39 protein-coding genes are annotated in these 46,705 nt (G+C 72.6%); 22 read left to right on the top strand and 17 right to left on the bottom strand.

Going from position 1 to position 46,705, the window contains the following annotated elements:
- The 5 genes from ACN6LD_RS32380 to ACN6LD_RS32360 form a co-directional block, all read right to left on the bottom strand.
- The coding region (locus tag ACN6LD_RS32380) for a hypothetical protein (protein WP_415925057.1) at positions 1 to 133 on the bottom strand (133 nt) is incomplete at its 3' end.
- Positions 134 to 310: 177 nt separating this feature from the next.
- Complete coding sequence (locus ACN6LD_RS32375; protein WP_445045044.1) at positions 311 to 1,465, bottom strand: substrate-binding domain-containing protein; 1,155 nt, start codon at positions 1,463 to 1,465, stop codon at positions 311 to 313.
- Positions 1,466 to 1,575: 110 nt separating this feature from the next.
- A complete protein-coding gene (locus tag ACN6LD_RS32370) occupies positions 1,576 to 2,790 on the bottom strand; it encodes an ABC transporter permease (protein WP_319198390.1) in 1,215 nt (404 codons plus the stop codon).
- The gene (locus ACN6LD_RS32365; protein ID WP_445045043.1) at positions 2,790 to 4,364 is read right to left on the bottom strand and encodes a sugar ABC transporter ATP-binding protein; all 1,575 of its coding nucleotides are present in this window, start codon (positions 4,362 to 4,364) and stop codon (positions 2,790 to 2,792) included. The genes ACN6LD_RS32370 and ACN6LD_RS32365 overlap by 1 nt, the downstream gene beginning before the upstream one ends.
- Before the next feature lie 197 nt (positions 4,365 to 4,561).
- The gene (locus tag ACN6LD_RS32360) at positions 4,562 to 5,356 is read right to left on the bottom strand and encodes an IclR family transcriptional regulator (RefSeq protein WP_319193922.1); all 795 of its coding nucleotides are present in this window, start codon (positions 5,354 to 5,356) and stop codon (positions 4,562 to 4,564) included.
- A gap of 181 nt (positions 5,357 to 5,537) precedes the next feature.
- Between ACN6LD_RS32360 and ACN6LD_RS32355 the strand changes: the two genes are divergently transcribed.
- Genes ACN6LD_RS32355 through gnd form a run of 4 tightly spaced genes read left to right on the top strand, consistent with a single transcriptional unit; the run spans position 5,538 to position 9,498 of the window.
- The gene (locus ACN6LD_RS32355) at positions 5,538 to 6,500 is read left to right on the top strand and encodes a cyclase family protein (RefSeq protein WP_319193920.1); all 963 of its coding nucleotides are present in this window, start codon (positions 5,538 to 5,540) and stop codon (positions 6,498 to 6,500) included.
- On the top strand, positions 6,500 to 7,588 hold the full coding sequence (locus ACN6LD_RS32350) for an NAD(P)-dependent oxidoreductase (RefSeq protein WP_319193918.1): 1,089 nt from the start codon (positions 6,500 to 6,502) through the stop codon (positions 7,586 to 7,588). Before ACN6LD_RS32355 ends, ACN6LD_RS32350 begins: the two co-directional genes overlap by 1 nt.
- Positions 7,585 to 8,598, top strand: coding sequence for an NAD(P)-dependent oxidoreductase (locus tag ACN6LD_RS32345; protein ID WP_445045042.1), 1,014 nt, complete (start codon positions 7,585 to 7,587; stop codon positions 8,596 to 8,598). Before ACN6LD_RS32350 ends, ACN6LD_RS32345 begins: the two co-directional genes overlap by 4 nt.
- Positions 8,599 to 8,601: 3 nt before the next feature.
- The gene (gnd, locus tag ACN6LD_RS32340) at positions 8,602 to 9,498 is read left to right on the top strand and encodes a phosphogluconate dehydrogenase (NAD(+)-dependent, decarboxylating) (RefSeq protein WP_319193914.1); all 897 of its coding nucleotides are present in this window, start codon (positions 8,602 to 8,604) and stop codon (positions 9,496 to 9,498) included.
- A 646-nt stretch (positions 9,499 to 10,144) separates the two neighbouring features.
- Here gnd and ACN6LD_RS32335 read toward each other — a convergent pair.
- Positions 10,145 to 11,653, bottom strand: a complete 1,509-nt coding sequence (locus ACN6LD_RS32335; RefSeq protein ID WP_445045041.1) for a gluconokinase — start codon at positions 11,651 to 11,653, stop codon at positions 10,145 to 10,147.
- Positions 11,654 to 11,828: 175 nt separating this feature from the next.
- On the opposite strand from ACN6LD_RS32335, the gene ACN6LD_RS32330 reads away from it, so the two are divergent.
- The 5 genes from ACN6LD_RS32330 (at position 11,829) to ACN6LD_RS32310 (ending at position 17,976) form a co-directional block, all read left to right on the top strand.
- Positions 11,829 to 12,713, top strand: a complete 885-nt coding sequence (locus tag ACN6LD_RS32330) for an NAD(P)-dependent oxidoreductase (protein WP_319193911.1) — start codon at positions 11,829 to 11,831, stop codon at positions 12,711 to 12,713.
- Positions 12,710 to 13,483 (top strand): SDR family oxidoreductase, encoded by a 774-nt coding sequence (locus tag ACN6LD_RS32325; protein ID WP_319193909.1) that lies wholly within the window; start codon positions 12,710 to 12,712, stop codon positions 13,481 to 13,483. The genes ACN6LD_RS32330 and ACN6LD_RS32325 overlap by 4 nt, the downstream gene beginning before the upstream one ends.
- A gap of 96 nt (positions 13,484 to 13,579) precedes the next feature.
- On the top strand, positions 13,580 to 14,635 hold the full coding sequence (locus ACN6LD_RS32320; RefSeq protein WP_445045040.1) for an L-idonate 5-dehydrogenase: 1,056 nt from the start codon (positions 13,580 to 13,582) through the stop codon (positions 14,633 to 14,635).
- Positions 14,636 to 14,691: 56 nt separating this feature from the next.
- Entirely contained in the window at positions 14,692 to 15,717 is a 1,026-nt protein-coding gene (locus tag ACN6LD_RS32315) for a 2-hydroxyacid dehydrogenase (RefSeq protein WP_445045039.1), read from the top strand.
- A 261-nt stretch (positions 15,718 to 15,978) separates the two neighbouring features.
- Positions 15,979 to 17,976 carry a GDSL-type esterase/lipase family protein gene (locus ACN6LD_RS32310; protein ID WP_445045038.1) on the top strand — a complete coding sequence of 666 codons (1,998 nt, stop codon included), beginning with the start codon at positions 15,979 to 15,981 and terminating at the stop codon, positions 17,974 to 17,976.
- A 323-nt stretch (positions 17,977 to 18,299) separates the two neighbouring features.
- Here the strand turns inward: ACN6LD_RS32310 and ACN6LD_RS32305 are convergent, their stop codons facing one another.
- Positions 18,300 to 19,973 carry a molybdopterin-dependent oxidoreductase gene (locus ACN6LD_RS32305; protein WP_445045037.1) on the bottom strand — a complete coding sequence of 558 codons (1,674 nt, stop codon included), beginning with the start codon at positions 19,971 to 19,973 and terminating at the stop codon, positions 18,300 to 18,302.
- 26 nt (positions 19,974 to 19,999) lie between these two features.
- Positions 20,000 to 20,203, bottom strand: coding sequence for a hypothetical protein (locus tag ACN6LD_RS32300; protein ID WP_256905886.1), 204 nt, complete (start codon positions 20,201 to 20,203; stop codon positions 20,000 to 20,002).
- A gap of 214 nt (positions 20,204 to 20,417) precedes the next feature.
- Here ACN6LD_RS32300 and ACN6LD_RS32295 point away from each other — a divergent pair, with 214 nt between their 5' ends.
- The 3 genes from ACN6LD_RS32295 (at position 20,418) to ACN6LD_RS32285 (ending at position 24,412) form a co-directional block, all read left to right on the top strand.
- The gene (locus tag ACN6LD_RS32295) at positions 20,418 to 21,665 is read left to right on the top strand and encodes a sensor histidine kinase (RefSeq protein ID WP_445045036.1); all 1,248 of its coding nucleotides are present in this window, start codon (positions 20,418 to 20,420) and stop codon (positions 21,663 to 21,665) included.
- 18 nt (positions 21,666 to 21,683) lie between these two features.
- Positions 21,684 to 22,319 (top strand): response regulator transcription factor, encoded by a 636-nt coding sequence (locus tag ACN6LD_RS32290; RefSeq protein WP_319193897.1) that lies wholly within the window; start codon positions 21,684 to 21,686, stop codon positions 22,317 to 22,319.
- Between the two features lie 641 nt (positions 22,320 to 22,960).
- Positions 22,961 to 24,412, top strand: coding sequence for an MFS transporter (locus ACN6LD_RS32285; protein ID WP_445045048.1), 1,452 nt, complete (start codon positions 22,961 to 22,963; stop codon positions 24,410 to 24,412).
- Between the two features lie 363 nt (positions 24,413 to 24,775).
- On the opposite strand, the gene ACN6LD_RS32280 is transcribed toward ACN6LD_RS32285, so the two are convergent.
- The 4 genes from ACN6LD_RS32280 to lnt form a co-directional block, all read right to left on the bottom strand.
- Positions 24,776 to 26,698: a helix-turn-helix domain-containing protein gene (locus ACN6LD_RS32280; protein ID WP_319197302.1), complete on the bottom strand. Its 1,923-nt coding sequence runs from the start codon at positions 26,696 to 26,698 to the stop codon at positions 24,776 to 24,778.
- Positions 26,699 to 26,816: 118 nt separating this feature from the next.
- The gene (locus ACN6LD_RS32275; protein ID WP_319197301.1) at positions 26,817 to 27,620 is read right to left on the bottom strand and encodes a 3-hydroxybutyrate dehydrogenase; all 804 of its coding nucleotides are present in this window, start codon (positions 27,618 to 27,620) and stop codon (positions 26,817 to 26,819) included.
- A 54-nt stretch (positions 27,621 to 27,674) separates the two neighbouring features.
- Positions 27,675 to 28,154, bottom strand: a complete 480-nt coding sequence (locus ACN6LD_RS32270; protein WP_319197299.1) for an NUDIX hydrolase — start codon at positions 28,152 to 28,154, stop codon at positions 27,675 to 27,677.
- A 61-nt stretch (positions 28,155 to 28,215) separates the two neighbouring features.
- Entirely contained in the window at positions 28,216 to 29,829 is a 1,614-nt protein-coding gene (lnt, locus tag ACN6LD_RS32265; protein ID WP_445045035.1) for an apolipoprotein N-acyltransferase, read from the bottom strand.
- A 306-nt stretch (positions 29,830 to 30,135) separates the two neighbouring features.
- Here lnt and ACN6LD_RS32260 point away from each other — a divergent pair, with 306 nt between their 5' ends.
- Positions 30,136 to 31,146 (top strand): O-antigen ligase family protein, encoded by a 1,011-nt coding sequence (locus ACN6LD_RS32260; protein ID WP_445045047.1) that lies wholly within the window; start codon positions 30,136 to 30,138, stop codon positions 31,144 to 31,146.
- A 20-nt stretch (positions 31,147 to 31,166) separates the two neighbouring features.
- On the opposite strand, the gene ACN6LD_RS32255 is transcribed toward ACN6LD_RS32260, so the two are convergent.
- Positions 31,167 to 31,757, bottom strand: coding sequence for a hypothetical protein (locus ACN6LD_RS32255; protein WP_445045034.1), 591 nt, complete (start codon positions 31,755 to 31,757; stop codon positions 31,167 to 31,169).
- Between the two features lie 96 nt (positions 31,758 to 31,853).
- The gene (locus ACN6LD_RS32250; RefSeq protein WP_445045046.1) at positions 31,854 to 32,639 is read right to left on the bottom strand and encodes a glutamate racemase; all 786 of its coding nucleotides are present in this window, start codon (positions 32,637 to 32,639) and stop codon (positions 31,854 to 31,856) included.
- A 39-nt stretch (positions 32,640 to 32,678) separates the two neighbouring features.
- Between ACN6LD_RS32250 and ACN6LD_RS32245 the strand changes: the two genes are divergently transcribed.
- Positions 32,679 to 33,872 carry a glycosyltransferase gene (locus ACN6LD_RS32245; protein ID WP_445045033.1) on the top strand — a complete coding sequence of 398 codons (1,194 nt, stop codon included), beginning with the start codon at positions 32,679 to 32,681 and terminating at the stop codon, positions 33,870 to 33,872.
- Positions 33,873 to 33,897: 25 nt separating this feature from the next.
- Here ACN6LD_RS32245 and ACN6LD_RS32240 read toward each other — a convergent pair whose 3' ends face one another.
- Positions 33,898 to 35,220 carry a TerD family protein gene (locus tag ACN6LD_RS32240; RefSeq protein ID WP_458576034.1) on the bottom strand — a complete coding sequence of 441 codons (1,323 nt, stop codon included), beginning with the start codon at positions 35,218 to 35,220 and terminating at the stop codon, positions 33,898 to 33,900.
- Positions 35,221 to 35,512: 292 nt separating this feature from the next.
- On the opposite strand from ACN6LD_RS32240, the gene ACN6LD_RS32235 reads away from it, so the two are divergent.
- The 4 genes from ACN6LD_RS32235 to ACN6LD_RS32220 all read left to right on the top strand — a co-directional run bounded on the left by ACN6LD_RS32235 (position 35,513) and on the right by ACN6LD_RS32220 (position 40,173).
- The gene (locus ACN6LD_RS32235; protein WP_057582511.1) at positions 35,513 to 35,944 is read left to right on the top strand and encodes a DUF6643 family protein; all 432 of its coding nucleotides are present in this window, start codon (positions 35,513 to 35,515) and stop codon (positions 35,942 to 35,944) included.
- 41 nt (positions 35,945 to 35,985) lie between these two features.
- Positions 35,986 to 36,810: an MOSC domain-containing protein gene (locus tag ACN6LD_RS32230; RefSeq protein ID WP_319193605.1), complete on the top strand. Its 825-nt coding sequence runs from the start codon at positions 35,986 to 35,988 to the stop codon at positions 36,808 to 36,810.
- A 202-nt stretch (positions 36,811 to 37,012) separates the two neighbouring features.
- Positions 37,013 to 37,618, top strand: a complete 606-nt coding sequence (locus ACN6LD_RS32225) for an Rv1733c family protein (protein ID WP_445045032.1) — start codon at positions 37,013 to 37,015, stop codon at positions 37,616 to 37,618.
- A 107-nt stretch (positions 37,619 to 37,725) separates the two neighbouring features.
- Positions 37,726 to 40,173: a right-handed parallel beta-helix repeat-containing protein gene (locus tag ACN6LD_RS32220; RefSeq protein WP_319193608.1), complete on the top strand. Its 2,448-nt coding sequence runs from the start codon at positions 37,726 to 37,728 to the stop codon at positions 40,171 to 40,173.
- Between the two features lie 4 nt (positions 40,174 to 40,177).
- Here the strand turns inward: ACN6LD_RS32220 and ACN6LD_RS32215 are convergent, their stop codons facing one another.
- On the bottom strand, positions 40,178 to 42,496 hold the full coding sequence (locus ACN6LD_RS32215) for a hypothetical protein (protein ID WP_445045031.1): 2,319 nt from the start codon (positions 42,494 to 42,496) through the stop codon (positions 40,178 to 40,180).
- A 280-nt stretch (positions 42,497 to 42,776) separates the two neighbouring features.
- On the opposite strand from ACN6LD_RS32215, the gene ACN6LD_RS32210 reads away from it, so the two are divergent.
- Positions 42,777 to 43,607, top strand: a complete 831-nt coding sequence (locus tag ACN6LD_RS32210) for a DeoR/GlpR family DNA-binding transcription regulator (RefSeq protein WP_057582515.1) — start codon at positions 42,777 to 42,779, stop codon at positions 43,605 to 43,607.
- Between the two features lie 55 nt (positions 43,608 to 43,662).
- The gene (locus tag ACN6LD_RS32205) at positions 43,663 to 44,133 is read left to right on the top strand and encodes an SRPBCC family protein (RefSeq protein ID WP_319193610.1); all 471 of its coding nucleotides are present in this window, start codon (positions 43,663 to 43,665) and stop codon (positions 44,131 to 44,133) included.
- Positions 44,134 to 44,164: 31 nt separating this feature from the next.
- Here ACN6LD_RS32205 and ACN6LD_RS32200 read toward each other — a convergent pair whose 3' ends face one another.
- Positions 44,165 to 45,289 (bottom strand): PLP-dependent cysteine synthase family protein, encoded by a 1,125-nt coding sequence (locus tag ACN6LD_RS32200; protein ID WP_319193611.1) that lies wholly within the window; start codon positions 45,287 to 45,289, stop codon positions 44,165 to 44,167.
- 307 nt (positions 45,290 to 45,596) lie between these two features.
- Between ACN6LD_RS32200 and ACN6LD_RS32195 the strand changes: the two genes are divergently transcribed.
- Positions 45,597 to 45,920, top strand: a complete 324-nt coding sequence (locus ACN6LD_RS32195) for a hypothetical protein (RefSeq protein WP_319193612.1) — start codon at positions 45,597 to 45,599, stop codon at positions 45,918 to 45,920.
- A gap of 246 nt (positions 45,921 to 46,166) precedes the next feature.
- Positions 46,167 to 46,667, top strand: a complete 501-nt coding sequence (locus ACN6LD_RS32190) for an ATP-binding protein (RefSeq protein WP_319193631.1) — start codon at positions 46,167 to 46,169, stop codon at positions 46,665 to 46,667.
- The last annotated feature ends 38 nt before the right edge of the window (positions 46,668 to 46,705 follow it).

Below are 46,705 nucleotides of genomic sequence, written 5' to 3'. Positions count from 1 at the left end.
TCGCCGTACCGGGATGGCCGTTGCCGACCTTCTGTACGGCATCGGCGGCCAGGACGCGGGCGGTGTCCACGGCCCGCTGGTCCAGCTCGGTCCACTCGAAGGCGGCGACAGGGGTGAGGCAGGACGCGTCCACGGGCGGGGGCGGGTTCACGGACGAACTCCAGGATCTGCAGGGGGCGATGAAGGGCGCGGGGGGAAGCGGGCGCGGCGATGCCCCTCCCGCCGGGGAGAGCGGGAGGAGCAGCCCGCGGTGGGGCTCAGGTCGGCCTCGGTGGGGCTCAGGTCGGCCGGGTGACTCGGATCGCTCCGGTCACTTCCCCCAGAGCTTCCGGTACGCCTCGCGGTAGCCGGTGGGGTCCCAGGAGGACTTGCCACCGCTGTTGTCGGCCGTGGCGATGTGGACCGGAGCGACGTAGCCGCTGGCGGGCTTCCCGGCGAAGGCGCGGTTGAACTCGTCGATCATCTGCCAGCCCTGCTCGGACAACGGCTCGGGAACCGTCGCCGACTGGAACTGCCTGCTGCTGATGCGCTGGAAGGCGGACGGATCACCGTCGCCCGCGCCGATGTTGAAGGGGGCTCCGTCACCCTGCTTGCCCGCTGCCCGAAGTGCCGGGGCGGCATCGGCGAAGTAGAGGTCGTTGATGGCCACCGAGCTGGTCCACTTGGCGCCGAAGCGGGACAGCAGCGCGGACACTTCCTGGGGCGTGCGGCTGCTGGCGTCGGCGATGGGGATGTTGGACGTCGTCAGGACCTTGACGTCGGAGCAGGTGGCGAGCTCCTTCTCGATCAGGTCCGACTTGCCCTTGGCGAAGGGTATGGACGCGTCGGTGAAGACCACCACGCCCGCCCGGCCGTTGGACTGGCTGATGATCCAGTCGGCGCTGATCTTGGCGACGTCCTGCACCTTGGTGGTGATGTTGCTGAAGAGCTTGGGGTCCGTGCTGGGGCCGGGGGCGTCCACGGCGTGCCAGCCGATGAGCGGGATGCCGGCGGCGTCGGCCTGGGCGACCTGCTGTGCGGTCGACTTGGGGTCGAAGCCGGAGAGCACGATTCCGTCGGGCTTGACGGCGACGGCCTGGCTGAGCGCGGCCTGGATGCCGGCCGGGGTGCCCTGGCCGTCGATGATCCGTACCTTCCAGCCGATGGCCTGAGCAGCCTCCCTGACTCCGTCGGCGGCGCCGGCCACGCCCGGGTTGGTCATGCTCTGGGCGACGTAGACGATGGTCTTGCCGGCGACCGCCCGGGGGCCGGTGGTCGGGCCGTCAAAGGGGGCGTCGACGTCCTCGGCCGCCTTGACCGCCGTCTTGGCCGTGGCCAGGACGGCGGGGCAGCCGGCCTTGGTGTCGGCGACGGCGCTGGCGGTGCCGGCCTGCGAACCTCGAGTGCAACCTGCGGCGAACGCGGTGACCACGGCGAGTGCGGCCACGGCTCTCAGGGACGCTGTGCGGGTGTGGTGGTACGACACGGACGGGCTCCTTGCTGAACTGCGGGGAGGGCGGAAGGCGGGGCTCGTGGGGGGTGGGTGGAGTCAGCACGACGGGCCGGCTCGGCTGTGACGGGGCTTGCTCCGCGGATCTAGTCCGTTGTCGTGGACGGCGGTGGGGGCGCGGACTGCGCCGCCGCGACGGAGGTCTGCACGGAGGCGGCCGGCGCGGCGGAGGCCGACGGTGCGGACAGTGATGTGCGGGTGGCGTTGGCCCCGGCGCGCAGTCGGCGGCGTGCGGAGTAGCCCGCCAGGCCGACGGCGAGGAGGAGGGTGCCGCCGTTGAACAGGGAGGTGGCCCAGAACTCGGCTCCGAGCTGCTGGATGCCGGCGAGGCCGATGGCGAGGATGGCGACGGCGACGACGGTGCCGGCGGCGTTGGCGCGGCCGGGCTTGATCGCGGTGGAGCCGAGCAGTGCGCCGACGAAGGCGGGCAGCAGGTAGTCCATGCCGACGCTGGGGTTGCCGATCTGCTGCTGGGCAGCGAGCAGGACGCCTGCGAAGCCGACCACGATTCCGGAGCCCGCGAAGGCGTAGACGCCGTAGCGGCGGGTGGGTATGCCGACCAGGTCGGCGGCGCGGGCGTTGGAGCCGATGACGTACAGGTAGCGGCCGAGCGGCAGGCGTTCCAGCAGCAGCCAGAGGACGACGGCGAGGCCGAGGACGTAGAAGGCGGGTACGGGCAGGCCGAGGAACTTCGAGTCGTACAGGTCCGTGAAGGCCGGGGGCAGTCCCTGCGGGCCGGGGACGATGCGCGCGCCGTCGGTGATCCATCCGGTGCACGCGTACAGCACGCTGCCGGTGCCGAGGGTGGCGATGAACGAGTCGATCTTGGCGAACTCGACGAGCAGTCCGTTGAGCACGCCGATGATGCCGCCGCCGACGATGACGACGACGCAGGCCACGGGCCAGGGCCAGCCGTTGTTGACGACGAGCTGCATCGTCAGCACGTGGGCGAGACCGAGGCCGTAGCCGACGGAGAGGTCGAACTTGCCGGTGACGATGGGGATCATCGCGCCGAGGGCGAGCATGGCCGGGATCGACTGGTTGGACAGGATCGACGAGATGTTGTCGAGGGTCGGGAAGGTGTCCGGCAGGGCGAGGGAGAAGACGAGGAAGAGCAGGACGGTGAGGGTGAGCAGGCCGTAGGTGCCGATGAGGTGGCCTCGCAGGCGGCCGCCTGCGCCCGTGCCGACGGACGGTCCGGTGGACGTGGCGCCGGCCGTACGCGCGCGCTCGGGCGCTTTGCCGTCGTCACCGGTCGTGGACCGCTGGGCTCGGCGGGAGGATTCGGTGTCGGTGGCCATCAGTGGTTGCCCGTTCCGGTCAGCGCCGGCATGGCCGACGCGGCGTGGGTGAGTTCGGTGACGGTGAGGGCCTCGCCGGACAGCTCCGCGGTGACGCCGCCCCGGACGAAGACCAGGGCGCGATGGCAGACGTCGGCGACCTCCTCGAAGTCGGTGGAGATGAGCAGGACGGCGAGCCCTTCGGCGAGGGCGTCGTCCAGGAGCCGGTAGATCTCGGCCTTGGCGCCGACGTCGACGCCGGCGGTCGGCTCCTCGAGGATCACCACGCGTCGGCTCAGGCGCAGCCAGCGGCCGATCATGATCTTCTGCTGGTTGCCGCCGGAGAGGGTGGCGATCGGCGCCTCGGAGTCCGCGGGGCGCACGCCGAACCGCTCGACGAGCGACCTGGCCTCGGCGCGTTCGCGTCCGGGGCTGATCCAGCGCCAGGGGGCGCGGGCGTCTGCGCGGGGGTTGGCCAGGAAGTTCTCCCGCACGGTGAGTTCGAGGGCGCAGCCCTCCTCCTGTCGGTTGCTGGTGACGAAACCGATGCCCTCGTCGACGGCGGCGGCGACCGAGTGGGGGCGGTACGGCCTGCCGTCGAGCAGGACCTCGCCGTCGGTGAGGGGACGGGCACCGGCGAGAGCGCGGCCCAGATCCATGTGGCCGGCTCCGGTGAGACCGACCATGCCGAGGACTTCCCCGGCGCGCAGTTCCAGCGCGACGGGACCGGCGCCCTCGGTGGTGACGCCCGTCAGGCGCAGCACGGTGGAGGCGGAGGCGGGGGCGCCCGTGGTCCGGGGGGCGGAGGGGCGGTGGCTCTCCGGCTCGTGACCGACGATGTCGTGCACGATCCGGTCGGGGCCGTGGTCGGCGAGGAGGCCCTGGCTGATGAGGTGACCGTCGCGCAGGACGGCGAATCGGTCGGCCACCTGGTAGACCTCGTCGAGGCGGTGGCTGACGTAGACGATGGCGTGGCCGCGGTCGCGCAGGGTGTGCAGGACGTCGAAGAGCCGGGCGCAGTCCGCGGCGGGGAGGCTGGCCGTCGGTTCGTCGAGGACGATGAGGCGGGCGCGGGTGGCCAGTGCGCGGGCGATGGCGACGAGGGAGCGTTCGGCGCGGGTCAGGTCGGCGACGGCCGCGTCGGGGTCGAGGTGACCGGCGACTATCTCCAGGGCCTCGGTACAGCGCCGGCGCACCTGCCGCCAGGAGACGAGCCCGGCGCGGCGGGGATAGCCGGTGCCCAGGGCGACGTTCTCGGCCACCGTCATCCACTCCACCAGGCCGAGGTCCTGGTGGATGAAGGACATCTCGGTGGACGCGGCGCCGGAGCCGAGCGGGTGACCGGCGACGGTGACCTGGCCTTCGTCGGCTCGATAGACGCCGGCCAGGATCTTGATGAGCGTGGACTTTCCGGCACCATTGTGACCCAATAGGGCGAGAACACTGCCCGCCTGGATGTCGAGGTCCACATCGGCGAGGGCGAGGGTGCCTCCGAACCGCTTGCGCAGTCCGCGGATCGTCACCAGCGGACGGGAGACCGCGCGTCCGTCGGGCGACGGAGAACTGGGGGCTGTGTCGTCGGGAGCGTCGTTCACGGACTTCTCCGGGGATCTGCAGGCCGAGGACCGATCCATCGGCTCGACCAGAATCCTGAACTCGTCACAGCATCCTGGTCAATACTCCCGTCGACATAGATTGCTCCAAAGTTACGGCGGCCGTACGGAGAAGGTCCGTACGGCCGCCGTCGTCGTCGCGCTCACCCCGCCCCCGCCCGGGCGGGACCCGTGTCAGCTCATCCGCCCCCCACGGACAGGCCCTGCGGCAGCATGGGGTTCTCCAGTCCTGCCGCGATGACGCGCAGATCCTTCAGCAGCGCCGCACGGAACTCGTCGTCGAGTCGCGCCTTGAGCACGGTGACGCTGATCGCGAAGGGGGCCGAGTCGGTGCGGAAGCCGGCGACCGGCACGGAAAGGCACAGGACGCCCGCCGTGGCCTCCTCGTCGTCGACCGCGTAGCCACGCTCCCGGGCCGCCGCCAGGTCTTCCAGCAGCGCGGGCACCGAGGTGATGGACCGCTCGCTGAGCGCGGGCAGCGTGCGACCGCGCAACCGGTCCTCCGCAACCGCCGGATCCAGGGTGGACAGGATGGCCTTCCCGGTCGCCGTGCAGTTCGCGGGAAAGCGGTCGCCGATGTTGGCCGTGAGCCGCAGCGGCTGAGTGCCGTCATATCGGGCCAGGTAGAGCACGTCCAGGCCGTCCAGGACGGCCACCCGGGCGGTCTCCCGCGAGATGTGCGCGCTGCGGCGGCACAACTCGTAGAAGTCGCGCAGCTGGTCGACCGTGGACAGATAGCGGCCGCCGAGTTCCACCAGCTTGCGCCCGAGACCGAAACCCGTGCCGTTGCGCGTGATCATGCCTGCCGCCTCCAGGGAGGCACAGAGGTTCCCCGTCGAGGACTTCGGCAGCCCCAGGGCACGCGCGATGTCACTCACCGACAGAGGCCGCCCCTCCGCCTCGCCGAGCACGTCGAGGATCGCCACCGCTCGGGTCACCGCCGGGACGAGGCTTCCCGGATCGCTTGCGCTCACCGTCGTTTCCACCCATCATTCTGTTCGTCGTTCAGCATGTTGTTATTGTCCCTCGTCTGCCACCGAACGACAATGCCGTCGCCGCGCGCTTTGCCATCGAGATTCGCCGAGTCTCCCGACCGTAGCGTGCCTTCCGGGCCGGCCGACCACACCCTCCGAGCCTTGGAGCGCTGAGCAGCTCATGACCAGCAGCCCGACAAATCCCCCGCCGCCTCCCCTTCCCGACAACGGCCCTCGCCTGTCACGCGAGGAGTTCGACTCCCTCTTCGCCGCCGTACGGACATGGGGCCGCTGGACCCCCGCCGACCGCGGCGCCTGGAACCGGGTCACCCCCGACCACGTCCGGCGTGCCGGCGCCCTGGTCCGCAGCGGCACCACCGTCCCGATGGCCCTGCCCTGGAACACGGCGCCCGGCCCCGACAACGGCAAGCCCGCTCTGCACTACATGTCCGACCTCGGCGACGTCGAGGCCCCCGAGCCGTCCTGCCACAAGGACTTCATCGCCGTCGACTACCACGGCAAGGGCGTCAGCCACCTCGACGCGCTCTCCCACATCGCCTATCGCGGGCAGCTCTACGACGGCCGCACCGCCCGCGAGGTGGTCGACGCCGCCGGCGCCCGCTTCGGCGCGGTGTCCGACCTCGGTCCCCTCGTCACCAAGGGCGTTCTGATCGACCTGCCCGAGGTCCTCGGCATCGACTGGCTCGAGCCCGGCACGGCCGTGCACGCCGAGGACGTCGTCGCCGCGGAGAAGGCTCTCGGCGTGAGCATCGGCGAGGGCGACGCGGTGCTGCTGCGTTCCGGCCACTTCCGCCGCCGCGCCGAGCTCGGGGCCTGGAACCCGGACAACGCCAGCGCCGGCTTCCACGTCGACGCCCTTCCCCTGCTCGCCGAGCGCGGGATCTCCCTGCTCGGCGGCGACGGCGACAGCGACGTGAGGCCGTCCCCGGTCGACGGACTGCACTCCCCCGTGCACGCCCTGGCCATCACCGCCATGGGCGTACCACTGCTGGACAATCTCGACCTCGAGGCCCTGTCGACCGCCTGCGCGGCAGAGGGCCGCTACGAGTTCCTGCTCGTCGTGGCACCGCTGAACGTCCCCGGGGGCACGGGCTCCCCCGTCAACCCGGTCGCGGTGCTGTGATGACGAGCGCCCAGCCGGCCGACGGCCGGTTCACCGTCGGAGTCAGCCGCGACTTCCTCGACGCGGACGGGAACAACGTATGGGGCGACATCCGGCTCAGTGAGCTGGACGCCGCCGGAGTCAGCTGGCACCACCTCCCACGCCACACCGACGAGCTCCTCGCCCCGGACATCGACGGCCTGGACGCCGTCCTGTTCGCCGGGCCCGCCGTCACCGCCCGCACCTTCGAAGGCGTCACCCGGCCCCCGCTTCTCTTCGCCCGCTTCGGCGTCGGCTACGACGCCGTCGATCTCGACGCCTGCACGCGCCACGGCGCCCTGGTCACCATCACCCCGGACGGCGCCAGACGCCCGGTCGCCACCGCCGCCCTCACCATGCTGCTGGCCGTCCTGCACAACGTCACCGCCAAGGACCGGCTGGTGCGTCAGGGACGCTGGTCCGCGAGAGAGCAGTGGATGGGGCTCGGCCTCACCGGCCGCCGCATCGGTCTGCTGGGCCTCGGCAACACCGCCCGCGACCTGGTCGGGCTGTTGCGGCCGTTCGACACCGAGGTCATCGCCTACGACCCCTACTGTCCGCAGGAAACCGCCCGGGAACTCGGCGTGCGTCTCGTCGACGCCGACGCCGTGATGGCCGAGGCGGACGCGGTGATCGTGATGTGCGTGCTGACCGAGGAGACCCACCACCTCGTGGACGCGCGCCGGCTGTCGCTGATGAAGCCCTCGGGCGTGCTTCTCAACGTCGCCCGCGGGCCGATCGTGCACGAAGCGGCGCTGATCGACGCGCTGCGCTCCGGCCGCATCCGCGGCGCCGGACTGGACGTGTTCGAGTCCGAGCCTCCCGGCGCCGACAACCCGCTGCTCGGCATGGACAACGTCGTCCTCAGTCCGCACAGCCTCGCGTGGACCGACGAGATGTCCGCCGGCAACGGCGGGAGCGCGGTCCGGGCCGTCCTGGACGTGGCGACCGGCCGGCTGCCGCGCTTCGTCGTCAACCGAGACGTGCTCGGTCACGCCTACCTCTCCGAGCGGCTGGGCGCCCTCGCGGCGGACACGGGGCGGCACGCGCCGGCGGGGGTCCGCCCGTGAGCCCCCCGCCTCCCCGGTCCGACACCGCCGAGACAGTCGGCGCAGCGGGCACAGCCGGCACGGTCGGCGCAGCCGGCACGGTCGGCGCAGCCGGCACGGTCGGCTTCGTCGGGCTCGGTGCGATGGGCCTTCCGATGGCGGCCAACCTCGCGAAGTCCGGCTTCGACGTCCTGGTCTGGAACCGAGGCCGCGCCCCGCTCGACGCCGCCGTCGCCGCCGGCTGCCGTGCGGCCGACCGTCCCGCCGAGGTCGCGGCCGGTGCCCGCACGGTCGTCACCATGCTCCCCGATCTGCCGCAGGTCCGAGACGTGTCGGCCGGCCCGGACGGGCTGCTCGCGGGCCTGGACACCACAGCGGCGGCCCGGGCCATGGACACCCTCGTCGTGATGGGCACCGTCTCCCCCGTCGCCGTACGCGCCCTGGCGCGGGAACTGCGTCCCCACGGCGTCACCGTCGTCGACGCTCCCGTCAGCGGGGGCGTGACCGGCGCCCGCGAAGCCACCCTGTCGATCATGGCGGGCGGGACGGAGGACGCCGTGGAACGCGTCCGCCCGTACCTGACCGCCATGGGCTCGACCGTGCGCCGCATGGGCGACACCGGAGCCGGATCGCTCGCCAAGGCATGCAACCAACTCGTCGTCGCCGGAACCCTCGTGGCGCTGGCCGAGGCCGTCGTGCTCGGCGAGCACGGCGGACTCGACCCGGCGGCCCTGCTGGAGGTGCTGGCCGGCGGTCTCGCCTCCTCCGAGGTGCTCACGCAGAAGCGCCGCCATCTCGCCGCCGGCGACTTCACGCCCTCCGGCCCCGCCCGCTACCTCCACAAGGACCTCGGCTTCGTCCTCGACAGCGCCGCGCAGGCGCACGTCGAGCTGCCGCTGTCCACCTCCGTCGCCCACCTGTACACGGCGATCGAGGCCCGAGGGCTCGGCGACCTCGACAACAGCGTCGTCCTCCGACTGTTGCGTGAGAACAACAGTCCCTGCCACCCGCACCACACCTCGAAGGGCTGAGCAATGCAGACAGGAATCGTCGGTCTCGGACGCATGGGCGGCAACATGGCGGCCCGCTGGCGCGACCGCGGCCACGAGGTGGTCGGCTACAGCCGCACCTCGCCGGACCGTGACGTGAACTCCCTGGAGGAACTGGTCGGCAAGCTCGCCGCCCCCCGCGTGGTCTGGCTGATGCTCCCGGCCGGCGACCCCACCCGCCAGGCGCTACAGCAGCTGGCCGGCCTGTTGTCTCCGGGCGATGTGGTGGTCGAGGGCGGCAACTCGCGCTTCACCGACGACACCGAGCACGCCCGGATGCTCGCCGAGCACGGCGTCGGATACGTCGACTGCGGCGTCAGCGGCGGCGTCTGGGGCCGGGAGAACGGCTACGGGGTGATGTGCGGCGGCACGGACGACAACGTCCGGCGCGTCTGGCCGCTGCTGGAGTCGCTCGCCCCGGAACAGGACGGCATCTGCCACGCGGGCCCGGTGGGCGCCGGACACTACGCCAAGATGGTCCACAACGGCATCGAGTACGGCATGATGCAGGCCCTCGCCGAGGGCTACGAACTGCTGGAGGCCAGCGAGTACGTCCCCGACGTGCCGAAGGTGCTCGCCTCCTGGCGGCACGGCACGGTCGTACGGTCCTGGCTGCTCGACCTCCTCGTCCGCGCCCTGGAACAGGACTCGGGCCTGGCCGGTCTCTCCGGCCGGGTCGACGACTCCGGCGAGGGCCGCTGGACGGTCGAGGAGGCGGTACGCCTGGCGGTCTCCGCCCCCGCCATGACCGCCGCGCTCTTCGCCCGCTTCGCCTCCCGCAAGCCGGACGCCGCCCAGCTGAAGGCGCTCGCCGCGATGCGGCAGCAGTTCGGCGGACACGCCGTGCACGCCGCGCCCGCTGTCGCCGCCGGCTCGGCCTGACCCGAGGCCGGGTCACCGCCGGACCGCCATGTCCGATCAACCGCCCTCGGAACAGAGGGAGACACACGCGAACGGGCGACGCCGGGGGCCGGCCCTGCCGGCCGCCCCGCGGCTGATGCCCGGTGTCCGGCGCGTGGCCGAGGAGAGCGGGTCGGGACGCGAGCGGGTGGGGTTTCTTCGACCAGGCAGCCGCGCCGACCGCGCCGACCGCCGCCTGAAGCCGTTCGGCCACCCGGCGGGCGGCCGGGCCTCGGCGGCGGTCCGGCCCGGCAACGGGCTGCCCAACGGGCTGCCCAACGAGACGGGCATCCCCTTGGCCCCGTGGGCCGTGCACGCGACCGGAGCTCTCACCGCACTGCTCGGCCCGGCCGGTCCGACCCGGCTCTTCGCCATGGCGTTCACTGGGTGCTCGCAGCGCTGTCGCCGGCCGGTGCGGGGGGCGTCACGGCCGCGACAGGACGCGGGGGGCGCCGGTCACCGCGCCGGTCATGCGCCGAGCCGCGGGCGCTCCCGTCCGGTCGCGTCGGTCGCGTCGGTCTCGTCGGTCGGGCAGGTGGGGCCGGTGAGCACGGCGGCGGCCGGTGAGCGCTGCGGCGCCCTGGCGCCGGTGCCAGGGCGTGTTTCGAAAGTCCCGTCTGCCCTTCGGTCAGACGACGCTACTTCGAAACACGCCCTGGGCGGAGAGGTCCCGCAGCATCTCGTAGCACCGCTCCACCCGCGGCCGGGTCTGCGCCATCCTCCGTACGGCGACCGGGTCCGGGAAGACCGTGCGGTGCGGACGGGCCCAGACCTCGGCGGGCAGGGCGGAAAGGTGCGGCACGGCGCCGAGTGCGCGCCAGCCGAGGAGTGCGGCGCCGAATCCGGAGCCGGCCGTGTCGTCGGTGATCTCCAACGGCATGTCGAGCGACGCCGCGACGATCTCCGCCCACAGCGAGGACCGCAGTGCTCCGCCCGTGGCCCGCACCGAGGCGATCGGGGCGCCTGCCGCGACCACCGAGTCCCGTACCAGCGCCAGTTGCTGTCCTACGCCCTCGATCATGGCCCGGGTCATGTGGGCTCTGCCGTGGCCGCGCCTCAGGCCGATCAGGGCGCCGCGGGCGTCGGGATCCCACCAGGGAGCGCGTTCGCCGAGGAGGTGGGGCAGCGCGGTCAGGCCCTGGGCACCCGGCTCGACCTCGGCAGCCTCCTTCAGCAGGTCGGCCACGTCGACGCCGCCGAAGGACTCGGCGGCCCACTGGGCGACGACTCCGGCGTTGCTGACCGCTCCGCCGAGCACCCACAGTCCGTCGGCGAGGTGGTAGCAGAAGACGCGGCGCCTGTCGTCCACGCCCGGCCGGTCGCGAACGACGCGGAGTGCGCCGCTGGTCCCCAGGGACAGCGCGGCCGTGCCGGGGGCAATGGCGCCGACCGCGAGGTTGGCGAGCGGTCCGTCTCCCGCGCCGGCGACCACGGGCAGCCCTGCGGGCAGGCCGAGCGCGGCGGCCGGCCCGGACAGCAGCGGGAAGGCGGTGGTCGGGGAGACGAGTTCGGGGAGCCGCTCGGCGACCACTCCAGCGGACTCCATGGCCGGCCGGTGCCAGTCGGCGGTGTGCATGTCCAGCATCCCGGTCGCGGAGGCGCACGAGAGGTCGGTGGCCAGTCGGCCGGTGAACCGGTACAGGACGTAGTCCTTCATTCCGCACCAGGCGGCAGCGCGCCGGAACAGCTCCGGCTCGTGCGCGGCGAACCAGGCGAGCTTGGACACCGGCGCCATGGGGTGCACAGGTGTGCCGGTCGCCCGGTGGAGTGCCTCCCCTCGCTCGGCACGCAGCCGCCGGGCGATGTCGGCCGCCCGAGTGTCGGCCCAGCTCAGGGCCGGAGTGAGCGGTTCGCCGGCGGGATCCAGGGCGAGCAGGGTGTGGAGGGCCGCGCTGAAGGACAGCCCCCGCACGGTGAGTCCTCGTCGCGCGCAGTGTTCCACGCTCTCGCGTACCGCGTCGGCGGCCCCGGCGAGCACGGTCACGGGGTCATGGACGGCTTCACCGTCTTCTCCGGTGCGCAAGGGGGCCGGGCGTTCGACAGTCGACACCGGGCGGTACGCGGCGTTCACCGCTACCACCTTGATGGCGGTGGTGCCCAGGTCGATGCCGAGCACCACCTCGCCGACCTCGTTCATGGCGGTCTCCGTTTCGACTCAGCAGACCTCGAGACGCTAACAGCATGCGGAACGGGAGCCAAGATACTGTACGAAAGAGCGTGCATGTTCCTCAAAAACAGGAAGAAGCATTGCCTTTCCCCTCCCCATTGACCAGTATGTTGATTCGAGTACAGCATTTCGTTCAGGAGGTCAGGTGTCAGAAGATACAGAGGTCGGCGTGGCCGGGCTCGGAGTCATGGGCTCCGCCATCACGCGACGGCTGCTGGGCCGCGGACGCGCGGTACGCGTCTACGACATCCGGCCGCAGGTCGTCGCGGAACTCGCCCGCGAGGGGGCCGCCACGGCACCGTCACCTGCCCTGCTCTCCACGTCGGGCGTGGTGATCCTCTCCCTCAACACCGCGGAGGTCGTGGAGCAGGTCGCCTTCGGGCCGGACGGCATCCTGGGCGCGGCTCCGGACGGCGTGCTGGTGATCGACATGTCGAGCATCGACCCCGGCCGCACCCGCGAGTTCGCCGAGCGTGCCGCGGAACTGGGCGCCGGATGGGTCGACGCCCCGCTGTCGGGCGGCGCACCGGGCGCCGAGCGGGGTGAGCTGACGCTGATGCTCGGCGGCCAGGAGGAGCACGTCGCACGTGCCCTTCACGTACTCGGCGACCTGGCCTCTCGGCTGACGCACCTCGGCCCCGCCGGTTCCGGTCAGCTGGTGAAGTCCGTGAACCAGGTACTGGTCGGCTGCGGATTCGCGGCGCTCGCCGAGGCAGCCGCCCTCGTGCGGGCGGCCGGCCTTCCTCCCCGTCAGGTGCTCACCGCGCTCACCGGAGGCCGGGCCGATTCAGCACTCCTGCAGGAGTTCTTCGTGAAGTTCGCCGAGGCCGACCTCTCCCCCACCGGGCGGGTCAGCAACATGGTCAAGGATCTCGACGCCGCCCGTGACCACGCGCGCTCCGCGGGGGTGCCGCTGCCGATCACCACCGCCGTCGCCGAACTGCACCGCTGGCTCGCAGCCGCCGGCCACGGCGACGCCGACAACGCGGCTCTGATGCACTACTACGCTCCCCTGGAGGTACGGCCGTGAAGGCTCCCGCCCTGTTCGATCTCGCCGGCCGCCGCGCCCTGGTGACCGGCTCCAGCAAAGGCATCGGAGCCGCCCTCGCCACCGGGCTGGCCGATGCGGGCGCCGAACTCGTCCTGAACGGCCGCGACGCCGGGGCGCTGGAGCGCGCCCGACAGGCACTGGCCGAGAAGACCGGGGCCAAGGTGCACACGGCGTGCTTCGACGTCACCGACGAGAGGGCCGTGCGCCGGGCGGTCCGGGAGATCGAGGACAACCTGGGCCCGCTGGACATCCTCGTCAACAACACCGGCGTACAGCACCGCGAGCCGATGCTGGAGGTTTCGGCGGAGAACTTCGAGCGGGTGCTGCACACCAACCTCACGAGCGCCTTCCTGGTCGGCCGCACGGTGGCTGCCGGAATGATCGAGCGCGGTCACGGGAAGATCGTCAACATCTGCTCCGTCCAGACCTGGCTGGCCCGGCCCGGCATCGCCGCCTACGCGGCCTCCAAGGGCGGCCTGGCCATGCTGACGCGCAGCATGTGCGCGGAGTGGGCCGGATCCGGACTGAACGTCAACGCGCTCGCCCCCGGCTACGTGGTCACCGAGCTGACCCGGCCCCTGGTGGACGACCCGGAATTCGACGCGTGGATCCGGGGCCGCACACCGGCCGGACGCTGGGCCACGGTCGAGGATCTGGTCGGCACGCTCGTGTGGCTCGCGGCCCCGGCGTCGGACTTCGTCAACGGTCAGGTGATCGCCGTCGACGGCGGACTGACCGCGGTCGTCTGACTCACGGCCGTCCACGCCCCACTGCCGTCCACGGCCATTCACTGCACGCGACCAACTGAAGCAGCCGAAGCGTTCGGCAGAGAGCGGGACGAGAACATGGACCCAGTGACGATGCGGGCCGTGGTGGCGCATGGCGCAGGCGACCTCCGCCTGGAGGAACGCCCGGTGCCGGTGCCCGGCCCGGGCCAGGTCGCGGTCGACATCCGGTACGGCGGCATCTGCGGCTCCGATCTGCACTACTGGCGCCATGGCGCGGTGGGTGAGTTCCGGCTTCGCGAGCCCCTGGTGCTCGGCCACGAGATCGTGGGCCGGGTGCGCGCGGCGGGACCCGGCACCCAGGCACCGCCACCGGGGACACCGGTGGCCGTGCACCCGCTGGCGTCCTGCGGAAGCTGCCGACAGTGCCTCGCCGGGCGACGGAACACCTGCCTGGACACCGGATACCTGGGCAGCGCCGCTCGGAACCCCCACGTACAGGGCGGCTTCGCCGACGTCCTCGTCGTTCCCGCCGAGCGAGTGCTTCCGCTGCCCGACGGCCTGGAGCCGCGGCTGGCCGCGGTGGCCGAGCCCGCCGCGGTCGCCTGGCACGCGGTACGACAGGCGGGCGACGTGCGCGGCAAGAGGGTGCTGGTCACCGGAGCGGGGCCCATCGGCTGTCTCGTCGTGGCGGCGCTCCGGGCCGCCGGTGCCGCCGAGATCACCGTGACCGACGTGCACGAGGCTCCGCTGACCGTCGCCAAGCAGGTGGGCGCCACGACGACCGTCCGGGTCGGCGCAGGCGCCGACGGACTGGACGAACTCGCCGCGGACATCGCGATCGAGTCCTCCGGCAACCCGGCGGGGCTGCGTACCTGCCTGTACGGAGTCGACCGGGGTGGCCTCGTGGTGGGCCTCGGCCTGTTGCCGCCGGGGGACACTCCGGTGGCCGCCAACGCGCTGATCACCCGGGAACTGCGACTCGTCGGCTCCTTCCGCTTCGACGACGAGCTCACCGAGGTCCTGCGCGCCCTGGCCGACGGCCGCCTCCCGGTGGACCCGGTGGTCACCTCCGTGCTCCCCGTGAGCGATGCCCAGGAGGCGTTCGAGCTAGCGGCCGACCCCGCCCGCTCCTGCAAGGTGCTGCTGGACTTCGGCGAGCGGAAAACGGCCTGACGCGGATCTTCCCCTGCCACGCTCCCCCGGTCACCCCACCCACAACGGAGTTCAGCATGTCCGGCACATCCTCCGCCCACCCACGCGTAGCGGTCACCCGCACCGGCCTGCCGGGAGACGGCGTGGGGCGACTCGCCACCCGCTTCGACGTCACCGCCTGGCCGGGGACCGCACCGCCCACACCCGCCGAACTGGCCGGACTGGCCCAGGGATGCGAGGGCCTGCTCGTCCTCGGCGCCGACCGCGTCGACGCCGCACTGCTCGACGCGGCGGGCCCCGGCCTGCGGGTCGTCGCTCTCGCGTCGATGGGCTACGACAGCGTCGACGTGGCAGCCGCCGTGCAGCGCGGTGTGGTCGTCACCCACACTCCCGACGTGCTCGCGGACACCACCGCCGACGTGGCGATGGCGCTGATCCTCATCGCCAGACGCCGCCTGCCCGCCGGCGTCGACGCGATGCGCCGCGGCGCATGGGGCGCCTTCCGCATGGACGCCTTCCTCGGGCTCGACGTGCACGGGGCAACCCTGGGGCTGATCGGCTACGGCCGGATCGCCCGCGCCGTCGCCCGCAGGGCCGCCGGTTTCGGCATGCGCGTGCAGCACCACCACCCACGGCGCAAGGAAGACGACCGGCTCTCCCGCTGGGCGCCGTTCGACGAACTGCTGCGGACCAGCGACGTGCTGTCCGTGCACACCCCTCTGACAGAGGAGACCAAGGGCATGATCGGCGCTGCCGAACTCGCCCTGATGAAACCGACGGCGACCCTGGTCAACACCGGACGCGGCGGAGTCGTGGACGAAGACGCCCTGCTGGTGGCGCTTCGCCGCGGGGAACTGCACTCGGCAGGGCTGGACGTGATGACCGACGAACCGCGCACGGATCCTTCCGACCCGCTGTTCCACGAGCCGCATCTGGTGGTGCTGCCGCACGTCGGTTCGGCGACGGAGGCGACCCGTGCCGCCATGGTGGACCTCGCCGCCCGCAATGTCGCGGCGGTCCTGGACGGGCGCCCCGCCCCCACCCCGATCCCGGGCACACCGGGCCTGCCCGGTCGGCGCCGCGTGGCGGACCGCACGGTCTGAGCCGAGCATGGGGCGGCGTCGATGGGCTTCCGGCCTTGGGCCTTCGGCTTCCGGTCACTCCCGGGTGGACCAGGTCATCGGTGGTGACACCGGGGCGCAGGGAGCCGGCGGCCGTCGACCGCAAGCCCACAGACCGAACTCACCCGGCATCCCCCGCCACTGACTACCGCCTCACGTGAACCCTTGACGCTGAACCGTTTCATTGCTTCTCTCGAAAGGCTGCCCATGGGAGCGCTCCCACCCCACGCCGAAAGGGATCCCGTGCAGACCACCCCCCACATCACCTCATTACGCCGCCTCGCCCGCACCCTCCCCGCGCTCGTCACGGCCGTTCTCGTCGCCTGTCTGCTGTCCTGGACGGGGAGCTCCCCCGCCCAGGCCGCGCCGGGTGACGGCTCGGTCTCCGACCCCAACATCGCCTATGTCGGACGCTGGGACACCAGCGCCGGCACGGCGGCGGTGCCCTCCTGGACCGGCGCCTACCTGCAGACGGCCTTCACCGGCACCACCGTGAAGGTCAAGGCGAGAGACGCGGTCAATCTGTACGCCGCCATCGACGGCGGCCCGGACGTCTTCCACCCCGGCGTACGCGGCACGGTGAACCTCACTCCCCGGCCGTTGTCCGCCGGCACTCACACCCTGCGCATTTCGTACCGCTCCGGCGACACCGTCTTCCAGGGCCTGGTGCTGGACCCAGGTGCGCACACGGTCGCGCCGAACACCCCGTCCAGGCTCGTCGAGTTCGTCGGCGACTCCATCACCGCCGGTGCGCTCACGGACCGGCTCGCACTGGACTCGTACGCCTGGAAGACCGGCGAGCGACTGGGGGCGCGCCACACCCAGATCGCCCGATCCGGCTACTGCCTCGTCGCCCGGTCCGGATGCACGGGCCTGAGCACACAGTTCTTCAGGACGGCGAGCACGGGCGGCCAGAACTGGGACTTCTCCCGCTACCGGGCGGACGCCGTCGTCATCAACCTGGGCACCAACGACATCGGCCACGGCGTGACCGGCGCCGCCTTCCAGTCGGCGTACACCAAGTTCCTCGCCGACCTGCGCGCCACCTATCCGAACGCGCAGCTGTTCGCCGTGCAGACGCTCAAGAAGCGCTACGTCAACGAGACCACGGCGGCCGTCACCGCCCGCACCAATGCCGGTGACAGCAGGGTGCACTACGTCGACACCGCGGGCTGGCTGACCGACGGCACCGACTACGAGGACGGCAACGGGCATCCCAACGAGGCGGGCCACACCAAGTTCGCGAACCGCCTCGCCCCCGTCATCGCCACCCGGCTCGGCGACCCCGCGTCCGCCCTGGCGGCCGCTCCCGGCCAACCCGGCGACCCGAACATCAAGTTCGTGGGCCGCTGGGACACCAGGACCTCCACCGCCTACACCCCGTACTGGGCGGGCGCCTACTACCGGGTCGGCTTCACCGGCCGGACGGTCCAGCTCAAGCAGCGCGGGACGATCGACTTCTGGGCGAGGATCGACAACGGCCCGGTGAAGTTCTACGACGACGTCAGGGGGACGGTGAACCTGACGCCCTCCCCGCTGTCCGCCGGCAACCACACCCTGCAGGTCAACTACCAGGTGATCGCCGGTTCGTACCGGGGTGACGCCGTCTTTCAGGGGCTGGCCCTCGACAGCGGCGCCACGACGTTCGCACCGTCGGCGCCCGGCAAGCTGATCGAGTTCGTCGGCGACTCGATCACGGTGGGGACGACGTCGTCGCAGAACGCCCGCACCGCGTACGGCTGGCTGATCGGGGAACGGCTCGGCACCGAGCACACCCAGATCGCCCAGGGCGGCGCCTGCCTGGTCGCCGCAGCAGACGGATGCGTCGGCCTGGAACGGCAGTTCACCAAGCTCAACCCGAACGCGGCCACCCCCGACTGGGACTTCTCCCGATACCAGGCGAACGCCGTCGTCATCAACCTCGGCACCAACGACGTGGGGCACGGGGTCAGTTCCGCGCAGTTCCAGACGGCGTACACCAGCCTGCTGCGCAAGGTCCGCGCCGCGCACCCCCAGGCGTGGATCTTCGCGTTGGAGACCTTCCGCGGCCGGTACGTCCCGCAGACCCAGGCGGCGGTCAAGGCGGCCGTCGACGGCGGCGACTCCCGGGTGTCCTTCGTCGACACCACCGGATGGCTGGGTTCAGGCGACCTGGCGGACTCGGTCCACCCCAACGACCAGGGGCACCGCGTCATCGCGGACCGGCTTGCACCGGTCATCGCGGCGCGGCTCGGTATGTGAGGGAGGGCCGGGGCCGCCGGACCACGACGCGCAGGCGGACACCTCCGCTGCCTGCGCGGTCGCCTCCCGCCACCGGACCCGGCTCGACGGCGAGATCGCCGCACTCGGTGCCGACCAGGGCGGGGGCAGGCTTGCGAGCCGCTGTGGCTCCCACTCCTGCCGCCGGCGAGCGGGCGTCAGAACTCTAGGTCGTCCGTCGGCGGGCCACCTCGGTGTCCATGGGTACGAGCCGCGCCATCAGCAGCCCGGTCGCCCACGGCGCCGACGGTCGCAGTCCTTTGACGATTCGAGTCGGGCGGGAATCCCCGCCCGGCGGGAAATGCTCAGGCAACCGTGACTTCGATCGTGTGCCGGCCGGTCGCCCCGTCGGGCAACGGGTCGTGCACCTGTGCTGTCTGTGCCTGGCCCGTGTTGTCGGTGGCGCGTACTTGCAGCCGATGCTCGCCGGGCGTCGCCTGCCACGGCCAGCTCCACTGCCGCCATGTGTCCACCGACGGCACGGCCGCGAGCTGGGCCTCTTGCCATGGCCCGTCATCCACGCGGACCTCCACCGCGGACACCCCACGATGTTGCGCCCACGCCACCCCGGCCACCGTCACCAGACCTTGTTCCAGACGCTTGCCCGCACCCGGTGTGTCGATCCGCGCCTGTGTCTTCACCGGAGCCAGCGCCGCGTAATCCCGCCGTACCCAGTAGGCGCTGAAGTCCGAGAAACGACTCAGCTCCAGCTCCGTCAGCCACTTCGTCGCCGACACGTATCCGTACAGCCCGGGCACCACCATCCGGACCGGAAATCCGTGCTCGACGGGCAGTGGCTCCCCGTTCATCCCGACCGCCAGCAACGCGTCCCGCCCGTCACGCAACGCGGCCGTCGGTGTGCCGGCCGTGTAGCCGTCCGCAGAACGGCTCACCACCTGATCCGCGCTGTCATCCGGCTCGACCTCATCCAGCAGATCCTTGATCGGTACCCCCAACCACCGCGCGTTGCCGACCAACTCGCCGCCGACCTCGTTGGACACGCACGCCAGCGTGATGTAGCGCTCCACCATCGGCCGTGCCAGCAATTGCTCGTACGTCAGCGTCAGCGGCCGTCTCACCCGGCCATGAATGCTCAGCCGCCAGTCCTTCGGTTCCATCTGCGGCACCGCCAAAGCGGTGTCGATCCGGTAGAAGTCCGCGTTCCCGGTCACGAACGGCTTCACTCCGGGCACGCCGACGGAGACCTTGGCGGGCAAGGGTGCTGCCGGGCTCGACGGCGACGGGAGGACCACCGCGGCCCTGGCCGCGGCCACCCGCTGTGCCCAGAGCCGGCGTCCGCCCGGTACGGCCACCGCGGCCACACCGATCGCCCCGACCGCCAGCGCGAGAAACCTCCGTCGGCCCGGTGGCTGTCCCGCGCCGTCCAGCACCGAGTTGCCGGCATCCGACGAGGGTGAACCGGCTCTCCGCACGGGGGTGTGGGTTCCCTGTGCCGCCACGTCCGTATCGGGGCCGGTGTCGTCCCCCAGGTCCTGCGCCGATACCGGGGCACGGCGCGGCAGGGTACGGCGCAGCACCACCAGGAGGCCGGCAGCGGCCAGTGCACCGGCCACCGTCGGCAGCGGGTACGCCCACGTGGCGCTGGGCCGGGTGGCTGACGCGAGTACGCCGATCATCCCGAACACGGCGACGCCGGCCAGCCCGTACCAGAGCCGGCGCATGGCCAGCACACCGATGAACGCGGCGAACACCGCCAAGACCAGCACGATTCCCGCCTGCAGCGCCAGCTTGTCGTACGTGTAGAACACCGCGACGGCGAACTCCTTGACCGGGGTCGGCGCGGCGTCCACGGCGACGCCACCCACCGCCACGAGGGGCGCTGACGGCCCGCCCGTCGCGGCTGCCACCAACTCACCGAGGCCCAGGGCGAATGCGGTGGCCGCGACGCCGGCAAGCTCGCCGTACCACTGCTTGGGCGGTCTTCCCGGTGCCGGCCGATCCGTCTTCTGCGTCTCCATGTCTGTCCCGGACATCTGAGCGGCGCTTATCGGCTCACCCGGCGCAGCCGGGCGAAGCCGACACCCAGCACGACCAGACCGACGATCGCCACGACCGGCCCGACGACCGCCCACAGAGTCACACCGCTCATCGCCGAGCCCTTCATGACGTCGAGTCCCTGCAAAGTCCAACCCGCGCCGACGAAGGCAAGCAGTGCGCCGAGGCCGAGGACGAACCAGTTCTTCTTCATGGGGTATCTCCAGGTGGGGAGCCGAAGTGCTCGCCATCGAGCGTGACGGTTCCAAGGCCGCAGCGGCGACAACGTGTCGTCGGACCCCGTCGTCAACCGATCGACGTACGCAGGGCTCCACTGGTGTGTGGACGCCCCTCGGCACCGGGTCGGGCACTGTGGATCCGGGCGCCCGTAAGCTGGCGGCCGGATCACGGGCGAAAGTGGGCGAGTCGTGGCAGTGCGCAGCACCGTCGACTTCGGACACCGCTACCGCGTCGGATGGCATGTCCTCGTCGGCGCCGTCGCGCTACCGCTTGCCGTCGCCATAGCGGCCGACGTCTCCGTGGCGCTCGGACAACGCCTGCTGGCCCTCGGCACGCTCGCTGTCATCGTCGCCTGCTACGCCCTGGTCGCTCCGCGGGCCATGGAAAACCGCGACGAGCGTTGGGGTGCGGCCTATTTCGCCGTCCTGGCGGTCGCGTTCCCGCTCCTGCTCGCCATCGCCCCGATCGCCGGCGCACTGCTGTTCGCGCTCTGCCCACAGCTGTTCGTGATGGTCGCGAGGTGGCGGGTACGCCTACCGCTGCTGTCGGTCCTCTACGCCGAGCTCGCCTGGGCCATGGTGGCGCGGTCCGGAGTCAGCCGCTACACGCCGGCGATGGTCGGCGTGACCGTTCTGGTGCCCATGACCGTGACGATCCTCGTGGGCGCCTATCTGACCGGCATCCGCGAGCAGAACCGCAAGCGGGCCGCGCTGATCGAGGAACTGACCCGGACGCGGGCCGCACTGGAACGCGCGGGCCACGAGGCAGGCGTCCATGCTGAACGTGAACGCCTGGCTGCCGAGATCCACGACACCCTGGCGCAGGGCTTCACCAGCATCCTCATGCTCGCCCAGGTCGCACGGACCACCCTGCTCCGTGATCCGACGGCCGCCGACGGCCAGCTCGACATCCTCGAGAAGACCGCCCGCGAGAACCTCGCGGAGGCACGCTCGCTGATCGCCGCATCGGCCCCGGTCGACCTGACCGGCCGCGGGCTCGCGGATGCGCTGGACCGGCTCGCCGCCCGGCATTCTCGCGACACGGGTACGCGCGTCGAGGTCTCGATCGTCGGTGAGCGGTCCGGCACATCCACCGATACCGACATCGCCCTCCTGCGCACCGCGCAGGAGGCCCTGGCCAACGTCGCCAAGCACGCCGCCGCCACGACGGTGCGGATCGAACTGCGCCAGGATCCCGACCTCATGGCGCTGGCGGTGACCGATGACGGCCAGGGCTTCGACCCGGCCACCGTCCGGGGTGGATACGGCCTGCTCGGCATGCGCACCCGCGCCTCCAGCCTCGGCGGAACCTGCACCCTTCGATCGGCTCCCGGCCAGGGCACCACGGTGCGGGTCGAGCTGCCGCCGCCCCCGGCCGAGCAGGCGGCGCGTAGCCTGCAGCCTGTGCTTGACCTCAGCTCCACACCCGACCACTGAGCGGGCGGAACCGTCTCGATGACTCTCCAGATCCTGATTGTCGATGACCATCCCGTCGTACGCTTCGGCCTCCGCGGCATGCTCGAGGCCTACGACGACCTGCGGGTCGTCGGCGAGGCCGGCTCCGGCGACGAGGCGATCGTCCTCGCCGCTGCGATGCGCCCGGACGTCGTCCTGATGGACCTGCGGATGCCGGGTACCGATGGCACCACCGCGACGGCGCGCATTCGTCAGGAGCACCCCGGCATTCGTGTGCTCGTGCTCACCACCTACGAAGGTGACGCCGACATCCTGCCGGCGATCGAGGCCGGCGCCACCGGCTACCTGCTCAAGGACACCCCGATCGGTACCCTGGCCGACGCGATCCGGGCGGCGGCCCGCGGTGAAACCGTCCTCGCCCCGCCGGTGGCCGCCCGGCTGGTGACTCACCTTCAGGCTCCGGCCGGCGAGCAGCTGACCCCCCGCGAGGTTCAGGTACTCGGCCTCGTCGCGCGGGGTCTGTCCAACGGCGAGATCGGTCGGCAGCTGTACATCGGCGAGGCGACGGTGAAGACGCACCTGCTGCGCACCTTCGTCAAACTGGGTGTCAACGACCGCACCGCAGCCGTCACCGTCGCCCTGTCGCGCGGCGTCCTCGCCTCGCCACAACAGTGATCTCCGCATGCCGGCCATCACGCACGTCGGGCGACTCGCGTCCCTGGGATTCAACAGCGCGCGGTTGCCGGCTTGTCGGGTGGCCGTGAGGCCACGGCCCGGTCGCGTCTGAAGGGCCGTCGCCGGGCACGTTGATCACCACATACATGCCTCGGTTGCAGGCGTAGTTGACGGGACTTCCTGGACTCTCCGGCAGGTCGCAGGTGCTGTCGGTGGTGACTTTCGACACCGCCCAGTACGGTCCCGCGGCAACGGTCTTCGGCGTCGAACAGGCGGCCCGCCAGGCCGGCTACGCCGTGCAGATCACCACGTGCGCTCCGGCGACCCACTGCCTGCCCGAACCGTCGTGGAGAGGCTCGTCTCCCAAGCGGTGGCCGGCCTCATTCTCGCGGCGCCGCGCGACTGGACCGCGCAGGCATTGCGGCACATTCACGCCGACCGGCTCGCGGTTGCGCGACTCGGAAAGCGCTCTCGCAGGCACACCTGAGGCCCTCATATGCGCTCCGCCCAGCACCGTCATGGTGCCCCCACGCACACCCGCCCCCAGAACTATGGTGTCCCAGCACATACGCCACTGACCTGCGAATTCCTACGGTATGGCGACACACAACGTCCCCGCCGACCGCACGGAAGTGGTGCCGATGTCCTCCCCCGAGACCGCTCCCCCACCCCCCGCTCCCGCCAGCCTCAAGCGCATCGTCGCCGCCAGTCTCATCGGGACCACCATCGAGTGGTACGACTTCTTCCTCTACGGTTCAGCCGCCGCGCTCGTCTTCAACAAGTTGTTCTTCCCGGACTCCGATCCGCTCGTCGGCACGCTTCTGTCGTTCCTCACCTACGCCGTCGGGTTCGCGGCCCGCCCGCTCGGGGCGCTGGTCTTCGGGCACTACGGAGACCGGCTCGGACGCAAGAAGCTCCTGGTCCTGAGTCTGTTGCTGATGGGCGGGGCGACCTTCGCGATCGGGCTGCTGCCCACGCACGCGACGGTCGGCACCGCCGCGCCCGTTCTGCTGACGGTGCTTCGACTGGTCCAGGGCTTCGCGCTCGGGGGTGAGTGGGGTGGCGCCGTGCTGCTGGTGTCCGAGCACGGGGACGCGCGGCGCCGCGGCTTCTGGGCGTCGTGGCCTCAGACCGGCGCGCCCGCGGGGCAGTTGCTCGCGACCGGCGTGCTGTCCCTGCTGACGGCGGTGCTCTCGGACGACGCCTTCGCCGCCTGGGGCTGGCGGATCCCGTTCCTGCTGTCGGGCGTGCTGGTGATCGTCGGACTGTGGATACGTCTGTCCGTCGACGAATCCCCCGTCTTCCGGCAGGCGTTGGCACAGGCCGAGGCCCGCAAGGCGACGCGCACGGCGGACGCCGAGCCGCTGCCGCTGGTGTCGGTGCTGCAGCACCACTGGCGTGATGTGCTGGTCGCGATGGGCGCGCGCATGGCGGAGAACATCTCCTACTACGTCATCACCGCGTTCATCCTGGTGTACGCGACCACCTCGGCCGGCGTCTCCAAGCAGACCGCGCTCAACGCCGTCCTCGTCGCATCCGCAGTGCACTTCGCGGTGATCCCCGCATGGGGTGCGCTGTCCGACCGCGTCGGGCGACGTCCCGTGTACCTGGTGGGCGCGGTCGGCATCGGCCTGTGGATGTTCCCGTTCTTCGCCCTCGTCGACACCGGCGACTTCGGCGGCCTCCTGCTCGCGGTGACCGTCGGCCTGGTGCTGCACGGGGCGATGTACGCGCCGCAGGCCGCCTTCTTCTCCGAGATGTTCGCGACCCGGATGCGCTACTCCGGGGCATCGATCGGCGCCCAGTTCGCCTCCGTCGCCGCGGGCGCCCCCGCCCCGCTCATCGCCACGGCGCTGCTCGCCGACTACGACAGCTCCACCCCGATCGCCTTGTACGTGATCGCCGCCGCCCTCCTGACGGTCCTGGCCGTGGGAGTCGCCAAGGAGACCCGCCACCGCGACCTGGCCGACGTCGCGCCCGCCGCGGATGCCGAGACTGCCGGGAAGTCCGGGCCCTCCGTGGAGACCGCGGACGGCGATGCCGGGAAGACCTCCTCGGCGGCGCAGGCGCAGGGCCTCCGGGCCGACCGCTGATCACACCGCCCGACCCGGCTCCGGAATCCGCGCACGCTCCGGCTCCGACTCCGGCTCCCGCTCCGACTCCGGTGCCTCCGGGCAGCGCCGTCCGGGCGGACCGTTCCGCCGGCGTCGGCCCCCGCTGTTCCGACCGCCGTGTGCCGCTCGTGCGCACGGCGGTCAGCGATGCACAGCGCCGCAGCCGCGTGCTGCGGTCAGCGACACACCGCGGTCAGGCCCGTGCCGCGGTCAGCTACGCACGCGGCCCGCCCCGTATCCACGTCAGCGGTACACGCGGTGCGCCCCGCATCCAGGTCAGCAGCACACGCGGCCCGCCCCTCATCGCGGCCCGCCCCGCATCGCGGTCAGCGGCGCACGCCATCAGCGGCCGGGGGCGGCCAACCGGTGCAGACGCAGGGCGAGGTGGATCTCCAGGGCGCGGGCGGGACTCTGCCAGTCGTCGCCCAGGAGGCGGCCCACGCGCTCCAGACGCTGGGCCACGGTGTTGACGTGCACGTGCAGTTCGTCCTTGGTGCGGGCCGGGCTCATGCCCGCGGCGAAGTAGGCGTCGAGGGTACGCAGCAGGTCGGTTCCGCGCCGTTCGTCGTAGGCGACGACCCGGCCGATGGTCCGGTCCACGAACCCCCCGACGTCCCGGTCGCCGGCGAGGAGCAGCCCGAGGAAGCCGAAGTCCTCGGCGGCCGCGCCGTCGCCGGAGCGGCCGAGCAGGCCGAGGGCGTCGAGACAGCGCCGGCCCTCCTCGTAGGCGGCGACCACCGCGTGCGGTTCGGCGGTGAGGTCGCGCACCGGGGCGGACGCGCCGACGGTGACCGCCTCGTGGACGGCGGCGCCCAGATGCTGCGAGGTACGGCGGGCCAGCTCCGTGGCGGTGTCGCCGGGCTCCAGGGGCAGCAGCAGCACGGTCCCGCCGTCGCGGGCGGCGGCCAGGCCCTGCCGGGTCGCGGCGAGGTGGAAGGCGGCGGACCACAGCCGGCGGCGGGCGGCCGCCTCCTGGTCGGCGTCGGGTGCGGCGGTGTCGAGGCGGGCCGCGAGGACGACGTGGGTCGCGTCGAGGTCGGCTTGCACCCGGGACGCCCGCTCGCGCAGCAGGCGTGGATCGCGGTCGCGGGCCTCGAGCAGGTCGTCGAGGAGTTCGCCGCGCACGCGCTGTTCGGCCTCGGCGGCCGAGCGTCTGGCCAGCAGCAGCAGGGACGTCACCATGGCGGCCCGCTCCAGCGTGCGCTGGTCGACCGGGTCGAGGCCGGGGTGGCCCCGCAGCACGAGCGCTCCGAACAGCTCCTCGCCGGCCGCCACCGCTGCGATCCAGTCGTCCCGGTGTCGTACGGCGCGGCCTTCCGCCCGGGACGCCTCCAGCGCGCCGGCCGCCGCCGTCTCCGCGAACTCCACGGTCCTGTCGAGCACTTGGGACACCGCAGCGGCCACGTCGTGGACGCCGCCGCCGCGCAGCACGAGTTCGGCCAGCCGGTCGTGGACGTCGGAGGCGCGCTCGATGACGGCACTGCGGTCCCGGATGATCTCGTTGGCGTGCTCCAGACCGGCCAGCGCGGAGCGGGTCTCGGTGAGCAGGTTGGCGGTGTCGATGGCGGCCGCGGCGAGCGCGGCGAAGGAACCGAGCAGCGCGATCTGCTCCCGTTCGAAGACCCTGGCGCGCCGGTCGGCGGCGAACAGGACGCCGATGACGCTCGGTCCCAGCGTCAGGGGAACCCCGAGGATCGCCACCAGACCCTCGTCGCGCACGCCCGCGTCGATGGCGGTCGTGTGCCGGAAGCGCTCGTCCTGGAAGTAGTCGTCGGTCACGTACGGTCGGGCCGTCTGGGCGACCAGACCGCCGAGCCCCTCCCCCATGCCGAGGCGGAGCTGCTGGAAGCGGGCGGCCACGGAGCCCTCGGTGACCCGCATGTAGGTGTCGCCCCTGGCCGGGTCGTTCAGGCTGAGGTAGGCGACGTCGGTGCCGAGCAGCGAGCGGGCCCGCTGCACGATCGCACGCAGGACGGCGTCAAGGTCGCGCAGACCCGCGAGGTCGTGGGCGGTCTCGAAGAGCGCCGACAGCTCGGCCTCTCTGCGCCGCCGTCCCTCCAGTTCCGCGCGCACCCGCAGCGCGACCCCTTTGGCGTGCTCGAGCGCCGCGATCCGCTCGCCGGAACCTCCTTCGGCGCGCGCCTCCAGCACGGGCCGGTCGTACGCCTCGGCTGCCGCGCCCCGGGCGAGCAGCTCGAGGAACGGCGCGTCGGCGTCGTGGGCGGTGGTGAGGGCCGCGGCGCCCTCCACATGGTCGCGGGACATGGTCACAGGATTCCTCATCGCCGGGCGGCCCCGTCAGCCCTGTGGAAAACTCCGCCCGGACCGTCGGCCAGGGCCGTGCCCAGGGCGTTCCCCGGGCCTTCCGGACCGCTCGGCGTGCTCAGTGCGCGGTCCAGCCCCCGTCGAGGACCAGCGACGTGCCCGTCACGAAAGAGGCCTGCGGGCCGCAGAGGTAGGCGACCGCTTCGGCGACCTCCGCCGGCTCGATGAGCCGCTTGACGGCGCTGTCGCGCAGCAGCACCTCGGCCAGAACCCGCTCCTCGGGGATCCCGTGTGTCCGGGCCTGGTCGGCGAGCTGCCGCTCGACGAGGGGCGTGCGCACATAGCCGGGGTTGACGCAGTTGGAGGTCACACCGTGGGGTGCGCCTTCGAGGGCGGCGGTCTTGGACAGGCCTTCGAGTCCGTGCTTGGCGGCGACATAGGCCGCCTTGTAGGGCGAGGCGCGCAGCCCGTGCACCGAGGACACGTTGACGATGCGGCCCCAGCCCTGCCCGTACATGTGGGGCAGCGCGCCGCGGATGAGACGGAAGGGCGCCTCCAGCATCACGGTGAGCACCGTGTGGAAGACGTCCGGCGGGAACTCCTGGAGGGGCGCCACCCGTTGCAGTCCCGCGTTGTTGACCAGGACGTCGGTGCCGGCGGCGGCGGCTTCGGCGGCGTCCAGATCGGTGAGGTCCAGCACGTGGGGTTCGAGCGAGCCGGGCAGGGCGGCCGCGCTGTCGGCGAGCCTCTCCAGACCGCTCGCGTCGCGGTCGACGGCCCGGACCTCGGCCCCGGCGGCAGCGAGCCGCAGCGCGCAGGCCCGTCCGATGCCGCCGGCGGCGCCGGTGACGAGGGCGGTGCGGCCACCGAGGTCGAGCGAGGGCGCGGCGGGGCCGGCAGCGACGGCCCGGGGCGAAGTCATGCGTCGACCCTAGGCAGAGCCCCGCGCCGGACCCATGTGGTCAACACCCATACTTCACTGCGACGTCGTGGTTTCGAACCATGTGGGTTCGTCGGAAAGTGCCTGTTTGATGCGGAACAGCTGCCGGTCGCGCAGCGGCGGCAGGGCGTCCAGCGCGAACCAGCCGACGTCGACGGACTCGTCGTCGTTGACCCGCGCTGCCCCGCCCACGGCCCGGCAGCGGAAGGTGATGTCCATGAACTGACAGGTGTCGCCGTTGGGGTACTCCACCTGCTTCCCGGCGCGCACCAGGACGACGCGCTCCGGAACGCAGGTCACTCCGGCCTCCTCGTAGACCTCGCGCACGGCGCAGTCCGCGGGCTGTTCCCCGGGGTCCGGGATGCCGCTGATCACGGTCCACTGACGGTTGTCCGCACGCTGGCCCAGCAGCACCCGCCCCTCGTCGTCGAAGACGACGGCGCTGACGCCGGGGAGCCAGAGAAGCTGGTGTCCCGCGGAGGCCCGGATCTCGGTGATGAACTCTGGGGTCGGCATGGTCCGACCCTATCCGGACCTCCCCATCGGCCCGCCGCGTGCCGGTCAGGCCGCGTCCCGGTCAGGCCGCCGCGCTCCGGCGGGTCCGCACGCCGGCGCCGATCGCCCATCCGAGGCCGCCCGCCGCGACGAGCACCAGAGCCACCTCGGGGAGGATGCCGAGCTTCGTCGCCGGGGTCTCCGAGGAACGCAGGGGCACCTTCTGCACCAGGGAGTCCGCCACGAACATGCCGGTCTTCTGGGTGATCTTCCCGTCCGGCATGATGATCGCGCTGACACCGCTGGTCACGGGCACCGTGACGGTCCTGCTGTGTTCCACCGCGCGGACCCGGGACATGGCGAGCTGCTGGTAGGTCATCTCACTGCGGTCGAAGGTGGCGTTGTTACTGGGCACGGAGATCAGTTGGGCGCCGTCGGTGACCTCGGAGCGCACGGCCCAGTCGAACGCGGCCTCGTAGCACGTGACCAGGCCGACCTTGGCGTCGTCCATGTCGAACACGCCCGGCTTCGTGCCCCGGCTGAAGTCCTTGCGGACCATCGACGTCCAGTCGCTGTTGATCGCCCCGATGAGCGAGCGCAGCGGAAGGTACTCGCCGAACGGCTGGACCTGTCGCTTGTCGTACGTCTGGGTGGGGCCCTTCACCGGGTCCCAGAGGATCTGCTCGTTGTACAGCTTGCCGTCCCGCTCGACGACGCCGCCTACCGAGATGGGCGCGCCGATATCCTTGGCGGCCCGGTCGATGACGGCCGCCGCGTCGGCGTTGGCGAAGGGGTCCACGTCGGAGGAGTTCTCGGGCCACAGCACGAAGTCGGGCCGGGCGACCTTGCCTGCCTTGACCTCGGCGGCCAGCCGCTCCGTCTCGCGCGCGTGGTAGTCGAGCACGGCCCGGCGCTGCGAGTTGAAGTCCAGGCCGAGGCGCGGCACGTTGCCCTGGATGACGGCGACGGTCGCGGTGCCGGCCTGCGCCTTGTCGCTGACCAGCGTGCGGGCGGCCAGCGCGCCGACGACCGGGACGGCCACGCTGAGCAGGGCCACCGCGGCGGCCGACCGCCGCACCTCGCCCGAGCGCCGCCGCTCGAGCACCAGGCGCACGATCTCGTACAGGCCGAAGCCGCACAGGACGACGCCGAAGCTGAGCACGGGGGTGCCGCCGACCGCGGCGAGGGGCAGGAAGACGCCGTCCGCCTGACCGAAGGCGATCTTGCCCCACGGGAAGCCGCGGAAGGGCACACGCGCGCGTGCCGCCTCACCGGCGATCCAGAGCGCGGCCGCCCACAGCGGCCAGGCCGGCAGCGTGGACACGGCGGCGACGCCCACGCCGACCAGTGCGACGAAGATCGCCTCGATGGCCACCAGGGCGAGCCAGGGGCCGGGTCCGACCTCGACGCCGGTCCACACCAGGAGCGGCAGCAGGAAGCCCAGTCCGAAGAGGTAACCGAGACCGAAGGCGGCCTTCAGGCTGCGCCCCCGCAGCACCCAGCCGAAGACGGCGAAGGCCGGCAGCGCCAGCCACCACACGGTGCGCGGCGGGAAGCTGACGTAGAGCAGCACTCCGGAGAGCGCCGCAGTGGCGGCCGGGGCGAGGCGGCGCAGGAGCCGCGCGCCGCGCGAAGCCGGCGCGGCAGAGGGCTCCAGCCGGTCCGGCCGGCCTACGGAAGTTGCGGTGACGGTCACTCCGGGAGTGTACGGCGAGTCACCATTTGGCCGACAGCTCGGTCCGCGGGGGCCGGGGACCTGGCCGGTGGGGGCCCCGCGCCCGGCGCACAACCCGGCGCAACTCATCCACAAACCGCCCATCAGCGGTTACGGTGTGGCAGAGCCCCGGTCGGGTGCGGTCGGGGTCCGTCACGGTTCAGGTCCGTCACGGTCGGGGGGCGACCGGGTTCGGGGGGCGGGGTGGGTTCCACCGGGATGTCGTCCGCGGTAGGCGAGGCCGCGGACAGAGACAGCCGAAACGTTTCGGACGCGCTCGGCGTGACCATGCTCGGGGCCTGCGCCGTCTGGCCCCTGGTCACCTCCGCGGTGCACGGCGGACGCCCCGAGGGCGTTCTGCTCGCCGTGCTGGCTCTGGCGGCCGGCTTTGCGGCGGGGCGGATCACCGGCGTGCTGCTGCCGGTGGCCGCGCCCTGCGCCGGCGCACTGGCCGGGCTGGTGCTGACGGTGACCGTGCGCCTCGGCCCGGGGCCGGAGATCACCCCGCAGCTGGGGCACGCCGGCGCCACCGCCGGGGTGCTGACCCTGTCGGCCGGCGCCGCGTGCTGCGCCGCCTGGGCGACCTCGGTGCCCGCACAGCGGGTCGCGCTGTGGCTGCTCGCCGCGGGCGTGACGGCCGCCGCGGCCCTCCTGGACTCGACGACGGGCGCGGTGACCTGCTGCGCCGTGCTGGTGTGCTCGCTGGCCGCCGGGCGGCTGCACCACCGCGGTCCGGCGCTCGCCGCGTCCGCCGTGGCGGCCGTCCTGGTGACCGGTCTGATCTGGGCCGTCGCCGGGAACGCGCTGCCCGGCGGACTCGCCGCCCCGCTCACGGACCGGTTGACGCCGCACCGCGTCGACCTGTGGCGCGACGCCCTCGGCATGGTCCGACGCCAGAGCGCCCTCGGTGTGGGCCCGGGACGCTTCGGCGAGCTCAGCACGACGGCGGCGCAGCCGACGCTCTCCGACGGCAAGCCACACTCGGCGCTGCTGCAGACCGCCGCGGAGCAGGGCGTGGTCGGGCTGCTGCTGCTTTCGGCGGTCTTCTGCTGGGTGCTGTTCGCGCTGTGGCGGTCACAGCGTCCGACACCCGTCGTCCTCACCGCGGGCGCCACGCTGACGGCGCTCGCCGCGATCGCCGCGATCGGCAACGCGCTGAGTTTCACCACGGTGTCGGTGGGTGCGGGACTGCTGGCCGGCCTGGCCACCGCTCGACCGCTCGCCGAGGGGCCCGCGGCGCACGGAGCCCCGTCGGCGTGCGGGCGGGACCTGCAGCGCGGCGACCGCCCGGCGGGCTGACCGCGGCGAGGGGCGGACGGTCAGCGCGCCGGGCCCGGGGCTCCGGTGCGCAGCCGCTCCCGGATGACGCGGACCGCCGACTCGGCGTCGTCGACGGTGATCGTGAACGTGTGGCCGTCCCACAGCCGCAGCACCACGCCCTCGCCCTTGCGGACGACGACCGCGGTGCCCTTCTCCGGCCGCCAGCGATAGCCCCAGCCGCCCCAGTGACGAGGGGTGACGTGCGGTTCGAAGTCCGCGCCGGCGACTTGCGCCAGCGGGATACGGCGGCGCGGCAGCCCGATGTGGCCGCAGCGCACCTCGAGGGACTCCTTGTCGAGCTTCAGGTCGACGTGGACGAAGGCGAGGGTGCCGAAGAGCACCAGCAGCCCGGCGGCGATGCAGCCGACGACGGACATCACGAGCGGGGCGACGCCGGACGTCCAGGCCGACTCGACGGCGAGTTCGACGCCGAGCGCCATACAGGCGGCCCCGACCAGGGCGAGCAGCCACTGGAAGCGGTTGGTGGCGCGCCCCGTCCAGACGTCGGCATGCGGGGCGGCGGAATGCAGGGCGTCGCGATGCGGGACGTCGGGAAGCGGGATGCTCTCGTCGTGGGGGTGGTCCCTCATATTCATGAGGTTACTCAGGTTTCGCTGCGCCGGTAGTCCGTAGCGCAGGGTGACTGCTCCGCTCGGGGCGCCCCTGCGGGCGTCGGTGGCGGACGGTCACGGAGCAGGGCTGACGGCCTGGAGCAGGCGGCCTTCCGCGTAGGCCAGCGCGGGCGCAGGCAGAGCGCCCGGGCGGCCGCTGAGCAGAACCGTCACTGCACCGAGCGCCGCGGCCTCCGGCTCGGGGCGGGCGCCGATCCTGCGCAGCGCCTGCGCGACCACCGCCCCGGCTGATCCGTGCAGGGCCAGCGGCGGCCGGCCGGTGCGCTGCACGGCGGCACGGATGCGGTCGGCGACGAGCTCGTAGTGGGTGCAGCCGAGGACGACGGTCGTGACGTCCCCGGGGGTGAGGGCGGCCGCCGCGGCGACCGCGGCGTCGATCGCGGTCTGGTCCGCGTGCTCCACGGCCTCGGCCAGCCCCCAGCAAGGAACCTCGGCGACCGTGACGCCGCCGGCGAAGTCCTCGATCAGGCCACGCTGGTAGGGGCTTCCGGTGGTGGCGGGCGTGGCCCAGATCGCGACGGGGCCGCCGCCGGCCGCGGCCGGCTTGATCGCCGGAACGGTGCCGATCACCGGGATGCCGGGTTCGAGCGTGGCCCGCAGCGCGGGCAGGGCGTGCACGGTGGCCGTGTTGCAGCCCACGATGAGTGCCTCGGGCCGGTGAGCGGCGGCGGCCTCGGCGACGGCCAGCGCCCGCGCGGTGAGGTCCTGCGGGGTACGCGGCCCCCAGGGCATGCCGTCGGGGTCGAGGGAGAGCACGAGATCGGCGTCCGGTCGCAGGCGCCGTACCGCGGCGGTGGCCGCCAGCAGGCCGATTCCGGAGTCCATGAGCGCGATCTTCACCCGGCCACCATAGACGATGTGCGCCTGCCGCCCCTTCGGGTGGGGAAGACTGCGCACGTGAGCGCCATCGTGTGGATCGCCGCCCTGTCCCTGGCCGCCTGGCTGTGGCTGCTGCTCTGTCAGGGGTTCTTCTGGCGCACGGACGTCAGGCTGCCGGACCGGACGGCGCCGCGGGAGTGGCCGTCGGTCTGTGTCGTCGTCCCCGCGCGCGACGAGGCGGCGGTGCTGCCCGCGAGCCTGCCCTCGCTGCTCTCCCAGGACTATCCGGGACCGGCCGAGGTCTTCCTCGTCGACGACGGCAGCCGCGACGGCACGGGAGACCTGGCGCGCGACCTCGCCGCGCGGCACGGCGGGCTCCCGCTGACCGTGGCCTCTCCCGGCGAACCGCCCGCGGGCTGGACCGGGAAGCTGTGGGCGGTGCGGCACGGGATCGGCCTGGCACGCGCGCGTGAGCCCGAGTACCTCCTCCTCACGGACGCGGACATCGCGCACGCGCCCGACAGTCTGCGGGAGCTGGTGGCGGCGGCCCGCACCGGCGGCTTCGACGCCGTCTCCCAGATGGCGCGACTGCGGGTGGAGAGTCCGTGGGAGCGACTGGTGGTGCCGGCGTTCGTCTACTTCTTCGCCCAGCTGTATCCGTTCCGCCGGATCGGCCGGCGCGGGGCGCGCACGGCGGCCGCGGCGGGCGGCTGCGTTCTGCTGCGCGCCGAGACGGCCGAGCGGGCGCGTATCCCGGACGCGATCCGGCAGGCGGTCATCGACGACGTGGCGCTCGCGCGGGCCGTGAAGGGCGCGGGCGGGCACATCTGGCTGGGGCTGGCCGACCGGGTGGACAGCGTGCGGCCGTACCCGCGGCTGCACGACCTGTGGCGGATGGTGTCGCGCAGCGCGTACGCGCAACTGCGGCACAGCCCGGCCCTGTTGCTCGGCACGGTGCTCGGCCTGGCGCTGGTGTACCTGGTTCCGCCGCTCGCCGTCCTCTTCGGGCTCACGGCCGGCAGCGCGCCGACGGCGGTGTGCGGGGCGCTGGCCTGGCTGGTCATGGCGGGGACGTACGTCCCGATGCTGCGCCACTACCGGCAGCCGCTGTGGCTCGCTCCCCTGCTGCCGTTCACCGCGTTCCTCTACCTGCTGATGACGGTCGACTCCGCCGTGCAGCACTACCGGGGGCGCGGTGCGGCCTGGAAGGGCCGCACCTACACACGTCCGGACGCCGTCGCCGACGAGGGCTGAACCGCCCCGGCCTCCGACCGGGTCCCTATTTGCGGCCGGGCGTCCAGTTCATGCCCCATCCATAGGCGTGGTCGACGGTCCGCTGCGGGCTCACGCCGCGCTCGGGCACCAGGTAGCGGGCCTCGCGCTGGACGACGAGGTCACCGCCCTGGTTGGTGATGAGCGCCAGCGCGCAGACGGTCGACGGGACGGTGCACTCGTCCAGGGAGAAGTCGACCGGTGCGCCGAACTGGGGCTGCAGCGTGACCGTGGCGTGCAGGTCGGCGAACGAGCGAGCGCCCTCGTAGATGGTCACGAAGACCAGGATGCGCCGGAAGTCGTTCTTGCGGTCGAGGTTGACCGTGAGGTTCTCGCCGCTCGACACGGCGCCCGTGCGGTCGTCGCCGTCGAGGTGGATGTACGGCGGCTGGTGCAGCGAGCCGAAGGCGTTGCCGAGGGCCTGGACCACGCCCTTGCGGCCGTCGGCGAGTTCGAACAGGGCGCACAGGTCGAGGTCGAGGTCGTTGTGCAGCGCGACCGCCCGTCCGCGCTTGCTGCCCCACCCGGAGAACTGCTTGCGCACCTCCCAGTTGAGGTTGACGCGCAGGGCGCCCGACGTGCCGCCCTGTTTGGTCAGGGACACCGACGGGGCGGCCTTGGTGAGCGTCACCTTGGTCAGTCTGACCGGCGCGCCCGGCACCGCGGGCGGGGCGGGCGGGGGAGGCGGGGCCTGGTGGACGGGCGGGGGCACGGTGACCGGGAAGGCGGGCATGGTCGGCTGCTGGGGCGGCGGCATCGGGGCCGCGGGGGCGGGGGCGGGCGGAACGGGGGCCGCGGTGTGCTGGGGCTCGTCCACGGTGATGCCGAAGTCCGTCGCCAGGCCCTCGAGGCCGCTGCCGTAGCCCTGTCCGACCGCGCGGAACTTCCAGGCGCCCTGACGACGGTAGAACTCACCCAGCACGAAAGCGGTTTCGACCGTGGCGCCCGCGCTGTCGAACCGCGCCACGACCGCGCCCTGCGCCGCGTCGCGCACCTCGATGTAGAGGTCGGGGATCTGGCCGAAGGAGCCGCCGTCCGACGAGGCGGCCAGGACGACGGTCTCGATCGAGGGCTCCACGCGCGCGAGGTCGACGAGGATGCCGTCGGTCACCCGGCCCCCCGTATCGCGTTTGCCCTCGTGGCGGACGGCGCCGGAGGAGTGCGCGGGCTGGTTGTAGAAGACGAAGTCGGCGTCGGAACGGACCTTTCCGCCCAGCAGCAGAAGCGCCGACGCGTCCGCGTCGGGAACGCCCGGTCCGGAGCGCCAGCCCAGCTCGACGCGCAGCGCCGTGGTCGGCACCGGGACATTGGACCCCTTCGACATTGACATGTACGCCCCCCTCGCGTGTCGGTGCACCCGGCCGTAGGCCCCGGCGCCCCTCGGGTTGTCTACCGGCCAACCTATTCCGAGGGACGGCGGACGCCCATCGGGAGCGCACGATCAGCCCTGACCAACCCCCGGTAACCCGCCCGGAACTCGGCCTTTACACGATCTACGCGCCGTTTGCCGTCCCTTTTTGCCAAGTTCGCTCGCATTGGGGATCCGAGGCTCCTACCGACACGGAAATCAACCCTCTTATCGGTCTCCCCAACCAGCACATCGTGGGCTTACCTTATGTGCCATGACCTCCCCCCGCTCCACCTACGGAGGCGGCTACTACTCCGCCTTCCCGGACACTCCGATCTACGACTCGCTCGTGGCCGAGCGGGGCACCCCGCAGATCGCTCCGATCCGGGTCCCCGCCGCGTACGACATGGGCGGCAACAACCTGCCCGCGTTGCCGTCGGCGCTGCCCGCCCTTCCGGCAGGCCCGTCCCAGCAGTCCTACGGCTACCCGCAGGCGCAGCAGCCCGCGCCGCTGCAGCAGGCTCCGGCTGCCTACATCCCGCCGCAGGCCGTCGCGCCGCGCGGCTACCCCGGCCCCCAGATGCAGCAGCAGCCGCGTCCCGCGGGGCCCGGGATGAACTACGAGGCGATGCGCCCGGCCGCGCCCCGGCCCGCCGCGCCCCAGTACCAGGATCCGTACAACCAGCAGCAGTACCGCGGTTACTGAGCCGATCCGGGGTCACCGGCGCCACCTGGCAAAATGGCCCCATGCCTCTCGCGGAACTGCTGTCGATCCACGTCCATCCGGTCAAGGCGTTGCGGGGCCCGGAGCTCCGTGAGGCCGTCGTGGAGCCCTGGGGGCTCGCCGGAGACCGACGCTGGGCGCTGATCGACGACGGGGGAAAGGTCGTCACCCAACGCCAGCAGCCGCGCCTCGCACTGGCCGCCGCCGAGCTCCTGCCCGGCGGCGGCCTGCGGCTGTCCGCGCCCGGTAGGCCACCGCTGACGGTCCCCGTGCCCGATCCCGCGGCCACGGTGTCGCTGGAGATCTTCCGCGACAAGGTGGAGGGGGTCCTCGCCGACACCGCCGCGCACGCCTGGTGCAGTGCCTACCTCGACGCGGACGTACGGCTGGTCCACATGGACGATCCCGCCACCCGCAGACCCGTCGACCCGGCGTACGCGCTGCCCGGCGAGACCGTCTCGTTCGCCGACGGATATCCGCTGCTGGTCACCGCCACCGCGTCCCTCGACGCGCTCAACTCACTGGTCGCAAAGGGCGAGCACGCCGCCGAGGGGCCGTTGCCGATGAACCGTTTCCGGCCGAACCTGGTCGTGTCGGGCACCGAGGCGTGGTCCGAGGACGGCTGGTCACGTCTGGTGGTCGGCGAGGTGGAGTTCCGGGTCGCCAAACCGTGCGGACGGTGCGTGGTCACCACCACCGACCAGGACACCGCGGCGCGCGGCAGGGAGCCGCTGCACACCCTCGGACGACACCGGCGCATCGGCGGGGCGCTGGTCTTCGGCCAGAACCTGGCGCCCCTGTCCCGCGGCACGATCAGGGTCGGCGATCCGGTGCGCGTCGTCGGCTGAGGCCCGTCGTGGTCCCCCACGCTCCACCCGGTCACGGGCGGGACGACCGGCGGGAACCCCTGCCCGGCTCCAGGGCGTTGGGAGGGCGTGAGCGGTTCATGCGGGATCCTCGGCCCTGGTGATTTCGCTCTCTCTTTCACGGGACGCGCGTGCGAACGGCTCCGACGGGGGGTTGTCTCGGAGCGGGAAGGGGGTGCGGTCGATGCGAGCTATCGGCGGAATCTGGCGGTGGCGGCACAACCCGCTGTGCCGCGGAACGGATCTGGTCGAGGCGTGGGTGGCCCTGTCGGCCCTGCTCCTGATCCTCCTCGTGGCGCCCGTGGCGGGCTCCGTCGTCGGATCTCTGGCCCAGGGCGCTCTGCAACAGTCGGTCCGTGCGCAGCACGCGTCGCGCCACGAGGTCACGGCCACCGTGGTGCGCAGGGCGACCGGTTCGCCGCTGGACGTGGATCCGGAGACGACCACCGGCCGGGAGACGCGGACCCGGGTCGTCGCCGACTGGACCGCGCCGGACGGCACCGCACAGCACGGCACGATCCTGGCGGGTCTCAGAACCCCGCACCCCGGTGACCGCTTCGCGATATGGACGGACGGACACGGCCGTCTCGTGGCCCGTCCCCTGGACTCCGCCACCGCCACGACGCACGCCGTGCTCGCCGGCTTCGGCGCGGCCCTGTTCACCGCGGGCTCCGTGGAGGGCGGCCGGCGGCTGGTCGTCTGGCGCATGGTCCGCCGCCGTCACGCCCGTTGGGACCGGGCCTGGGAGCGTGCGGGCCCGGACTGGGGGCGCACCGGCGCCGGCAGCTGACGGCCTTTCGTCTCTGGTCAACCCACTGCCCGCGCGCACGCTACGGTGGTCCGGCCGAAGCTTTCGGCATCAACCCGCGTACCACGAGGTGGGGGCACAGCAACGCCATGGCACAGGGCACGGTCCAGGTGACGCACACCGGCACATCGCGGTGGCGGCGCCGCACGGGTGAGTACGCATCGCTCGCCGCAGCCCTGGAGGCCGCGGCGGAGGGCGACGTCCTCACCATCGCTCCCGGTACGTACCGGGAGAACCTGGTCGTGGAACGGTCGGTGACCCTGCGCGGTCCCGAGGGCTCCCCCGGCTCCGTGCGGCTGGCTCCGGTGGACGGGGTGCCGCTGACGGTCCGGGCCTCGGCCGTGGTGCAGGACCTGCACGTGGAGGGTCAGGACGCGGCCGCGCCCGCGGTGCTCGTCGAGGAGGGCACGCCGGAGCTGCTGGACCTGCGCATCGTCACCCGGTCCGCGGCGGGCATCGAGGTACGCGGCAGCGCCCGCCCCACGGTGCGGCGGTGCACCGTCGACAACCCTGCGGGCATCGGCATCGCCGTGGTCGACGGCGGCGGCGGCGTCTTCGAGGAGTGCGAGGTCCTCGCGGCCGGCCAGGCCGGCGTCTCGGTGCGCGGCGGCGCGCGGCCCCGGCTCGAGCGCTGCCGTGTGCACCACACCGCGGGAGCGGGTCTGAGCGCGACCGGCGACCACACCGCGCTCGAGGCGGTGGGCTGCGAGGTGTACGAGGTCAGGGGCAGCGGCGTCCAGGTCAGCGCGCGGGCCACGGCCCACCTCACCGACTGCGATGTGCACCGCACCACCGCCGACGGCGTCACTCTCGACACCGACGCCGTGCTCACCCTGGCCGACTGCCGTATCCACGACATCCCGGAGAACGCGGTCGACCTGCGCTCCCGGTCCGTCCTGACGCTGACCCGCACGACGGTGCGTCAGTTCGGGCGCAACGGGCTGTCGGTCTGGGACCCGGGCACGCGCGTGGACGCCAACCAGTGCGAGATCTTCGACAGCACCGGGGACTACCCTGCCGTCTGGGTCAGCGACGGAGCCACCGCGGTGCTGGACTCCTGCCGGGTGCACGACGTGCCGGACGCCCTGTTCGTCCTCGACCGCGGATCCCGTGCGGACGTCGTCGACAGCGACCTCTCCCAGGTGCGCAACACCGCGGTGTCGGTGAGCGACGGCGCCACGGCCCAGCTCGACGACTGCCGGATCCGGGACGCGGCCACCGGTGCCTGGTTCCGCGACCACGGCAGCGGCGGCACCCTCGACAACTGCACCATCGACGGCACGCAGACGGGCGTGATCGTCACCAAGGGCGCCGACCCGACCGTCGAGCGCTGCACGGTCGACTCCCCCGCCGAGGCGGGGTTCTACGTGTCGGCCGGCGGCCGCGGAAGCTTCCTCAACTGCCGGGTGACCAACAGCGGGGGCTACGGCTTCCACGTGATAGACGGCAGCCGCACGACGCTGCGCAAGTGCCGGACGGAGCGCTGTGCGCGCGGCGGCTACGAGTTCGCCGACGCCGGCGCGGAGTCCGCCTCCGGGTCCGCGCCCGTGGTCGAGGACTGCAGCAGCGACGAGAGTGCGGGCGTGCGCGGGCCGGGGGCCCCGGCGGCCCTGGAGACCGTCGTCCAGACGACCGTCCAGTCCCCTGGCCTGCTCGGCGTGCTGCCCGAACAGCGCGTCGCCGCGCCGGAACCGCAGCCGGCCGCTCCGCAACCGCAGACGTCGGCGCGGAGCTCGCAGGACGTGCTCGGCGAGTTGGACACCCTGGTCGGTCTGGACAGCGTCAAGCGCGAGGTGCGGGCCCTCATCGACATGATCGAGGTGGGCCGGCGCCGTCAGCAGGCGGGGCTCAAGGCGGCGTCCGTCAAGCGTCACCTGGTCTTCACCGGCTCCCCCGGCACCGGCAAGACGACGGTCGCGCGCCTGTACGGCGAGATCCTCGCCGCTCTCGCCGTGCTGGAGAAGGGCCATCTCGTCGAGGTGTCCCGGGTGGACCTGGTCGGCGAGCACATCGGTTCGACGGCGATCCGCACCCAGGAGGCGTTCCAGCGGGCGCACGGCGGCGTGCTGTTCATCGACGAGGCGTACGCGCTGTCGCCGGAGGACGCGGGCCGGGACTTCGGCAAGGAGGCCATCGACACCCTGGTGAAGCTGATGGAGGACCACCGCGACTCCGTCGTCGTGATCGTCGCGGGCTACACGGCGGAGATGGAGCGGTTCCTGTCGGTCAATCCCGGTGTGGCGTCCCGTTTCTCACGGACCATCACCTTCGGCGACTACGGCCCGGACGAGCTGCTGCGGATCGTGCAGCAGCAGGCCGAGGAGCACGAGTACCGGCTCGGTCCGGGCGCCGCGGACGCCCTGCTGAAGTACTTCACGGAACTCCCGAAGGGTCCTGCCTTCGGCAACGGCCGCACCGCCCGCCAGACGTTCGAGGCGATGGTGGAGCGGCACGCGAGCCGCGTCGCGCAGGTGGCGGAGCCCAGCACGGACGACCTCACCCTGCTGTACGCGGAGGACTTGCCGGAACTGCCCTGACGGTTCACGACCGCTGCACCGGCACCTCGCCGCCGGTCGTCCCGGGCCGCAGCCGCCCCAGCAGCAGTTCGCGCTCCTCGGCGAACGCCGGGTCGGCCTGGTAGTCGGAATGCCCGAGGACGGGCGTGGGCAGCGGGTGGTCCTCGCTGCGGCCGTACGCCAAGGGGTCGGCGAGCGGCTCACGGTCCACCCGGGGGCCGCAGCCGTCGCCGGACAGCCGTACGGGGCCGCCGATGGGATCGGTCTGCCGGTACAGGTTGCGCCAGCAGTCGATGTCCTCGTGGAGGGCAGCCAGCGCGGCCGGTCCGAAGTGGGCGGGGAACCAGCGGCCGTAGAGGCGCTCGATCGGGGAGCCGTAGGTGAGCAGGGCGACGCGGGCGCGGTCGGAGGGTTTCAGCTGCCAGGCCGCCGCGGCCGCGAGGACGCTGCCCTGGGAGTGGCCGGAGATGACCAGCCGTCCGCCCGTGGCACGCGTCCAGGTGGCCATGCGCCAGGTCAGGTCGGGCACCGCGCGCTCCGCGTAGCAGGGCGGGGCGAAGGGGTGCGCGGCGCGCGGCCAGAACGTCCCGACGTCCCAGAGGATGCCGATCGTGCGCCGCGCGGAGACGTCCTTGTAGGCGCGCCGGCCCCAGGTCACGAACAGGATGAAACCGAGCCCGATCAGCCAGGATCCCAGCGCCTGCGCGCTCTGGGCGGCGCCCTGCACGAAGGGCTGAGCCGTCTGCGCGGCCCGGGCCGGGGTCCGTCCGGTGCCGAAGGCGCCGACGAGCGCGCCCGCGCCGAGCAGCAGGGTCGCGGTGGCGACGACGGCGACGAGGAGCGGGCCGCGGTCGGTGAGGGCGGCCGTCGCACGGGCCCGGGCGATGAGCCGGGTGCGCGCCGCGTCGCCCGATCCCACGCCGTACGTCCGGAGCACCTCCTTCTCCTCGGCCCGGATCAGCAGCAGGGTGCGCCGGGCGAGGAGCGCGCACAGCACCAGCACCACCACGAGCAGCACCGGGATGACGGCCGCCTGCCAGGTCAGCAGCACCGGCGGGCCGTCGAGGGAGGTCCCGGTGCCGTCGAGCCAGTCCGACACCCGTTGCGACACTCCTCCGGACATGACGCCGCCCAGCGCGCAGGCCAGCATCGCGACGGCGGGTCCGCCGAGGCCGTGCAGCGCGCAGCGCTCCGCCGGCGCGCCCGGCCCGTGTCTTCGCGGACAGTGGTGCAGGCTGCGGGCGACGACGGCGAGGGCGATCACCAGGGCGCCCTGGGCGAGGGCCAGTGCGCCGAAGGTCGCGTCGCCCGGAAGCCGGCCCTCGGAACTCCAGCCCGGGCGGTCCCATCCGGCGTAGACGAGGGTGAGGGCGAGCAGCACCAAGGCGGCCGACGGCAGCGCGCGCACCAGGTGGGCGTCGACGCGCCGGTCGAGGCGGCGCTCGCTGCGGCCCCGGCGGCACACCACCCACACCGTGGCCATCGCGCCCGCGGCCAGGGACGTCTCCAGGGCGAGGCCCAGCAGGTCGAGGAGGGCGGGGCCGCCGGGCCTGCGGTCCTCGCGCACGGCCGACGTGCCCACCGCCGCGGCGACCGTCAGCAGGCCGGCCGCGGTGTGCGCGGCGCGGAGCCGGGCGACGAGGCGGCGTCCGTACCAGAATCCGGGCCGGCCGAGCGCGGTGTGCGCGGGGCCGGTCTCGGGCTCGGGCGCGCGGTCCAGGGGTTCCTGGGACTCGTACGCCCGCCAGGTGCGGTGGGAGAGGTACCACAGGAGTGCGGTGAGCGCGGTCGGCAGCAGTGCGGCGAGGGCGAGACGGCGGCCCGGCAGGCTCCACCAGCCGCCGTCCGACACCGTCGGCGACAGGAAGCCCAGCCAGGTGTGGCGTTCTGCGCAGGCGGCCGTGCCCGCGCACTGCCAGGCCGTCAGGTCGAGGGCGACCTCGCAGGCCGCGGCCACCAGCAGCACCGTCAGGCTCAGCGCCGCGAGCCGCACCAGCAGGCCGTACACCCGCACCGCGCGCGTGCGCTCCCGTGCGGCAGGGCGCATCCAGTGGGCGAGGTTGACGACCATGAACGGCAACAGCAGCAGCCACAGGGCGCGGGTGCCGTTGCCGGACGTGAGGTTGGACCACACGTACGCCTCGGGGACGGGTACGCCGCGACCGCGGTCGACGCCGGGGCCGGTGTCCGCGGCGGCGTCGTCGGCGCGCCGGTAGACGGCCGCCGTCCCGTCGCCGGTGATCCGCACGGTGCGCGGATCGTTCAGCATCTTCTCGGGCGTGGCGCCGCCCACGCCGTGGACCAGGAGTTCCAGGGCGGCTCCGCCTGAAGAGGCAGGTTTCACGATGTGCACCTCCCCCATGACACGCCTGCGAATGTGTCCGTGCGGGCATAAGGATCGCTGCTTCGAAGGCGTGATACACCTCCGGTCACGGAATCTCCCCGTGGTGTGCGACCGGCATGCGCCCCACCGAACTGGCATGCACGCGTCGGGGTGGTGGTACAGCTGTGACCCCGCCGTGCGAGGATGGGACGCCCGCACACCGGCGTCGGGGGTGAATGTCCTCGTCGCCGCAGGTGAGCGGGCCCGTCGGACGGCTTGAGGGAAAGGACCGGAGCGTAACGTGAGTGAGAATCAGAACCTCCTCGCGGAGCAGCGGCGCTCCCTGATCCTGGACGAGGTGCGACGCCGTGGCGGCGTCCGCGTCAACGAGCTCACCCGCAAGCTCGGCGTGTCGGACATGACGGTGCGGCGTGATCTGGACGCGCTGGCCCGGCAGGGCGTGCTGGAGAAGGTGCACGGCGGTGCGGTGCCGGTCGTCGAGGCGAGCACCCACGAGCCGGGCTTCGAGGCGAAGTCGGGTCTGGAGCTGACCGCCAAGGAGGACATCGCCAAAGCCGCGGCGGAAATGGTGGCCCCGGGCAGCGCGATCGCGCTGTCGGGCGGTACGACGACGTATGCGCTGGCCCATCACCTGGTGGACGTGCCGGACCTGACCGTGGTGACGAACTCGGTGCGCGTCGCGGACGTCTTCCACGTCGCGCAGCGCACCGCGGGCCCCCGGCAGGGCGCGGCCACGGTCGTGCTGACCGGCGGGGTGCGCACACCGTCGGACTCGCTGGTGGGGCCGGTCGCCGACCAGGCCATCGCGGCGCTCCACTTCGACGTGCTGTTCCTCGGCGTGCACGGCATATCGGCCGAGGCCGGGCTGTCGACGCCGAACCTCGCGGAGGCCGAGACCAACCGACGGCTGGTGCAGTCGGCGCGCCGGGTCGTGGTGGTCGCCGACCACACCAAGTGGGGTGTGGTGGGGCTGAGTTCGTTCGCCGCGCTGGATCAGGTCGACACGCTCGTGACGGACGCCGGTCTGCCGGGGGCGGCGCGCGCGGAGATCTCCGAGCACCTGCGCCGGCTGACGGTCGCGGGCGAGCCCGACGAGGGTGCAGACATCTGAGAGGGCTGCGGCTAGGGTGACGCACCCGTTTCCCCGCCATGCGGAGGTCGCGCGTATGCCTCGCCGGTTGCGTCCCGAAGGGCTCGACTTCGTCCGGACCGCTCCCGTGCGGCTGGTCTTCGCGACGGAGATGTCCGCTCCCCCCGAGCGGGTCTTCCGTGCGCTCGCCGAGGACGTGCCCGGATGGGCGCGGTGGTTTCCAGCCGTGACGTCCGCTCGGTCGCTGGACGGTGGGGCGGCGCGCGAGGTGCGCCTGCGGGGCGGCACGCGTTTTCGTGAGACGGTCCTCGCGGCGAAGGAGCCGGAGGTGTACGCCTACCGCGTCGACGCCACCGACGCTCCGGGCGTCGGGGCACTGGTCGAGGAGTGGCGGCTGGCGCCCGCCGGGGCGGGGACGCGCGTGCAGTGGACGTTCGCCGCGGACGGGAGCCGGATTTTGCGCACGGTGCTCCGGCTGGCCCGGCCGGCGCTCGGGCAGTCCTTCCGCGGGGCCGTCAAGCGGCTGGACCGCCGGCTCTCCGGCTGAGCGCTGCCGGGGTGGGCGGGGGCGCTCCGGTTCAGCCCTGCCACACGCCGGTGGCCAGCAGCGTCTCGATCGCCGCGGTGTAGGGGGCGATGTCCAGGCCCTGCTCGGCGAGCCAGTCGTCGGAGTAGTACTTGTCCAGGTAGCGGTCGCCCGGGTCGCACAGCAGGGTCACGACGCTGCCCCGGCGGCCGTCGGCCACCATCTCGGCGACGATCTTGAGCGCGCTCCACAGCCCGGTGCCCGTCGAGCCGCCCGCCTTGCGGCCGATGGCCCGTTCCAGGGCGCGCACCCCGGCGACGCTGGCGGCGTCGGGGACCTTCATCATGCGGTCGACGGCGCCGGGGACGAAGCTGGGCTCCATCCGGGGCCGGCCGATGCCCTCGATGCGTGAACCGCAGTCGCAGGTGACGTCCGGATCGCCGCTCGTCCAGCCCTCGAAGAAGCACGAGTTCTCCGGGTCGGCGACGCAGATGCGGGTGTCGCGCTGGGTGTAGTGGACGAAACGCGCGAGGGTCGCGGAAGTGCCGCCGGTACCGGCCGTGGCGACGATCCAGGCGGGCTCCGGGAACCGCTCCAACTCCAGTTGCCGGAAAATGGATTCGGCGATGTTGTTGTTCCCGCGCCAGTCCGTGGCCCGCTCCGCGTAGGTGAACTGGTCCATGTAGTGGCCCTCGAGGTCCGTCGCGAGACGTGCCGACTCCTCGTACATCGTGCGCGAGTCGTCGACGAAGTGACATCGGCCGCCATGGAACTCGATCAGTCGGATCTTCTCGGCGCTCGTCGTACGCGGCATGACGGCGATGAAGGGCACGCCGATCAGCTTGGCGAAGTACGCCTCGGACACCGCCGTCGAGCCGCTGGACGCCTCGATCACCGGGCGGTCCGGCCTGATCCAGCCGTTGCACAGGCCGTAGAGGAAGAGCGAGCGGGCGAGCCGGTGTTTGAGGCTGCCGGTGGGGTGGGTCGACTCGTCCTTGAGATAGAGGTCGATGCCCCACGCCTCCGGGAGCGGGAAGCGCAGCAGATGGGTGTCGGCCGAGCGATTGGCGTCCGCCTGGACCTTGCGGACGGCTTCTTTCAGCCAGTCGCGGTAGGCGGCGTCACTGTGGTCGACGTCGAGGGTGGCACCGGTCCTGATGGGTGGGGAGGTGGTCACGGCGGGGCTCCTTCGGACTTCGCGCCGACGGTGGTCCGCGCGGCCGACACTCCGATCATAAACACCTTCCACACGCTTCTCACCTGCATAAACACACCTTTGGGGCCCTCAAAGGCGGCCCTGGGGGCGGGTGCGGGCGCCGAGGGGGGCGCATTCACACGAATGCTCCGGACGGCCCCTTGCGGGCCTGCGGACGCACTGGTGCTCGAGGGCGGGCGCGGGCAGACTGCACCGGGTCGGGGCGCGCCCCGGACGGGGGCGCACTGCGGATCACGGGACGAGTTCGAACGCGAGGGGGCGGGAAGGCATGGCGGAGCCGGAGTTCACGGCTACGGGCGTGCGCATCGGGAAGCGGCTGCGCTCGCTCACCCGGGCCGGGCAGGTCCGGATCAGCGACGGCAGGCTGGAGTTGCTGACCAGCTACGGCAGCGAGATCGACAGCGCGCCCGTGCAGGCGGTCCGCGCCTCGAAACCCTGGTTCGCCCCGGAGGACCGGGCGCTGGCCGACCTCAACGGCAACCGGTACCTGCTGACGCTCGGCGAGCACGACCCGGCGCCGGGGCAACCCGGACCGCCTGCGGCGCGCCGCTTCATCGAGGCCGTGCGCAGGGCGGCGGGGCGCGGCGGCTGAGCCACAGGGGGCGAGAGACCTGCCCGGGTGGCCGAATCACCGCGAGTTGCGCTAGCGCATCCGCTGCGTCACTCTGGTCTCACGTCACTCTGGGTTTACCGGCGATAACGCTGCGAACCAGCCCGCCGGCCAAGACAGCAGGCGGCCGCCTTGCGCAGACGCCCTGCTCGATCCGAACTCCGTGTTCTTCCGGACCTCAGTCGGGGAGTCGCAGCCGTGATCAGCAACCCAAGCAGGCACTGCATGGTGGAGCTTCAGGCCCTGCCGTCGCGGATCGGTCAGGTCCGCAGAATCGTATCGGCGCAGTTGCGCTACTGGCATATGGACCCGCTGATAGACCGAGCCGCGCTCGGTGTGACCGAGCTGTTGACCAACGTCCACCTGCACGCCCAGCCCGACAAGACCTGTGTCGTGGAGATGGAACTGCTGCTCGACCGGCTGACCGTCTCGGTGCGCGACCACGACCCGCGGCTGCCGGTCGTCAAGGCCGCCGAGACGCTCGCCACCTGCGGACGCGGGCTGGCCATGGTGGCCGCGGTCAGCGAGAGCTGGGGCGCCCGGCCGGACGGCGAGTCCGGCAAGGTCGTGTGGTTCACGCTGCCGGCGCCCGTCGCCGCACGGGAGCTCGCGGCCCGTCCGCCGCGCCGCACGCCGCGGGAGAAGACCGCACCCCGGTTCACGGAGGTCGTGTCCGTCGACGATCTGCGGCCCGCGCATGCCCCCGCCCGGTCGGCCGTCGTCGGCTGACCGGGCGGTGACGTCCCGTACGGTGAGGCGCTCCCGGG

This window comes from Streptomyces sp. SAS_272, assembly GCF_052543235.1.
The sequence above is the reverse complement of the archived record's forward strand: the minus strand, read 5'-3'. Positions and strand labels throughout refer to the sequence as shown.

Bases quoted from the DNA above. Each gene is read 5' to 3' on its own strand.
- ACN6LD_RS32370 (WP_319198390.1), bottom strand. From the start codon at position 2,790: ATGGCCACCGACACCGAATCCTCCCGCCGAGCCCAGCGGTCCACGACC.
- ACN6LD_RS32355 (WP_319193920.1), top strand. From the start codon at position 5,538: ATGACCAGCAGCCCGACAAATCCCCCGCCGCCTCCCCTTCCCGACAAC.
- ACN6LD_RS32350 (WP_319193918.1), top strand. From the start codon at position 6,500: ATGACGAGCGCCCAGCCGGCCGACGGCCGGTTCACCGTCGGAGTCAGC.
- gnd (WP_319193914.1), top strand. From the start codon at position 8,602: ATGCAGACAGGAATCGTCGGTCTCGGACGCATGGGCGGCAACATGGCG.
- ACN6LD_RS32335 (WP_445045041.1), bottom strand. From the start codon at position 11,653: ATGAACGAGGTCGGCGAGGTGGTGCTCGGCATCGACCTGGGCACCACC.
- ACN6LD_RS32320 (WP_445045040.1), top strand. From the start codon at position 13,580: ATGGACCCAGTGACGATGCGGGCCGTGGTGGCGCATGGCGCAGGCGAC.
- ACN6LD_RS32315 (WP_445045039.1), top strand. From the start codon at position 14,692: ATGTCCGGCACATCCTCCGCCCACCCACGCGTAGCGGTCACCCGCACC.
- ACN6LD_RS32305 (WP_445045037.1), bottom strand. From the start codon at position 19,973: ATGGAGACGCAGAAGACGGATCGGCCGGCACCGGGAAGACCGCCCAAG.
- ACN6LD_RS32300 (WP_256905886.1), bottom strand. From the start codon at position 20,203: ATGAAGAAGAACTGGTTCGTCCTCGGCCTCGGCGCACTGCTTGCCTTC.
- ACN6LD_RS32290 (WP_319193897.1), top strand. From the start codon at position 21,684: ATGACTCTCCAGATCCTGATTGTCGATGACCATCCCGTCGTACGCTTC.
- ACN6LD_RS32285 (WP_445045048.1), top strand. From the start codon at position 22,961: ATGTCCTCCCCCGAGACCGCTCCCCCACCCCCCGCTCCCGCCAGCCTC.
- ACN6LD_RS32280 (WP_319197302.1), bottom strand. From the start codon at position 26,698: ATGTCCCGCGACCATGTGGAGGGCGCCGCGGCCCTCACCACCGCCCAC.
- ACN6LD_RS32275 (WP_319197301.1), bottom strand. From the start codon at position 27,620: ATGACTTCGCCCCGGGCCGTCGCTGCCGGCCCCGCCGCGCCCTCGCTC.
- ACN6LD_RS32270 (WP_319197299.1), bottom strand. From the start codon at position 28,154: ATGCCGACCCCAGAGTTCATCACCGAGATCCGGGCCTCCGCGGGACAC.
- ACN6LD_RS32260 (WP_445045047.1), top strand. From the start codon at position 30,136: ATGCTCGGGGCCTGCGCCGTCTGGCCCCTGGTCACCTCCGCGGTGCAC.
- ACN6LD_RS32255 (WP_445045034.1), bottom strand. From the start codon at position 31,757: ATGAGGGACCACCCCCACGACGAGAGCATCCCGCTTCCCGACGTCCCG.
- ACN6LD_RS32240 (WP_458576034.1), bottom strand. From the start codon at position 35,220: ATGTCAATGTCGAAGGGGTCCAATGTCCCGGTGCCGACCACGGCGCTG.
- ACN6LD_RS32235 (WP_057582511.1), top strand. From the start codon at position 35,513: ATGACCTCCCCCCGCTCCACCTACGGAGGCGGCTACTACTCCGCCTTC.
- ACN6LD_RS32230 (WP_319193605.1), top strand. From the start codon at position 35,986: ATGCCTCTCGCGGAACTGCTGTCGATCCACGTCCATCCGGTCAAGGCG.
- ACN6LD_RS32225 (WP_445045032.1), top strand. From the start codon at position 37,013: ATGCGAGCTATCGGCGGAATCTGGCGGTGGCGGCACAACCCGCTGTGC.
- ACN6LD_RS32220 (WP_319193608.1), top strand. From the start codon at position 37,726: ATGGCACAGGGCACGGTCCAGGTGACGCACACCGGCACATCGCGGTGG.
- ACN6LD_RS32205 (WP_319193610.1), top strand. From the start codon at position 43,663: ATGCCTCGCCGGTTGCGTCCCGAAGGGCTCGACTTCGTCCGGACCGCT.
- ACN6LD_RS32195 (WP_319193612.1), top strand. From the start codon at position 45,597: ATGGCGGAGCCGGAGTTCACGGCTACGGGCGTGCGCATCGGGAAGCGG.